The organism is Nonomuraea sp. NPDC050790, from assembly GCF_044456745.1.
In the GTDB taxonomy this organism is placed as follows: domain Bacteria; phylum Actinomycetota; class Actinomycetes; order Streptosporangiales; family Streptosporangiaceae; genus Nonomuraea.
Window position 1 is genome coordinate 1728314 of sequence record NZ_JBITGF010000001.1, and the last position, 57671, is coordinate 1785984.

At 73.3% G+C, this 57671-nt stretch carries 47 protein-coding genes (2 of these 47 running past the window's edge); 30 read left to right on the plus strand and 17 right to left on the minus strand.

The annotated features are described in order from the left end of the window. Positions 1-2924, plus strand: partial view of an AfsR/SARP family transcriptional regulator gene (locus ACIBEJ_RS07775; RefSeq protein WP_397181832.1) — the 3' portion only. Its footprint begins 268 nt before the window's first position; 2924 of the gene's 3192 nt are visible here — the last part of the coding sequence; its start codon lies beyond the left edge, outside the window; the stop codon is at positions 2922-2924. A 45-nt stretch (positions 2925-2969) separates the two neighbouring features. Here ACIBEJ_RS07775 and ACIBEJ_RS07780 read toward each other — a convergent pair whose 3' ends face one another. Together ACIBEJ_RS07780 and ACIBEJ_RS07785 are read right to left on the minus strand one after the other, a co-directional pair. Continuing rightward, positions 2970-3599 carry a response regulator gene (locus ACIBEJ_RS07780; protein ID WP_397181833.1) on the minus strand — a complete coding sequence of 210 codons (630 nt, stop codon included), beginning with the start codon at positions 3597-3599 and terminating at the stop codon, positions 2970-2972. Continuing rightward, complete coding sequence (locus ACIBEJ_RS07785; protein WP_397181834.1) at positions 3596-4735, minus strand: sensor histidine kinase; 1140 nt, start codon at positions 4733-4735, stop codon at positions 3596-3598. Before ACIBEJ_RS07785 ends, ACIBEJ_RS07780 begins: the two co-directional genes overlap by 4 nt. 112 nt (positions 4736-4847) lie before the next feature. On the opposite strand from ACIBEJ_RS07785, the gene lgt reads away from it, so the two are divergent. Further along, positions 4848-5648: a prolipoprotein diacylglyceryl transferase gene (gene lgt, locus ACIBEJ_RS07790; RefSeq protein WP_397181835.1), complete on the plus strand. Its 801-nt coding sequence runs from the start codon at positions 4848-4850 to the stop codon at positions 5646-5648. A gap of 30 nt (positions 5649-5678) precedes the next feature. Here lgt and ACIBEJ_RS07795 read toward each other — a convergent pair whose 3' ends face one another. Together ACIBEJ_RS07795 and ACIBEJ_RS07800 are read right to left on the minus strand one after the other, a co-directional pair. Then, positions 5679-7382, minus strand: coding sequence for an ABC transporter ATP-binding protein (locus ACIBEJ_RS07795; protein WP_397181836.1), 1704 nt, complete (start codon positions 7380-7382; stop codon positions 5679-5681). Further along, entirely contained in the window at positions 7379-9019 is a 1641-nt protein-coding gene (locus ACIBEJ_RS07800) for an ABC transporter ATP-binding protein (protein ID WP_397181837.1), read from the minus strand. The genes ACIBEJ_RS07795 and ACIBEJ_RS07800 overlap by 4 nt, the downstream gene beginning before the upstream one ends. Before the next feature lie 141 nt (positions 9020-9160). On the opposite strand from ACIBEJ_RS07800, the gene ACIBEJ_RS07805 reads away from it, so the two are divergent. From ACIBEJ_RS07805 to ACIBEJ_RS07825, 5 genes are read left to right on the plus strand one after another with little or no spacing between them, the layout of a single operon-like run. Next, on the plus strand, positions 9161-10126 hold the full coding sequence (locus tag ACIBEJ_RS07805; protein WP_397181838.1) for an ABC transporter substrate-binding protein: 966 nt from the start codon (positions 9161-9163) through the stop codon (positions 10124-10126). 7 nt (positions 10127-10133) lie between these two features. Continuing rightward, positions 10134-11012, plus strand: coding sequence for a siderophore-interacting protein (locus tag ACIBEJ_RS07810; RefSeq protein ID WP_397181839.1), 879 nt, complete (start codon positions 10134-10136; stop codon positions 11010-11012). Then, complete coding sequence (locus ACIBEJ_RS07815) at positions 10993-12036, plus strand: FecCD family ABC transporter permease (RefSeq protein ID WP_397181840.1); 1044 nt, start codon at positions 10993-10995, stop codon at positions 12034-12036. Before ACIBEJ_RS07810 ends, ACIBEJ_RS07815 begins: the two co-directional genes overlap by 20 nt. Beyond that, positions 12033-13088 (plus strand): FecCD family ABC transporter permease, encoded by a 1056-nt coding sequence (locus ACIBEJ_RS07820; RefSeq protein ID WP_397181841.1) that lies wholly within the window; start codon positions 12033-12035, stop codon positions 13086-13088. The genes ACIBEJ_RS07815 and ACIBEJ_RS07820 overlap by 4 nt, the downstream gene beginning before the upstream one ends. Then, the gene (locus ACIBEJ_RS07825) at positions 13085-13909 is read left to right on the plus strand and encodes an ABC transporter ATP-binding protein (protein WP_397181842.1); all 825 of its coding nucleotides are present in this window, start codon (positions 13085-13087) and stop codon (positions 13907-13909) included. Before ACIBEJ_RS07820 ends, ACIBEJ_RS07825 begins: the two co-directional genes overlap by 4 nt. A gap of 18 nt (positions 13910-13927) precedes the next feature. Here ACIBEJ_RS07825 and ACIBEJ_RS07830 read toward each other — a convergent pair whose 3' ends face one another. Continuing rightward, positions 13928-14629, minus strand: a complete 702-nt coding sequence (locus ACIBEJ_RS07830; RefSeq protein ID WP_397181843.1) for a DJ-1/PfpI family protein — start codon at positions 14627-14629, stop codon at positions 13928-13930. Between the two features lie 173 nt (positions 14630-14802). Beyond that, entirely contained in the window at positions 14803-18615 is a 3813-nt protein-coding gene (locus ACIBEJ_RS07835; protein ID WP_397181844.1) for a hypothetical protein, read from the minus strand. Positions 18616-18772: 157 nt separating this feature from the next. Here ACIBEJ_RS07835 and ACIBEJ_RS07840 point away from each other — a divergent pair, with 157 nt between their 5' ends. The 7 genes from ACIBEJ_RS07840 (at position 18773) to ACIBEJ_RS07870 (ending at position 25330) form a co-directional block, all read left to right on the plus strand. Beyond that, entirely contained in the window at positions 18773-19375 is a 603-nt protein-coding gene (locus ACIBEJ_RS07840; protein WP_397181845.1) for a LuxR C-terminal-related transcriptional regulator, read from the plus strand. Between the two features lie 278 nt (positions 19376-19653). Continuing rightward, positions 19654-21465, plus strand: coding sequence for an asparagine synthase-related protein (locus tag ACIBEJ_RS07845; protein WP_397181846.1), 1812 nt, complete (start codon positions 19654-19656; stop codon positions 21463-21465). After that, positions 21446-21712, plus strand: a complete 267-nt coding sequence (locus ACIBEJ_RS07850) for a lasso peptide biosynthesis PqqD family chaperone (protein WP_397181847.1) — start codon at positions 21446-21448, stop codon at positions 21710-21712. Before ACIBEJ_RS07845 ends, ACIBEJ_RS07850 begins: the two co-directional genes overlap by 20 nt. Before the next feature lie 43 nt (positions 21713-21755). Continuing rightward, the gene (locus ACIBEJ_RS07855) at positions 21756-22199 is read left to right on the plus strand and encodes a lasso peptide biosynthesis B2 protein (RefSeq protein ID WP_397181848.1); all 444 of its coding nucleotides are present in this window, start codon (positions 21756-21758) and stop codon (positions 22197-22199) included. Further along, positions 22196-23440, plus strand: a complete 1245-nt coding sequence (locus ACIBEJ_RS07860; protein ID WP_397181849.1) for a cytochrome P450 — start codon at positions 22196-22198, stop codon at positions 23438-23440. The genes ACIBEJ_RS07855 and ACIBEJ_RS07860 overlap by 4 nt, the downstream gene beginning before the upstream one ends. After that, complete coding sequence (locus ACIBEJ_RS07865; protein WP_397181850.1) at positions 23440-24315, plus strand: YncE family protein; 876 nt, start codon at positions 23440-23442, stop codon at positions 24313-24315. The genes ACIBEJ_RS07860 and ACIBEJ_RS07865 overlap by 1 nt, the downstream gene beginning before the upstream one ends. A gap of 142 nt (positions 24316-24457) precedes the next feature. Next, complete coding sequence (locus tag ACIBEJ_RS07870; RefSeq protein WP_397181851.1) at positions 24458-25330, plus strand: diacylglycerol/lipid kinase family protein; 873 nt, start codon at positions 24458-24460, stop codon at positions 25328-25330. A gap of 206 nt (positions 25331-25536) precedes the next feature. Here ACIBEJ_RS07870 and ACIBEJ_RS07875 read toward each other — a convergent pair whose 3' ends face one another. The 6 genes from ACIBEJ_RS07875 to ACIBEJ_RS07900 form a co-directional block, all read right to left on the minus strand. Beyond that, entirely contained in the window at positions 25537-26265 is a 729-nt protein-coding gene (locus tag ACIBEJ_RS07875; protein ID WP_397181852.1) for an ABC transporter permease subunit, read from the minus strand. Between the two features lie 113 nt (positions 26266-26378). After that, positions 26379-27149 carry a glucose 1-dehydrogenase gene (locus tag ACIBEJ_RS07880; RefSeq protein WP_397181853.1) on the minus strand — a complete coding sequence of 257 codons (771 nt, stop codon included), beginning with the start codon at positions 27147-27149 and terminating at the stop codon, positions 26379-26381. Positions 27150-27196: 47 nt separating this feature from the next. Further along, positions 27197-28060: a helix-turn-helix transcriptional regulator gene (locus tag ACIBEJ_RS07885; protein ID WP_397181854.1), complete on the minus strand. Its 864-nt coding sequence runs from the start codon at positions 28058-28060 to the stop codon at positions 27197-27199. Positions 28061-28098: 38 nt separating this feature from the next. Beyond that, positions 28099-29709 carry an ABC-F family ATP-binding cassette domain-containing protein gene (locus ACIBEJ_RS07890; RefSeq protein ID WP_397181855.1) on the minus strand — a complete coding sequence of 537 codons (1611 nt, stop codon included), beginning with the start codon at positions 29707-29709 and terminating at the stop codon, positions 28099-28101. A 249-nt stretch (positions 29710-29958) separates the two neighbouring features. Continuing rightward, entirely contained in the window at positions 29959-31449 is a 1491-nt protein-coding gene (locus ACIBEJ_RS07895) for a sugar ABC transporter ATP-binding protein (protein WP_397181856.1), read from the minus strand. Positions 31450-31514: 65 nt separating this feature from the next. Then, the gene (locus tag ACIBEJ_RS07900) at positions 31515-32315 is read right to left on the minus strand and encodes a DeoR/GlpR family DNA-binding transcription regulator (protein ID WP_397181857.1); all 801 of its coding nucleotides are present in this window, start codon (positions 32313-32315) and stop codon (positions 31515-31517) included. Positions 32316-32459: 144 nt separating this feature from the next. Here ACIBEJ_RS07900 and ACIBEJ_RS07905 point away from each other — a divergent pair, with 144 nt between their 5' ends. The 6 genes from ACIBEJ_RS07905 (at position 32460) to ACIBEJ_RS07930 (ending at position 40455) form a co-directional block, all read left to right on the plus strand. Beyond that, on the plus strand, positions 32460-34979 hold the full coding sequence (locus ACIBEJ_RS07905; protein WP_397181858.1) for a PA14 domain-containing protein: 2520 nt from the start codon (positions 32460-32462) through the stop codon (positions 34977-34979). A 13-nt stretch (positions 34980-34992) separates the two neighbouring features. Further along, a complete protein-coding gene (locus tag ACIBEJ_RS07910; RefSeq protein ID WP_397181859.1) occupies positions 34993-36051 on the plus strand; it encodes an ABC transporter substrate-binding protein in 1059 nt (352 codons plus the stop codon). Next, complete coding sequence (locus ACIBEJ_RS07915; RefSeq protein ID WP_397181860.1) at positions 36038-37564, plus strand: sugar ABC transporter ATP-binding protein; 1527 nt, start codon at positions 36038-36040, stop codon at positions 37562-37564. Before ACIBEJ_RS07910 ends, ACIBEJ_RS07915 begins: the two co-directional genes overlap by 14 nt. Further along, positions 37557-38474 (plus strand): ABC transporter permease, encoded by a 918-nt coding sequence (locus ACIBEJ_RS07920; RefSeq protein WP_397181861.1) that lies wholly within the window; start codon positions 37557-37559, stop codon positions 38472-38474. Before ACIBEJ_RS07915 ends, ACIBEJ_RS07920 begins: the two co-directional genes overlap by 8 nt. Beyond that, a complete protein-coding gene (locus tag ACIBEJ_RS07925; protein WP_397181862.1) occupies positions 38471-39436 on the plus strand; it encodes an ABC transporter permease in 966 nt (321 codons plus the stop codon). Before ACIBEJ_RS07920 ends, ACIBEJ_RS07925 begins: the two co-directional genes overlap by 4 nt. Positions 39437-39504: 68 nt before the next feature. Next, entirely contained in the window at positions 39505-40455 is a 951-nt protein-coding gene (locus ACIBEJ_RS07930) for a sulfotransferase family protein (RefSeq protein WP_397181863.1), read from the plus strand. Between the two features lie 8 nt (positions 40456-40463). Here the strand turns inward: ACIBEJ_RS07930 and ACIBEJ_RS07935 are convergent, their stop codons facing one another. The 3 genes from ACIBEJ_RS07935 to ACIBEJ_RS07945 form a co-directional block, all read right to left on the minus strand. Further along, on the minus strand, positions 40464-41360 hold the full coding sequence (locus ACIBEJ_RS07935; RefSeq protein WP_397181864.1) for a hypothetical protein: 897 nt from the start codon (positions 41358-41360) through the stop codon (positions 40464-40466). Between the two features lie 76 nt (positions 41361-41436). After that, the gene (locus ACIBEJ_RS07940) at positions 41437-42111 is read right to left on the minus strand and encodes a response regulator (protein WP_397181865.1); all 675 of its coding nucleotides are present in this window, start codon (positions 42109-42111) and stop codon (positions 41437-41439) included. After that, on the minus strand, positions 42108-43496 hold the full coding sequence (locus ACIBEJ_RS07945) for a sensor histidine kinase (protein WP_397181866.1): 1389 nt from the start codon (positions 43494-43496) through the stop codon (positions 42108-42110). Before ACIBEJ_RS07945 ends, ACIBEJ_RS07940 begins: the two co-directional genes overlap by 4 nt. 166 nt (positions 43497-43662) lie before the next feature. Here ACIBEJ_RS07945 and ACIBEJ_RS07950 point away from each other — a divergent pair, with 166 nt between their 5' ends. Then, positions 43663-45081, plus strand: a complete 1419-nt coding sequence (locus tag ACIBEJ_RS07950; protein WP_397181867.1) for a lipase — start codon at positions 43663-43665, stop codon at positions 45079-45081. Here ACIBEJ_RS07950 and ACIBEJ_RS07955 read toward each other — a convergent pair. Further along, positions 45071-46399: a serine hydrolase domain-containing protein gene (locus tag ACIBEJ_RS07955; protein WP_397181868.1), complete on the minus strand. Its 1329-nt coding sequence runs from the start codon at positions 46397-46399 to the stop codon at positions 45071-45073. The genes ACIBEJ_RS07950 and ACIBEJ_RS07955 overlap by 11 nt on opposite strands. A gap of 167 nt (positions 46400-46566) precedes the next feature. Between ACIBEJ_RS07955 and ACIBEJ_RS07960 the strand changes: the two genes are divergently transcribed. Further along, positions 46567-47172, plus strand: coding sequence for an FMN-binding negative transcriptional regulator (locus tag ACIBEJ_RS07960; RefSeq protein WP_397181869.1), 606 nt, complete (start codon positions 46567-46569; stop codon positions 47170-47172). Further along, positions 47169-48668, plus strand: a complete 1500-nt coding sequence (locus ACIBEJ_RS07965; RefSeq protein ID WP_397181870.1) for an amidohydrolase — start codon at positions 47169-47171, stop codon at positions 48666-48668. Before ACIBEJ_RS07960 ends, ACIBEJ_RS07965 begins: the two co-directional genes overlap by 4 nt. 129 nt (positions 48669-48797) lie before the next feature. On the opposite strand, the gene ACIBEJ_RS07970 is transcribed toward ACIBEJ_RS07965, so the two are convergent. Beyond that, positions 48798-50273, minus strand: a complete 1476-nt coding sequence (locus ACIBEJ_RS07970; protein WP_397181871.1) for a helix-turn-helix domain-containing protein — start codon at positions 50271-50273, stop codon at positions 48798-48800. A 73-nt stretch (positions 50274-50346) separates the two neighbouring features. On the opposite strand from ACIBEJ_RS07970, the gene ACIBEJ_RS07975 reads away from it, so the two are divergent. The 7 genes in view from ACIBEJ_RS07975 to ACIBEJ_RS08005 are tightly spaced (at most 16 nt apart) and all read left to right on the plus strand, a layout consistent with a single transcriptional unit that may run on beyond the window. After that, positions 50347-51417 (plus strand): DUF917 domain-containing protein, encoded by a 1071-nt coding sequence (locus tag ACIBEJ_RS07975; protein WP_397181872.1) that lies wholly within the window; start codon positions 50347-50349, stop codon positions 51415-51417. Then, on the plus strand, positions 51407-52978 hold the full coding sequence (locus tag ACIBEJ_RS07980; RefSeq protein ID WP_397181873.1) for a hydantoinase/oxoprolinase N-terminal domain-containing protein: 1572 nt from the start codon (positions 51407-51409) through the stop codon (positions 52976-52978). The genes ACIBEJ_RS07975 and ACIBEJ_RS07980 overlap by 11 nt, the downstream gene beginning before the upstream one ends. Positions 52979-52994: 16 nt before the next feature. Next, positions 52995-54641 (plus strand): ABC transporter substrate-binding protein, encoded by a 1647-nt coding sequence (locus ACIBEJ_RS07985; RefSeq protein WP_397181874.1) that lies wholly within the window; start codon positions 52995-52997, stop codon positions 54639-54641. Next, complete coding sequence (locus tag ACIBEJ_RS07990; protein ID WP_397181875.1) at positions 54638-55606, plus strand: ABC transporter permease; 969 nt, start codon at positions 54638-54640, stop codon at positions 55604-55606. Before ACIBEJ_RS07985 ends, ACIBEJ_RS07990 begins: the two co-directional genes overlap by 4 nt. Next, entirely contained in the window at positions 55603-56481 is an 879-nt protein-coding gene (locus tag ACIBEJ_RS07995; protein WP_397181876.1) for an ABC transporter permease, read from the plus strand. Before ACIBEJ_RS07990 ends, ACIBEJ_RS07995 begins: the two co-directional genes overlap by 4 nt. After that, a complete protein-coding gene (locus ACIBEJ_RS08000) occupies positions 56481-57425 on the plus strand; it encodes an ABC transporter ATP-binding protein (RefSeq protein ID WP_397181877.1) in 945 nt (314 codons plus the stop codon). Before ACIBEJ_RS07995 ends, ACIBEJ_RS08000 begins: the two co-directional genes overlap by 1 nt. Further along, a protein-coding gene (locus ACIBEJ_RS08005) for an ABC transporter ATP-binding protein (RefSeq protein ID WP_397181878.1) crosses the window boundary here: on the plus strand, positions 57422-57671 show its 5' portion. 752 nt of this gene lie beyond the right edge of the window; the window shows 250 of its 1002 coding nt (coding positions 1-250); it begins with the start codon at positions 57422-57424; its stop codon lies beyond the right edge, outside the window. Before ACIBEJ_RS08000 ends, ACIBEJ_RS08005 begins: the two co-directional genes overlap by 4 nt.

Here is a 57671-nt window from a genome sequence, read left to right on the forward strand (position 1 = left end):
GCCTGGGCGAGGATGACGTCGACGCCCGCCGGTTCGAGGAGCTGGCCAGGCGGGGGCGCGGCGAGCTGGCCGCGGGCGCGGGCGGGCGGGCCGCCGCGCTGCTGGGCGAGGCGCTGGCGTTGTGGCGGGGCGACGCGCTGGCCGACGTGCTCGACATGCCCTTCGCCGGTACGGCTGCCGCCCGCCTGGAGGAGCTGCGGGCCGGGGCGGCCGAGGACTGGTTCGAGGCGGAACTGCTGCTGGGGCACCACGGCGAGATCCTGGCCGAGCTGGAGGCGGCGGCCTCGGCGCATCCGCTGCGCGAGCGGCTGGCCGTACTGCGGATGCGGGCCCTGCACGCGGCGGGCCGGCAGGCGCAGGCGCTGGCGGTGTACGAGGACGTGCGCCGCACGCTCGCCGAGGAACTGGGCATCGACCCCTCCCAGGAACTCCGCGCGACACACCTCGCCCTGCTGCGCGGCTCTCTGCCGCGAAAGGCGGACTCTCTGCCGCGCGAGGCGAGCTCCTTGCCGCGCGAGGCGGACTCCCTGCCGCATGGCGCGGATTCTCTGCCGCGCGGGGCGGATGAGGCGTCGCCGCGATCGGCGGTCGCGCCTGGGCGGCTGCCGGCGTCGCTGACCGGCTTCGTCGGCAGGCAGGAGGAGCTGGAGCTGCTCGCGGGCCTGCTGAGGAGTTCGCGGCTGGTCACCGTCGTCGGTCCCGGCGGGGTGGGCAAGACCCGGCTGGCGGTGGAGGCGGCGAGCCGGCATCCGGCCCATCGGCGCGGACGGGTCTGGCTCGTCCCCCTGGCCGGGGTGGACACGCCCGCCGCGCTGCCCGAGGCGCTGCTGGGCACGATCACCACGGCCGAGGCCCTGCCGCCGGGACCGCCCCTCGAACGATCGGTGAGCCTGCTGGCCGGTGGGGAGGGCCTGCTGGTGCTGGACAACTGCGAGCAGATCTCCGAGGCGGCGGCCGAGTTCGCCGGCCGGTTGCTCGAACGCCTGCCGAACCTCGTCATCCTGGCCACCTCCCGGGAGCCGCTGCAGGTCATGGGCGAGGCGCTGTGCCGGCTGGCCCCGCTCGACCTGCCCCCGGCGCACGCCGACGCCGCCCGCGCCGGGCAGGCGGGCGCGGTGCGGCTGTTCCTCGACCGGGCCCGCGCGGTACGGCCCGGCTTCACGCTCGACGCCTCGACCGCGGGCCCGGTGGTGGACGTCGTACGCCGCCTGGACGGCCTGCCCCTCGCGCTGGAGCTGGCAGCGGCGCGGCTGCGCACGATGGACGCCGGCGAGCTGTCCCGGCGGCTGGACGACCGCTTCCGGTTGCTCGGCTCCGGCAACAGGACGGCCCAGCCCCGGCAGCGGACGCTGCGCGCGGTCATCGGCTGGAGCTGGGATCTGCTCACCGAGCAGGAGCGTACGCTGGCCCGCCGAATGTCGGTCTTCCCCGCCGCGGCCGGGCTGGAGCAGGTCGAGGAGGTGTGCGGGCTTCCGGGCGAGCTGCTCGACTCCCTGGTCGACAAGTCCATCGTGGAGCGGGCCGGCGACGGGTACCGGATGCTGGAGACCATCCGGGCCTACGCCGCCGGAGAGCTCCGGTCGGACGAGGAGCGCGAAGCCGTACGACGGAGACTCGTCCGTCACTACGCCGGCCTGGCCGAGCGGCACGAGCCGCTGCTGCGCTCGCCGCGGCAGGCGGAGTCGTCGCGGTTGTTCGCCGCCGAGTACGACAACCTCGTCCACGCCCTGCGGACCGCGCTCGACGACGGCGACGCCGGGGCGGCGGCCCGCATCCTCGGCCCGCTGTACTGGTACTGGGACACGCTGCGCCACGACGGCAGGGCCGACGGCTACGTGGCCAGGGTGCTGGAGCACGGCGAGGCGCTCCCGCCCGCCGCCAGGGCCGCGTTCGCCATGATCCACCTGCTGGCCGGCGAGCCGGACGCGGAGCGGCTGCGGGCGGCGGTCGAGGACTGCGCCCGCACGGGTGCGCTGCGCCGCTACCCGATGCTGCTGACCATGACGCTCACCGCGGCCTTCATGGCCGGGCTCGACGATCTGGCCGAGCGGGAGATCGCCCGGGTCAGGGAGGGCTCGGACGCCTGGGCCGTCGCGCACACCCACGTGGCCGAGGCGGTGCGCGGCCGTACCCGAGGGGACTGGGCGGGCGCGGCGGAGGCGGTGGCGCGGGCGCTGGCCGCGTTCGAGGAGGCGGGCGACCGGTGGTGGACGGCGATGATGCTCACCGCGACGGCGGACGTCCACGCCGTCGAGGGGCGGCACGACGCGGCGGTGGCCGACTACGAGCGGGCGATCGCGACCGGTTCCGGGCTGGCGTGGCACGAGGAGGTTCCGGCCCGGCTCGGGCTGGCCGCGCAGCGCATGCGCGCCGGTGATCGGGAGGGCGCGGCCCGCGATCTCGACCTCGCGCGGCGGGCGGCCCGCGATCTCGGGCGGCCGCTGCTGGAGGTCCAGGTGCACGCGTGCGCGGCGGAACTGTACCGGCGCCGCGGCGAGACCGGTCTGGCCGATCGGGAGCTCGACGGGCTGGAGCGGGTCGCGCGCGAGTGGTCGCTTCCGGCCGGTGCGTGCGCGGGCCTGCTGCTGCCGGCCAGGACGGCGAACCTGCTCACCGCGGGCGAGGCGGCGCGGGCGCGCGAGACGCTGCCCGCCGCGGTCGAGGCGGCACGGGCGGATCTGGACCTTCCGCTGGCCGCCCAGCTCCTGGCCCGGCTGCTGTGGCTGGAGGGGGACGCGGCGGGGTCGGCCACCGCGCTCGGCATGAGCGAGGCCGTCCGGGGGGCCTTCGACCGCGGCGACCCCGAGCTGGGCGCGCTGGTGTCCGACCTGGTGGACCGCCTCGGCCAGACCGGTTACGCCACGGCCTACGGGCTGGGCGCCGCGATGCCGCGAGACAAGGCGATCGACGCCCTGACAGGCTGACCTGGCCGCCTGACCTGCGCGGCCGAGCCCCTTCGGCCAGCCGTGCTATCCGAGGCGGAGGATGCCGCGGGAGGCGGCGAGGGTCACGGCGGCGGTGCGGTCGTCGACGCCCAGCTTGGCGAAGACGTGCAGCAGGTGGGTCTTGACCGTGGCCTCGCTGATGCACAGGTGGGCGGCGATGGCCTTGTTGCTCATGCCCTGGGCGACGGCCCCCAGCACCTCGATCTCCCGGCCGCTCAGCGCGCCGGGCGGGTCGGCGCGCGCCCACGACAGCACCCGGGTGGCGATCGCCGGCGACAGCGCGCTCTCGCCGCGCGCCGCCGCCCTGATCGCGTCGAAGAGCTGCTCGCGGCCGGTGTCCTTGAGCAGGTAGCCGATGGCGCCCGCGTCGATGGCCCGGGAGATGTCGCCGTCGGTGTCGTAGGTGGTCAGGACGATCACCTTGGCGGCGGGGTCGTGCGCGCGGATCCTGCCGATGGCGCTCGCGCCGTCGAGCTCGGGCAGTTGCAGGTCCATCAGGGTGACGTCGGGCCGCAGCTCGCGGGCCAGCCGTACGGCGTCGGCGCCGGTGACCGCCTCGCCGACCACCTCCAGGTCGTCCTGGGTGCCGAGCATGGCGCGGATGCCGTCGCGTACCACCGGGTGGTCGTCGGCGATCAGGACGCGGACGGTCATCGCGCACCGCCGGGCGCACCGGCGGGGAGGCTGGCCACGACCGTGGCGCCCGCGCCGGGGGCGCTCTCCACGAGCAGCGTGCCGCCGAGCTGCTCCATCCGCTCGCGCATGATCGACAGGCCGTGCCCGGAGGCGGCCCGCCCGGGGTCGAAGCCGCCGCCGTCGTCGTGGACGTCCAGCACCACCAGGTCCTCCATGTACGACAGGGTCAGCGTGACCCGCTCGGCACGCGCGTGGCGCCGGGCGTTGGCCACGGCCTCCTGCGCCACGCGCAGCAGTTCCGCCTGGACCCCCGCCTCCAGCGGCCGGGGCGAGCCGGTGATCACGGTCTGCGCCTCGGCGCCGGTCTCGTCGCACAGCCGCCCCGACAGCCGCCGCAGCGCCTCGGGCAGGCCGCACTCGTCCAGGTCACCGGGGCGCAGCGCCCGCACCACGCGGCGGCTCTCCGCCAGGTTCTCCCTGGTCACCCGCAACGCCTGGCTGAGGTGCCGGTTGTCGGGCAGCGTGGCCTGCGCCGCCTCCAGCAGCATCACCACGCTGGCGAACCCCTGGGTCAGGCTGTCGTGGATGTCGCGGGCCAGCCGCTGCCGCTCGGCCGCGACGCCCGCCTGCCGTTCCGCCGCCGCCCGCGCCTCCTGCGCCGCCTGCAGTTCGTCGAACAGCCGTTTGCGCTCGGCGCTCTGCTGCGCCACGGAGTGGAAGTAGCCGACGGCGGTGGCCGCGCTGATCGCGATCAGCGCGCAGATGACGACCTCGGTCCAGAAGATCGCCCCGGACGCGTGGTAGCGGTGCCACAGCCAGCCTCCGGCGCACGCCACCACCGCGACCACCCCGACCCGCACGGCGTCCATGCAGTACGGCACGAGCACGCTCAGCCCGACCACCAGGAACGACGAGTCCACGGCGAACAGCCCGAGCCACAGCAGCCCGCCGCCCAGCACGTACGGCAGGGGCACGTCCCCCGCGGCCGGCGTGCGCAGCACGAACCACACCGCGTACCAGGCGGCCAGCCCCGCCACCAGCACCACCGGCAGCGGCCTGCCGTCCTCCATCACCGGCCCCGCCGAGGTCAGCACCAGCCACGAGGCGAAGAAGGCGTGCTGCCACCGGCGCCGCGACCGCTCCCAGGACTCCACACCGCCGACGATATTCAGCCTTCCGTCTGATCGGCATCAACCAGTCGACTGATCGCAGGATCGGTGCACCGCTCGATGCGGGCGCGGCGGCGGCGCGGCCAGACTCGGCGGGGTGAGCTTCATTCCCAGCCCGTCCCAGGCCGTCTGGCATCTGGGCCCGATCCCGATCCGCGCCTACGCCCTGCTGATGGTGCTCGCCATCCTGGCCGGCGCCTGGCTGACCCGCCGTCGCTGGACCGCCCGCGGCGGCGAGGCTGGCGCGGTGGGCGACATCGCCACCTGGGCGGTGCCGTTCGGCCTGGCCGGCGCGCGGATCTACCACGTGGCCACCGACTGGCAGCTCTACTTCGGCCCCGGCCGCGACCCGCTGCGCGTCTTCGCCGTCTGGGAGGGCGGGATCAGCATCTTCGGCGCGCTCGCGGGCGGCGCGCTGGGCACGTGGCTGGCCTGCCGCAGGCGCGGCATCCCGTTGCGCGACTTCGCCGACGCGGTCGCGCCCGGGATCGCGCTCGGTCAGGCGATCGCCCGCTGGGGCAACTGGTTCAACCAGGAGCTGTACGGCAGGCCGACCACCCTGCCCTGGGCGCTGGAGATCGACCCCGCCCACCGGCCGCCCGAGCTGAAGTCCACGGCCACCTACCACCCCGCCTTCCTGTACGAGTCGCTGTGGAACCTGGGCGTGGCCGGCTTCGTCATCTGGGCCGAGCGGCGTTTCGGTCTCGACCGCGGCCGGACGTTCGCGCTCTACGCCGCCGCCTACGCCGCGGGCCGCGCGTGGATCGAGTGGCTGCGCATCGACCCCAGCCACCTCGTCGCGGGCCTGCGGCTCAACGACTGGACCGCCCTGCTGATCTTCTCGGGCGCGACCGCCTACCTGCTCGCCACCCGCCGCCGACCGGCACCGGCCGGGTGACCCTCCTCGACTCCCCGTGAGGCGGGGCCCTCACTCGCCCGCGTGGTGGCGGCTCCAGGCGGCCCAGTGGCCGGCGTACCGGCCGCCCGCCTGCCTGAGGTCGTCGTGTGAGCCGTCCTCCACGACCCGCCCGCCGTCCATGACGACCACGCGGTCGGCGCCCGCCGCCTGGGTGAGGCGGTGGGCCACGATGAGCGCGGTCCTGCCCTCGACGGCCCGCTCGACCGCCCGCTCCAAGGTACGCGCCCCGGTGCTGCCCGCCTCCGCCGTGGCCTCGTCGAGCACCGCCAGCGCGGGGTCGGCCAGGACCAGGCGGGCCAGGGCGAGCTGCTGGCGCTGAGCGCCGGTGAGCCGGTGCCCGCCCTGGCCGACGACGGTCGCCAGGCCGTCGGGCAGCGCCTCGGCCCATTCCAGCGCCTCGACCGTGGCCAGCGCGGCGCGCAGGTCGTCGTCGGTGGCGTCCGGGCGGGCCAGGCGCAGGTCGTCGGCGAGCGGGCCGGCGAACACGTGGACCTCCTGGGTGACCATGGCGATCCCGGCCGGGGCGCGTACCGTGCCGGTGGTCGGCTCGTGCACCCCGGCGACGATCTTGGCCAGCGTGGTCTTGCCCGCGCCGCTCGCCCCGACCAGCGCGACCCGCTTGCCCGCCTCGATGTCCAGGTCGACGTCGTGCAGCACGGGGCGGCCGGGCTCGTAGGCGTGGCCGAGCCCGCGCACGCTGACCCCTTCGCCATGGTTCTGCCGCGACGGATCGGCGGCGACGTCGGCGACGCCGATGAGGCGGGCGAGGCTGGCGGTCGCCGCCTGCGCGTCGTCCAGCAGGGCCAGCGTGGTGTTGATGGGCCCGAACAGGTTGAGGAAGTACAGGGCGGCGGCCGTCGCCGTACCGACGCTGACCGCCCCCTCCCCCACCAGCAGCACGCCCGCGGCCAGCACCGCCGCCAGCCCGATGTACTCGCCGATGTGCAGCCGGCTGTAGAAGCGCAGCACCAGGTGCACCCCGCGCATGGTCAGCTCGACCGCGGCGCGCGAGCGTTCCTCCACGCGCCGCAGGTGGTCGGCCTCGGCGCGCAGGGCGCGCACGGTGGAGGCGCCGGCGAGCGTGTCGAGCAGTTGCTGCTGCTGCTCGCCGGTCGCGACGCGCTGCGCCGCATAGAGGGGTACGGCGTTGCGCACGTACCAGCGGCCGGTGTGGGCCTGGACCGGGATGGCCAGCAGGGCGGCGACCATGAACCGCCAGTCCAGGACCGCCATCGCCACCAGCGTGAGCACGATCGACAGCAGCGAGCGGGCCAGCGCGGGCAGCGCGGCGCGCACGGCCTCGGCCACGCGGGCCACGTCGCCGGTCACGCGGGAGGTGAGGTCGCCGGACCCGGCCCGCTCCACCCGTTCCAGCGGCAGGGCCAGGGCGCGTTCGACGAAGCGTTCGCGCAGTTCGGCCAGGGCGGTCTCGCCGAACCTGGCCACCAGGACGAGTCCCCAGGAGGTGAGCGCGCCCTGGATGACGCCGACCAGTACGAGCAGGGCCACGGGGGTGGTCAGCTCGGTGGCGGGCCGGCGCCCGGCCACGAGGTCCACGACGTACCCGAGAAGGGGCTGGACGAGCAGGCCCGCTGAGGTGGCGACGATGAGCAGGCCGAAGCCCGCGGCGGCGACGCCGCGGTGCGGGCGGATGATCTCCCTGACGGCGGCGCGGGTGCGGGCCGCCGTCGCGGTGGGCAGCAGGTCCTTCACGCCAGCACCGCCTTGCGGTAGTCGGCGTTGCAGCGCAGCAGGTCGGCGTGGGAGGCGTCGTCGGCGACGCGCCCGCCGTCCAGGAGCAGCACGCGGTCGGCGGCCGACAGCAGCGCGGGGCTGGTGGTCACCACGACGGTGGTCTGCCCGCGGCGCAGGCGCCGGACGGACTCGGCGATGCGTGCCTCGGTGACGGCGTCCACGGCGCTGGTGGGGTCGTGCAGGACGAGGACGGGGCGGCGCGCGTTCAGGGCTCTGGCCAGGGCGACCCGCTGGCGCTGGCCGCCGGACAGGGAGCCGCCGCGTTCGCCGACGGGGGTGTCGGGTGACAGCTCGGCGGCGCAGGCGGCGTCCAGGGCCTCCTGGGCGCCGCCGTTGTCGGCGACGGTTCCCTCGAACAGGACGGCGTCGTGCTCGGCGACCAGCACCGCCTCGCGCAGCAGGGCGGGGTCCACCTCACGCAGCGGCACGCCGTCGAGTTCGATCACGCCGGACTCCGGGTCGCCGTGGCGGCCCAGGCAGTCCAGCAGGGCGGTGGCGGCGGCCGGGTCGGTGGCGGCCACGCCGACCAGTTCGCCGGCGACGATGTCGAGGTCCAGCTCGCGCAGGCCGCCGTGGGTGACGCCGCGCAGCCGTAGCGCGCCCTTGACCTGCGCGGGCAGCTCGGCGCCCGTGCCGGCGACGGCGGGCGGCGCCGACAGCAGCGCCGCCACGCGGGCGGCGGAGGCGCGGCCCTGCGCGAGCTCGGCGTTGACCCAGGCGAGCATCTGCAGCGGGCCCTGCAGGAACAGCGCGAGGCCGACCGCGGAGACGAGCTGGCCGAGGGTGATCGTCCCGTTGGCCGCGAGCGTGCCGCCGGCCAGGGCGAGCAGCGCGATGAACGCGCCGGTGAGCGCGATCACGACGCCGTTCTGCAGTGCCTCGGCGCGGGCGGCGCGCAGGGTGGCGGCCAGCGACGTGCGGCTGGTGCCGCGGTAGCGCTCGACCGCGGCCCGCTCGGCGCCGAGGCCCTTCAGCACCCTGAGCCCGCTGACCAGGTCGGCGGCCACTCCGGAGGCGTGCGCGGCGCTCTCCTGCTCGGCGGCGCTGCGGCGCTCCAGGGGCTTGCTGAGCAGGTGGCCGAGCCACAGCAGCGCCGGCGTGCCGAGCAGGACGATCAGCCCGAGCGGGATCGAGGTGGTGAGCAGCACGACGCTGGCCACGGCCAGGCCGCTGAACCCGGCCACGCCGGTGAGCACCGCCAGCAGCACCATGCCGACCCGGCGCGCGTCCTCGGTGGCGATCCCGGTCAGCTCGCCCGGCAGCCGGCCCCGGTCGGCGCCGCCGCCCGGATGGAGCACGCGGGCGACCAGGGCGGTGCGCAGGTCGTGCGCCGCCTCGGTGGCGGCCCGCTCGCCGGCGCGGGCGCCGAAGCGGTAGCTGAACGACAACCCGACGTACACGACGGCCAGTACGGCCAGCCACACCAGCAGGCGGCTCCAGCTCGCCCCCGCCACCGCCTGGTCGATCGCCAGTCCGACCAGGACGGGCACCAGGGCCTCGCCCGCCTGGTGCCCCGCGCCGAGCAACGAACCTGTGATCAATCTGCCGCGCTGGCCTCTGATCGCCCCCGAGAGGACGTCCCGCCCTGACTCCACCTGGCACTCCTGCAAGAATCGACAAAGATTAGGCAAGGCTAACCTGATAATGGGGCTAGATCGAGAGCGGGGTGCCGTGTAGAAGTTAGGTAAGCCTATGCTAAGTTCCCGGGGCGATACCGTCCCACCACCGGAGACCCCATGCTCTACAAGCGTCTCGTCCCCCTGGCCGTCCTCGCCCTGCTCGCCACCGGATGCGGCGGGGGCTCCGGCGACACCGCCGCCGCCGCGGTCACCAACGTCAAGGATCCGCAGGGCCACGCCGTTGCCATGCCCGCCCAGCCCAAGGCCGCGCTCGGCTTCTACACCACCGACGTCGACATCCTCATCACGCTGGGCATCCCGCTGGCCAAGGGCCAGCCCATCCGCGGCGACAGCGGCTTCACCACTTTCCCCGACTACTTCCCGCAGGAGCCGCTCAAGGGCGTCACGCCGTTCGCGAACTACCCCGAGTACAACTACGAGCAGGTCCTCAAGGCCGAGCCGGACTTCATCCTCAACGGCCTCGGCTACGACGCCAAGGTCCATCCCCGCCTCGGGCAGATCGCGCCGACGTACACCGTCGACGCCTTCGACGGCAAGAACTGGGAGACCCACTTCAGGCGCACCGCGCAGGACCTCGGCCGCACCGGCAAGTACGACGCCTGGAAGAGCGCCTACGACCAGCAGGTCGCCCAGGCCAAGGCCGACATCGCCAAGGCCGGCAACTCCGGCCTGACCGTCGGCACGTTCGGCTACTGGGAGGGCAACGGCAACATCGCCTGCTACTCCGGCGTGGCCTGCAAGGCCTTCGACGACCTCGGCCTCAAGCGCACCCCGCTCAGCGACGACGACAAGCTCACCATCAGCCCCGAGCAGATGGGCAAGCTCGCCGACCTCGACGTGGTCTGGGTCTCGGTCGGCGTGGGCGAGGCGGGCAAGAAGGAGTTCGCGACCATGCTGGAGACCCTGAACCAGAGCCCGGCCTGGCGGGCGCTGCCGTTCGTGAAGAACAAGCGCATCTACACCTACAACATGGAGATCGCCTACGGCTCGCCGAGCGGCCAGCGCGCCTTCGTCGAGCAGGTGCGCAAGGACCTGACGGCCAACCCGAACCTGGCCGGGTGAGGCGGCGATGCGCATCTTCCGCGGCGAGGTCAGCTCCGTCAGCCGCCTGAGCGCCACGATGATCCGGGTCACGCTGGCCCTGGACGAGGACTTCCCGACCACCGGCGTCGGCGACGAGTACGTCCGCCTGTTCTTCCCTCACGGCGACGACCGCCGCGAGGTCTCCCTGCCCGAGGCCGACGGCGAGCGCTGGCGCACGCCCGAGGGCCGCCCCGCGGCGCCGATGCGGACCTACACCGTCCGCGCGGTCCGCCCCCGCGAGCTGGACGTCGACTTCGTCGTCCACGACGGCGGGATCGCCGCCCGCTGGGCCCTGGACGCCGGGCCCGGCGACGTTCTCGGCCTGAACTCCCCCACCGGCCTGTACGACCCGCCCGCCGACCTGCGCTGGCAGGTGCTCGTGTGCGACCTGACGGGCCTGCCCGCCATGGCCCGCCTGATCTCCGGCACGCCGCCGGAGGTCACCACCAAGGTGATCGCCGAGATTCCCGGCGACGACTCCCGCCTCGACCTGCCGAGCCTGCCGAACGTCGAGGTCACCTGGCTGCGGGGCGGCAACGGCGCCGGCCCGAGCCGCCTCGACGAGGCCGTGCGCGCGGCCGTGCCGCCGAGCCGTCCCCTCGACGGCGGCTACGTCTGGGTGGCCGGGGCGACCGACACCCTGCGCGGGGTCCGCCGCTACCTGCGCAGGGAACGCGGCCTGCCGGCCGAGCGCTACAAGGTCATCGGCTACTGGACGCCGGACGGCGAGGCGTGGGCCGAGCGCTTCCGCGCGCTGCCCGCCGACGACCTGCGCAGGCTGGAGGCGATCTGGGAGGACACCGCCCGCGACGAGGAGGACCTGCGCGACGACTACGAGGCCGAGCTTGAACGTCTCGGTCTCTGAGCCGGGCGGCGGGCGCCTGGCGCGCTCGCCCGTCCCGCTGTCGGCCTGGCTGCTCGGCTGCGTCGTGCTGCTGCTCGCGGCGGTGCTGCTCAGCCTGATGGTCGGCTCTGCCGCCATCTCGCCGGGCACCGTCCTGTCCGCGGTGTTCGGCGAGGCGCACTCCGTGCAGGCGCGCACCGTCATCGAACTGCGGGTGCCGCGTACGGTCCTCGCGGTCGTCGCCGGGGCCGCGCTCGCGGTGGCCGGCGCGCTCATCCAGGCCCTCACCCGCAACCCCCTGGCCGATCCCGGCATCCTCGGCGTCAACGCCGGGGCCGGGTTCGCGGTCGTGCTCGCGGTCGCCTTCCCCGGCGTGTCCGGGGTGCCGGGCCGCATCGGCGCCGCGCTGGCCGGGGCCGCCGTCGCCGCCGCCGTGGTCTACGTGCTCGGCTCCATGAACCGCGCGCGCAACGCGGGGCCGGTCACGCTCGTGCTGATCGGGCTGGCGTTCGGCGCCGTCCTTCAGGGCCTGGCCGGGGCGATCACGCTGGTGAAGCCGCAGGCGTTCACGCTGATGCGCCACTGGGAGACCGGCGCGCTCAACGACCGCACGCTGGCCATGGTGGTGCAGGTCCTGCCCCTGATCCTGCTCGGGCTGGCCGTCGCCTTCCTCGTCGCGCCCTCGCTCAACGCCGTCGCGCTCGGCGACGCTCCCGCGCGCGCCCTCGGGGTACGGCTCGGCCCGGTGCGCACCGGCGTCGTGGCCGCCGTCAGCCTCCTGTGCGGGGCGACGACGGCGCTGGCCGGGCCCATCGGGTTCGCCGGGCTCATGATCCCGCACGTCGTACGCTGGCTGTTCGGCGTGGACCAGCGCTGGATCGCCGCCTACAGCGCCGTGCTCGGCGCGGTGCTGCTGCTCGTGGCCGACGTCGCCGGGCGGCTCGTGCTGTGGCCGGGCGAGCTGCCCGCCGGGATCGTCACCGCGTTCGTGGGCGCGCCGTTCCTCATCGTGCTGGCCAGGCGCAAGGAGGCGAGCGGCCTGTGAGTGCCCCGGTAAAGCTCGACACCGGAAGGCCCGAGTGGGCCGTGCGCACCCGCCTGGCCTCGGCCCGGCTGGACCGCCGCACGCTCGTGGTGAACCTCGCGCTGGCCGCGGTCATCGTCGTGACCGCGCTGGTCTCGCTGGGCGTCGGCGACATCTACGTCTCCCCGCCCGACGTCCTGGCCACCTTCTACGGCGGCGCGTCCAGGGCCGACACCGTCGTCGTCCAGCAGTGGCGGCTGACCCGGGTGCTGCTGGCGCTGCTGTTCGGCTTCGGCCTGGCGATCAGCGGCGCGGTCTTCCAGTCGCTCACCCGCAACCCGCTCGGCAGCCCCGACGTCATCGGCTTCACCACCGGCTCCTACACCGGCGCCATCGTGCTCATCGCCCTGTTCCACGCGCCCACGGCCGTCGTCTCCGCCGGCGCGCTGGTCTCCGGGCTCGCGGTGGCCGCGCTGGTGCTGGCCCTGTCCTACCGGGGCGGCTTCCGCGGATTCCGGCTGATCGTGGTCGGCATCGGCGTCAGCGCGGTCCTGAGCGCGCTCAACACGTGGATCATGGCGAAGGCGGAGCTCCAGGTCGCGATGACCGCCGCGCTCTGGGGCGCGGGCAGCCTCAACTCCGTCGCCCCCGACGCGCTGCCGGTCGCCGCGGCCGGCATCGCCCTCTTCTCCGCCGTCACCCTCCTGTACGGCTCCCGCGTCCGCGCCCTCGAACTGGGCCAGGACGCCGCCGACGCCCTGGGAGTCCGCTCCCGCCACACCCAGGTGGCCCTGACCGGCGCCGGAGTCGGCCTGGTCGCCGTGGCCACCGCGGTGGCCGGCCCGATCAGCTTCATCGCGCTGGTCGCGCCGCAGATCGCCGCCCGGCTGACCGGCCGCGGCGGCTGGTCGCCCATCGGCGCCGGGCTGACCGGCGCGCTCCTGCTGCTGCTCGGCGACACGCTCGCCCGGGTGGCGTTCCTGCCCGTCCAGCTCCCGGTGGGCGTCGTCACCACCAGCCTGGGCGGCCTCTACCTGATCTGGCTCCTGGTACACGAAGCGAGACGCCTGTGACCATCGCCCACCCGAAAGCCGCCCCGCTCACCACGGGCGCCGTGCCGCTCAGCGCCGAGGGCCTGTCGCTCGGCTACGGCTCCGGCCTCATCGTCGAGGGTCTCGACCTGGAGATCAGGCCCGGCTCGTTCACGGTCGTCATCGGCCCCAACGGCTGCGGCAAGTCCACGCTCCTGCGCGGGCTGGGCCGGCTGCTGCCGCCGCGCGCCGGCCGGGTGATGCTCGGCGGGCGCGACCTGAGCCGGCTGGCGCCCAAGGAGGCGGCCCGCGAGATCAGCGTGCTGGCGCAGACCTCGATCGCCCCCGACGGCATCACCGTCGCCAACCTCGTCGCCCGCGGCCGCTTTCCCCACCAGGGGCTCTTCCAGCAGTGGACCGAGGCCGACGAGCGGGCCGTACGCGAGGCGCTGACCGCCACCGGCACCCTCGGCCTGAGCGCGCAGCGCGTGAACGCCCTGTCCGGCGGCCAGCAGCAGCGCGTCTGGGTGGCGGTGGCCCTGGCCCAGCAGACCTCCATCATGCTGCTCGACGAACCCACCACCTACCTCGACGTGGCCCATCAGGTCGAGCTGATGGAGCTGTTCACCGACCTGCAGCGGGACGGCCGCACGATGGTCGCCGTGCTGCACGACATCAACCAGGCCATCCGTTACGCCACCGACCTCGTGGTCATGCGCGAGGGACGCGTGGTGGCCTGCGGCGACCCGGCGGAGATCGTCACCGCGCGGCTGATCTCCGAGGTGTTCGCCCTGGACTGCTCGGTCTTCCCCGACCCGCTCACCGGTTTGCCGATGATGCTGCCCGCCAAGCGCGAACGCTGACCCCGTCGCCCGGACCGCTCAGTTCGCTGCTTTCAGCCGGGCAGTGATGCGCGCCGCCAGGGGGTGCTCGCCCAGTCCCTCGCGCACCCACTGCTCGGACAGCGCGGTGTACAGCTCCTTCGGCGCCTGGTCCCAGTCGGGCCGGCCATGGGGCGGGCGCGGGTCGTACTCCAGCGCGTACTGCACCGCCCGCGCCGGTTCCAGCCCGGCCAGCTCCGCGCTCAGGTGCAGGGCCATGTCGATGCCGGCCGACACACCGGCGGCGGTGAGCACCGGCCCGTCGGCGACCCACCGCTCGCGCACCGGCGTGGCGCCGAACTCGGGCAGGACGTCCAGCATCGACCAGTGCGTGGTGGCGCGGCGGCCGTCGAGCAGGCCCGCCGCGCCGAGGATCAGCGAGCCGGTGCAAACGGAGGTCACCTGCCCCGAGCCGCCGCGCACGTAGGCGAGCAGGTTCTCCTCGGCCATCGCGCGCAGCGTCGGCGCCCCGCCGCCCGGCACCACGATCACGTCGGGGGCGGGCACCTCGTCGAAGGTGTGGCCGGCGCGCACCAGCAGCGGCGTGTCGGTCTCCCAGGTCTCCAGCCGCTCCCCGACCACGACGACCCGGAATTCGGGGCGCATCGCCGCGAGGGTGGACAGCACCTGCAGCGGGCCGACCAGGTCCAGGATGGTGCAGCCGGGGTAGAGCACGAACGCGATGGTCTTCTCGGTTGCCATGCCCTCCATCCTGACCGTTCGCAGCCCGGGTCAGGTGGCGCGAGTCCGCAATCTTGGGCAACGTGGCCGCGATCATGGGCAAAGGCCGGTCAAGGTCAGGGCGGGCGTCATGGGCAGCGCGGGGGTACGGCACACCGACGTCATGGGCAGGGCGGGGGTACGGCACGCCGACGTCATGGGCAGGGCGGGCGGAAGGGCAGGCCGGGGAAGGCTGTGGCCCACTCGGCGGGCGTCAGGGCGGGTCTGGCCCGCGCGCACACTCGGGCCGCCGCCGTGGCGGGGTCCACCGGCCACAGCCGGACGGTGTGGTCCTCGCCCGCGCTGGCCACGTGCCCGCCGTCGGGGCTGAACGCCACAGCGTGGACACGGCCGGTGTGCCCGGTGAGGGTGCCCGCGGGGCGCGGGCGACGGGGGTCGCGCACGTCCCACAGGCCGACGGTACGGTCGAGCGAGGCGGTGGCCAGCGTCCTGCCGTCTGGGGAGAAGGCGATGCCCGACAGGGCGTCGGTGTGGCCGGTGAGCTGGGACAGCGGGGCGATCCTGCCGGGGACCGACACGTCCCACAGGCGGGCGGTGCGGTCGAGCGAGGCGGTGGCCAGGGTTTTGCCGCCGGGCGAGAAGGCGATGGCCTGCATGGTGTCGGGCTGTTCGGGGGTGGAGGCCAGCCGTACCGGATGGCGGGGGTCACTGACGTCCCACAGGACGATCACGATGCCGTTCAGCGTCGCCAGCAGCCGGCCGTCGGGGCTGAAGGCCAGGCCCGTCGCACCGTTGCCGCCCTCACGCACCAGGCCCGCCGGACGCGGGCGCGCGGGCTCACTCACATCCCACAGCCGTACGACGGGGTCGCCCGCGCTCGCGCTGGCCAGCAGGCCACCACGACGATCGAAGGCCACCGCCCGGCTGCCCTCCCGGTGCGCCGTGATCACCGCCACCGGAGACGGCCGATCACCGCCGCGCTGATCACGGCCAGGCCCGTCGCCGCCGGACCCCTCACGGCTGGCCAGCCGCCACAGGCGCACGGTGCCGTCGACGCCGCCGGTCGCGGCCAGGGTGCCGGAGGGGTGGAAGGCGCCCGACTCGACCTGCCCGGTATGGCCGCGCAGCCGGGGCAGGGCGGCGGGTCTGAAGGGGTCGGTGACGTCCCAGAGCCCGGCCGTGAAGTCCTCGCCGCCCGCGATCACGGTGCGCCCGTCGGGGCTGAAGGCCACGGACGACAGCGCCGCCGGGTTGCCGCCGAGCACCGGACCCGGCAGGCGGGTGAGCAGCGTGGTGCCGTCGAAGGCAGCCGAGGCGAGCATGCCGCCGCCGGGCCGGTAGGCCAGGGCCCAGACGACGTCGGTGTGCCCGGTGAGCACGGTGGCGGGGGCGCGCGGCTCGGCGAGGTCCCACTGGCGGATGGTGTGATCCCACCCGCCGCTGGCCAGATGCCGCCCGTCGGGGCTGAAGGCAAGCGCCTGCAACGGCCCGCCATGTCCCTCCAGAACGACAGGCGCCTGCCGGGGCGCGCCGTGGCCCTCCAGCACGACGGGCGGCTGCCGGGGCGCGCCGTGGCCCTTCCGCGCGATGAGTCGTTCCAGGTTCCACAGCCGCACCCGGTGGTCCCAGCCGGCCGTCGCCAGCAGGCGCCCGTCCGGGCTGAACGCGACGGCGGTGACCTTCTCCCCGTGCTCGGTCAGCCGGCGCAGCAGGCGCGGGCGGCGCGGGTCGGTGGTGTCCCAGAGGGCGGCGCCGTCCTCTCCGGCGCTGGCGAGGGTGGCGGTGGTGGGGTGGAAGGCGAGGGCGGTCGCGGCCGGGCGGTGCGCGTTCACCGTGGACAGCAGGCGCGGGTCGGCGGCCTCGGCGAGGTCCCACAGGCGCAGCGTGCCGTCACCGGCGGCGGTGGCCAGGATCCTGCCGCCCGCGCCGGCCGCGACGGCGTAGACGGGCGCGGTCTGGGCGGTGAAGGCGGCCAGCGGCCTGGTCGCGCCCGCCGCGGCGGCCCACCAGAGCTGGACCGTGCCGTCGTACAGGCCCGCCACCAGCAGGCGGCCGTCCGGCGTGAACCGCACCGACTCCACGTCGTCGCTCAGGCCGGGCAGTTCGGCGACCTTCTCGGGCGGGCCGTCGTCGTGGACGCGCCAGAGCCGGATCGTGCGGTCGTCGCCGCCGCCCGCCATGATCCGGCCGTCGGGGCTGAAGGCGACTGTGTTCATCTCGTGGCCGAGGCGGTCGGCGAGCGGGGTGGTGAACGCGCTCAGCAGGCTGCCGCGGGCCTCCAGCGTCGGGGTGAGCCGGTAGGCGGCGAGGCTGAGCTGCGCGGCGAGCGGCGCGTTGACGGTGCGGAGCTGGATGGCCCGCTCCGCGACGCGCTGGGACAAGGCGGTGTTGCGCTGGCCGGTGGCGGCCGCCTGCTGGCTGCGCGCGTACCCGGTGGCGGCGCCGGCGATGACGACCATCGCGGTCAGCACCGCGATCAGCGTCCGCGCGGCCAGCGCGCGGCGGCGGGCCTGGCGCTGCTCGCGCGCGCACGCGGCCAGGCTGGCCTCCAGGAACTCCGCCTCCTGCGCGCTCAGCGCGGGCCAGCGGGGCTCGCCGCCACCGGGGGGCGGCTGGGTGTCGCGTTCGGCCCATTCGCGGGCCGCCGCCAGCCGTACGCCTCGGTACAGGGCGCCGGGGTCGCGGCCGAGCGAGTGCCAGGTCTCGGCGGCCTCGGCGAGCCGCTGGTGGGTACGCAGCCCCTCGCGGTCGGCGGCCAGCCATTCGCGCAGCCGGGGCCAGGAGTGCAGCAACGCCTCGTGCCCGATCTCGACGCTGTCGTGGCCGGTCACCAGCAGGCGGGCGGCGACGAGCTGCTCCAGCACCTCGGCCGTGGCGGCGTCCTGGCCGAGCAGCCGCCTGCGCACCCGGCGCTTGGTGTCCTGGGCGCCCTCGCCGAGCACCGTCAGCCGCAGGAACAGGCGGCGGGCCAGCTCCCGCCGCTCCGGTGTGAGCTGGGTGTAGACGCGCTCGGCGCTCTGGGCGATCGCGCCGTCGATGCCGCCCGCGGCCTCGTAGGCGGCCAGGGTGAGGGTGACGCCCCTGCGCCGCCGCCAGGTCTCCAGCAGCACGTGCGAGACCAGGGGGAGCATGCCGTTCTGGCCGGCGGCGTCGGCGACGATCCTGGCCACCAGAGCTCCCTCGACCAGGCAGCCGGCGTCGGCGGCCGGCCGTACCACCGCCTGGCGCAGTTCTTCCACGCGCATCGGCCCGATCGGGACGTGCGCGTGGCGCAGGACCTCCAGCAGCCCGGGCTCGGCCAGGCAGTGGCCGTAGAAGTCGGCGCGCACGCCGATCACGACGCGGTGCTCCTCGGCGGCGGCGAGCAGCAGGCCGATGAAGCGGGCCCGCTCGCCGGGCTCACACAGCGTGAAGACCTCCTCGAACTGGTCCACCACGATCAGCGTCTCGCCGTCGCCCGGCGGCGCCCAGTCGCGGGCGGGATGCGCGCCCGGCGTGAGCACGACCACCGGCCAGGGCCGCGCGCCCGCCTGCACCCGCGCCTGCAGCCCGGCGCGCAGCACCGACGACTTGCCCGAGCCCGACGCGCCGAACAGCGCCACGAACCGCTGGCGTCCCGTCCGCTCCAGCAGCTCCTCCACGAGCGCCTCGCGGCCGTGGAAGCGCGGTGCGTCCGCCGCCTGAAAGGCCGCCAGTCCCGGGTACGGCGCCGCCTCGCCGGCGACCGGTTCCGCCGCGTCCGATTCCCGGCTGCGCAGCTCCCGCCACCGGTGTTCCCACTCCTCCGGGTCGCCACCGCACACCCGGACGTAGGCCAGCGCGACCGCCAGCGTCGGCAGCCGCCTGCCCGAGGCGGCCTCCGACAGCGTGGCCGCGGCGTAGTGCGCGCGGCGGGCCATCTGCCGATAGGTCAGGTCACCGGCCTTGGCGCGCAGCCGCCGCAGGTCCGCGGCGAAGCGCAGGACCTCGGGATCGTCTCCCTCCAACGGGCGCTCAGGCCGCGGCACCGCGCCTCCCCCCGGCTCGCCTTTCCTTTACTCAACCCCGAAGTCCGCCGGTTGATCAAGCCTGGAAGATTGTTCGCCGTTGATTGATCGGCCGCCCGCCTCTGAAGCCGAACAACGACCGTGTGTTACATCGCTCATAACAGGTGAGGAGGTATACATGACAGCGTCACGCAGCTCGGACAGAGCCGCTGACCCGCTGGAACCCGAGGATTATCGCGGCCTTTGCCACGTGCTCGACGCAGCGCTGGGCGCACGCGACCGAACCCAGTTCTACACCTGCGTGGAACACGCGCTGTCGCGCCGTTTCGGCTGGGACGCCGTCGTCTTCCCGCAGCCCGAGCCCCGCTGCCTGTCCTCCGGCGCGAACGGCCGCGACCGCATGCCGCTCCGGCCCGGCCACAGCGCGCACGCCACGCCGTTGGCCGAGGTCGTGGCGGTCGAGGCCAGGCTGCTGCTGGTGATCGTCACCTCGGCCGACCGCGGCACCCGCGCCAGGAAACGCGCGATCCTCAGCCGGCTGGGCCGCTACCTGGCGCCGATCCTGCGCCGGCTCACCGCCGAGCCCGCGCTCGTGCTGACCCGGCGCGAACGCGAGGTGGCCGGCCTGGTCGCCGCCGGGATGACAAACCACCATATCGCCGAAAAGCTTCACGTCACCCTCGGAACAGTAAAAAAGCATCTGAGTCAGGCCATGGCCAAAAACGGCTGTGCGAGCAGGACCCAATTGGCTCTCCGGCTGCACGGGCCCGGCCGGTGGTAAACCTTCTACTTTTGCCCCATACACCCGCGACCTCGGCAATGACAACGTTTGTCAAGTCACACAACTGCTTCGAGGGAGGTGAAGGGAATGACCACGTACGAGCGTCCGGCGATCACCCTGATCGGCGACTTCCACGGCCTCACCAACGGCATCGACATCAACCCGCGCTGGGAGTGGATCCACCGGTCCTACCTCTGACGGCGGCCGTCCGACAGGCGGCGGGCGGTGCGCACCGCCCGCCGTCTCCCCTATCGCCCATCGGGAAAGGCGGGTCGCAAATGTCGGCTCCTTGGTTCGTGGTCCTGCCGGACCTGGACGGTAGCGCGCAGGTCCACGAAAACCTCGCCCAGCTTGGGGCGGTTCAGGAGGTCCCCCACCCCTCGGGCCGGCCCTGGCTCGTCGGCCGATGGTGGCCGGCCCAGTTCGCCGTCGTCCGGTCCGCGGACGCCGCCGTCGCGGTCATCGGCGAGCACGCCATGACGCCGCAGTCGCTGCGCCCCGGGCTGCGCGACGTCGGCGGCCTGGCCGCGCGGCTCACCGGCAGCGCCCACCTGATCGCCTCGGCCCGCGGCGAGGTCCGGGTCCAGGGCACCGCTTCGGGGTTGCGCCGCGTGTACTGGTGCGTCGTGAACGGCCTGCCCGTCGCCGGAGACCGGGCCAACGTGCTGGCCGCGCTCACGGGCACCGGCCCCGACCCCGTCAAGCTCGCCACCAGGCTGCTGTTCCCCTCCGTCACCTGGCCGCTGAGCTGGGCGCCGGTGTGGAGCGGCGTCGAGGCGGTGCTGCCCGGCCACTGCCTCACCCTCGCCCCCGGCCGGACACCGGCCCAGCGCCGCTGGTGGCACCCGCCGGACCCGGCTCCGTCGCGCGCCGAGGGCGTGGCCGCGTTCAGGAACGCGCTGATCCAGGCCGTCGAACTGCGCGCCCGGCCGGGACGCACCGTCGTCTCCCACCTCAGCGGCATGGACTCCTCCTCGGTGTGCTCGCTGGCCGCCCGAGCCGGAGCCGAGGTGGTGGCGCTGACCGCCGCCCAGCCCGACCCCATGGACGACGACGTGCTGTGGGCCCGGCGTACGCACGCCGCCCTGACCGCGCGCGGCGACCGGGTCATCCACGAGATCATCACCGCCGAGGAGTGCCCCCTCGTCTACCAGGACATGCTGACCGGCCACGACGACTTCGACGAGCCGTTCCAGCTCCAGCACAACCGCAGCCGCCTGCTGTGCGTCAACCGCCGCGGACAGGCGTACGCGCCCGACGTCCACCTCACCGGCGTGGGCGGCGACGAACTGTCCCTCATGCTGCCCACCTGGCTGCCCACCCTGCTGCGCCGCCACCCCCTCACCGGCCTACGCCAGCTCCGGGCCATGGCCGCCAAGTACCGCTGGCCCGCACGCCAGGTCATCCGCACCCTGGCCGCGGGCCGTGACCATGCCGCCTGGCTGCGCGCCACCGCGGCCGGGCTCGGCACCGACGGCCGCGGCACCAAGACCCCTGTGCTCGGCTGGGACTCCCACCCGACCATGCCGCAATGGGCCACCCCCGAGGCCCTGGACATGGTCGTCGCCGAACTGCGCGCCGCCGCCGAACGGCGCACCGCGCTGGCGCCCTCGCGCGGCCCCCACCACAACCTGGTCGCCGTCCATGCCGGAAGCCAGGCCATGAGCGGCTTCCAGCAACTCGCCGCCCAGGAGGGCATCGTGCTGTCGGCCCCCTTCCTGGACGACCGCGTGATCGAAGCCTCCCTGTCGGTGCCCGCCGAAGGCCGCCACGACCCGGCGCGGTACAAGCCGATGCTGGTCGACGCCATGCGCGGCCTCGTACCCGCCGTCACGCTGACCCGCACCACCAAGGCCGAGACCTCCGCCAGCGCGGTCATGGGCAGCAGGCGGCACCGCGACCAGATCGTCGGCCTGGCCCAGGACAGCCTCCTGGCCGGGCTCGGCCTGATCGACGCCGACGCCTTCCTCGCCGCCTGCCGCGGCCCGATCGACGTGCTGACCCAGCATCAGCGCATCGAGCCGACGCTGGCGTGTGAGCGGTGGCTGCGCTCGGTGAAGGAGGACGCGCATGTACGCCTTGGCGCCTGACATCTCCACCGTCGACACCGAGTACGGCATCGCGCTGCTCCACCAGGCGCGCGGCGAGTACTGGAACCTCAACCCCAGCGGCGCCATCGTGCTGCGCGCGGCGCTGACCGGCGGCCCGGAGAGCGCGGTCGCGGCCCTGGTGGAGGCGTACGGAGTGGACACGCCGACCGCCACCCACGACGTGCAGGAGGTGCTGGCGGGACTGCTGGCCGCGGGCATCCTCCTGCCGGACGGGGAGGCGGCATGAGGAGCGGCGGGTCTGGCTTCGACGTCCGGAAGGCGGTGGCGGCGTGAGCTTCGATCCCACGATGGCACTGGCCCCCGAGGCGTTCCGCAGGCGGGAGCGATGGGCCGCCCGCGTCGCTGTGGCCGCGGCCCGCGTCCTGGCCAGGCGGCCGCCCAAGTCCATCGCCGCCATCCTCACCACGCTCAGCAGGCGAGCGCGGCCCGCCGGGTTCGAGCAGGCGTCGCGCGCGCGGGCCGTCGTCACCGGGACCAGCCTGGCCTGCGCCAGCCCGCAGGGCTGCCTGGCACGTTCGATCGCCACCGCCCTGCTGTGCCGGATGGGCGGGACCTGGCCCACCTGGTGCGCGGGCGTACGGACGCTGCCGCCCTTCGGCGCCCACGCCTGGGTGACGGCCGAGGGCCGGGAGGTCGGCGAACCCACGCCGCCCGGCTACCACCGCGTCCTCCTCCAGGTCCCGCCCGCGCGGGAGAAGGACGGCCCGACGTGAACGACCTGCCCGAACTGCCCATGCCGCGCGCCTGCCCGTACCAGCCGCCGCCGGGCTACGCGACCCTGCGCGAGCAGGGCCCGATGGCCAGGGTACGGCTGCGCGACGGCTCGGCCGTCTGGGCGGTCACCGGCTACTCCTGCGCCCGCGCCCTGCTGTCCGACCCCCGGATCTCCTCCGACGCCCTGCACCCCACCCATCCCGAACTCGCCCTGCCGCCCGGCGTGCCCAGGCACGATCCCGAGCTGAGGAGGCAGTCGCTCACGTTCGTCGAGATGGACGACCCCGAACATGCCGAGCACCGGCGCATGGTCATCCCCTACTTCAGCGTGCGCAGGGTCCGGGCGCTGCGGCCGTACCTGCGGGCCGTCACCGAGGACCTGGTCGCGAAGATCGTCCAGAAGGGCCCGCCCGCGGACCTGGTGACTTCCCTGGCGATCCCGCTGCCCGTGCTGGCCCTGTGCGAGGTCTTCGGCATCCCCGCGCCGGACCGCGACGCGTTCCGCGCATGGCTCACCTGGCCCGCGGGCCGAGCGGCGAACGCCCCCTCACCCATGCTCGCGATCGACGAACTCATCACCCGCCTGCTCCACCTCAAGACGGCTGAACCTGCCGACGACCTGCTGTCCGGGCTGGCCGCCAGGGTGAAGGCGGGCGAACTGAGCGAGCGGCAGGCCCTGGAGACGTGCTCGATGCTGATCATGGCCGGACTCGAGACCACCGCCAACACGCTGGCCCTGGCCGTCCTGACGCTGCTGGCCCACCCCGCCCAGCTCGCCACCCTGCGCGCGGAGTCCGAGACGGAGCACATCCGCGGTCCTGGGCCCGCGCACGAACCCGGCACCATGGCCGGTGCGGTCGACGAGCTGCTGCGCTACCTCACCGTCGCCGACACCATCCCCCGGGTCGCGCTCGCCGACGTCCCCGTGAACGGCCAGACGATCTCGGCAGGCGACGGCGTCATCGTCCTGCTGGCCGCCGCCAACCGCGACGCCGCCGCCTTCCCCGACCCCGACCGCCTCGATCTCCTACGCCCACCCGGCAGGCACCTCGCCTTCAGCCACGGCGTACACCAGTGCCTGGGCCACGCCCTGGCCCGTGCCCAGGTGGAGATCGCCCTGACCGTGCTGCTCACCCGCCTGCCCGAGCCACGGCTTGCCGTACCGGAAGACCGGCTACCGATCAAACCCGCACTGTCCCTGCAGGGCGTCACCAGCCTCCCCATCACCTGGCACCCCTGATGCCCGTCTACGCGGCCAGCCCCGAAACCGGCACCGTGGCCGTCATCGACCCGATCACGCACACCGTGTCCGCGACCGTCAAGGTGGGCGGCAGCCCGTTCGCCGTCGCCGCCACCACGAGCGGCGTGTACGTCACGGACTTCACCGGCCACGCCCTCATCGCCCTGGGCGAGGGCATCCGGCGCATCCCCGTGGGAACCAGCCCAGGCGGCATCGTCATCAGCGCCCGCGGCGAGCGCGCGTACGTCACCAACTACCAGAGCCACAACGTCACCGTCATCGACCTGCGCGAACACGTGGTGATCACCACCATCCCCGTGGGCCGCAACGCCGCCTGCCCGGCGCTGTCCCCCTGCGGCGCCCGGCTGTACGTCACCAACTTCGAAAGCCACGACCTGTCCGTCATCGACACCACCACGAACCAGGTGATCGCCACCATCCCCTCCGGCCGCCACCCCAACGGCGTGGCGGTCACCCGAGACGGCGCCCACGTCTACGTCACCAGCACCGGCACCAACACCCCCGGAACCAACAACGAGATAGCGGTCATAGACGCCGCCACCCTGACCCCCCAGGCCACCCTCCCCGTGGAATCCGGCCCCTTCGGCATCGCCGCCTCCCCCACCGCCGACCGCGTCTACATCTCCCACTACTACAGCCACCGAATCCTGGCCATAGACACCTCCACCCGCAGCACCGTGGCCCGCATCCCCGTCGGAACCGCCCCCGAATCCCTGGCCGTCTCCCCCACCGGCACTCTCGTCTACGTCGCCAACCGCCTGAGCAACGACATCTCCGTCATCGACACCCGCGCCGACCGCGTCATCACCACCGTCCCCCTCCACAGCCCAGCGGGCCTGTACGCCCTCCCATAACCGCGTCCACACCCCAGATACGCGGCACAAACCAGGGCGCAGGACCCGATCGGCATCCCCATCGGCCACGCGACCTTCGCTGCGTTGGGCACGCGCTGCGAAGCGGATGATTCACCGGCCCCTCACAGGGCAGCCGACCATCATGCGAAAGGTCGCGGTCATCGCCCACCGCAAGAAGACCCTCGGCGGAGGTCTGGACGAGTTGCGCCGCCGGATCACCGACCGGGACGTCGGCGAACTGCTCTGGTACGAGGTGCCCAAGAGCAAGAAGGCGCCCGACCAGGCCCGCAAAGCCCTGAAGGAAGGGGCCGAGCTCATTTTCGTCTGGGGTGGCGACGGCACCGTACAACGGTGTGTCGACGCCCTGGCGGGAACCGACGCCGTGCTGGCGATCGTGCCCGCGGGCACCGCCAACCTCCTCGCCCGCAACCTCGACATCCCCGAAGACCTCGAAGAAGCCGTCCGGATCGGCTTCGAGGGCCGCCGCAAGCCCCTCGACCTCGGACGCATCAACGGCGAGCACTTCGCCATCATGGCCGGAGTCGGCTTCGACGCCGAGATGGCCGCCGACGTCGACGGCAGCCTCAAGCGGCGCCTGGGCAGGTTCGCCTACATCTGGACCGGTCTGCGGCACGCCGGTGACGTCACCACCGACACCCGCATCACGGTGGACGGCGTGAAGTGGTTCTCCGGCGAGGCCGGATGCGTCCTCCTGGGCAACGTCGGCACGATCACCGGCGGCATAGAGGCGTTCGACGACGCCAAGCCCGACGACGGCTGGCTCGAGGTGGGCGTCGCCACGGCCAAGAGCCGCCTGGAATGGGGACGGCTGCTCGGACGCATGGCCACAGGCCGCTCCGACGAATCCCCGTTCGTCCGCATAACACGTGCCAAAAAGGTCAAGATCCGCTTGGCCGAACCCCGCACCTACGAGCTGGACGGCGGCGCACGCGACCGCGCCGACAAGCTCAAGGCCGAAATCCTCCCCGGCGCCATCACCATCTGCGTCCCCTGACCTTCCCTTACCACCACCCATCAGTGCGCGCTACGCGTCGGGGCGGCTCCTGATCACACAGCTCCAGCGCCACGCGTCACCTCGCGCGATCGGCGCGGCGCATCACCGAGCGCCTCATCAGCCGGGCGCCCGCCGCAACGGGATCTGGGCGACTCGTCAGCGCGACACCTGCGCTATGCATGGCGGGACATCACACGGATCCCGGGCTATGCGTCGCGGTGGTTCATCAGCAGGGCTCCGGCCACCACGGCCACCGCCACCCACACCAGGTAGACCGCGAAGCCGCTCCACGGGCCCAGGGTCGTGCTGCTCTGGCCGGAGACGAGTAGCAGTCCGGCGTTCGTGGTGAAGAACTCCGACACGGTTCTGCCCCATGAGCCGGGCAGTTGGTTTGTCAGGGCCGGCAGGACCATGATCAGTGCGATGGCTGACACGATGGCGCCTGGTGTGTGTCTGATCAGGGAGCCCAGGCCCAGGCCGAACAGCCCGCAGGCGGTCAGGTAGAGGCCGGCGCCCAACGTGGCGCGGATGATCTCGCCTGCCGCAAGAGACGATGGCTGGATGATCACCACGCCTACGCCGATCGCACCGGCTGCCGCCGCCGTGCATACGGCCAGCGAGACCGCCGTGAATGCCACGATCTTCCCGGTCAGCAGCGTCACCCGTCGTGGCACGGCCATGAGGGAGGTGCGGATGCTTCCGGTGCGGTACTCGCCGGAGATCACCAGCACACCGAGCGTGGCCATGGCCAGCGAGGCGAACAGCACCCCGGTCAGGCTGGCCGAGATCACCGACGGGCCGTTGGGCATGTCCTCGGCGGTGAGGTTGATGAGCGCGGAGAAGCCCAGCATCAGCGCGCCGGTGACCGCCAGGGTCCACACCGTCGAACGCACCGAGCGGATCTTGGTCCATTCGGACCGCAGAACGTCGATCATGGTTCCAGCATTCCGGTGCGGCCCCCGGATTTCGTCCTGCCTGGGCAGGATCGCGCGGCCCGCGGGGTGGGAGCCTGGTCCTAGCCTCCTGGTCTGACCTGGCCTGGCGCGCGCTACAGCATCTCGCCCGGAATGGCCGCCACCAGCCCACCGTCGATGATCAGATCCTGGCCGTTGACGTAGGAAGCCTCGTCCGAGGCCAGGAACGCCACCGCTCCCGCCACGTCGTCAGCGGTCCCGAACCGCCCAGCCACCACCTCGGCCACCACCGTGTCCTGAGCCTCGGCCGAGACGTTGTCGTGGAACATCGGCGTCTCGATGTACCCCGGGCTGACGGAGTTGACCCGGATCCTCCTCGACCCCAGCTCAGCAGCCAACGTGTGCGCCAGATTGTGCACGGCGGCCTTCGTCGAGGAGTACAGGGACGCCCCCGGCAGGCCCCGGTGCAGCGTCCACGAGGCGTTGATCACGATCGACCCGTGGTCGGCCAGCAGCGGGAGCGCCTTCTGCAGGGTGAAGAACACGCCCTTGTAGTTGATGTCCACCACCCGGTCGAACTCGGCCTCGGTCACCTCGCCGCCCGGCCCGAACGAGGCCACGCCCGCATTGGCGAAGACCACGTCCAATCCCCCGAACCTGCCCCGGATCGTCTCCATCAGCACGTCCAGATCAGCCAGGCTCGCCGCGTCCCCCCGCACCGCGAGCACCCGCTCGCCGCCGCCCAGCGACTCGACGGCGGCGTCCAGCCGTACCTTGTCGCGGCCGGTGATGACCACCCGCGCGCCTTCCGAAAGCAGCCTGCGCGCGGCCGCGAGCCCCATGCCGCTCGTGCCGCCGGTGACCAGCGCGACCTTGTCCTGAAAACGGGAAACGTTGTTCGTCATGGGTCCCAGCGTGCCGGGCGCCGCTTGCGGGAGACAGTGCGCGGTTATCAGGGGTCTCCCACCACCACCCTCAGCTTCGGCGCCGCGAGGCGGTCCAGGCGCTCGGCGGTCCCGGTGCCGGGCCGGGGGTTGAACAGCTCCAGGTACCAGTCGGGATGGTCGACCACGGCCAGGGGCGTCGTGTCGAAGACCAGCTCGCCGGCCTCGGGATGGCGTACCGCCTTGACGGTCTGGGCCTGGGCGCTGACGTCATGGCGGGACCACAGCTCGGCGAACTCCTCGCTCAGGGCGCTCAGCTCGTCCACGACCTTCGCGAACCCCGGGTCGCCGGGGTCGTGCGCGACACAGGCCCGGTAGGCGGCCACCACGGCGGGCGCGGCCGACTCCCATTCGAGCTGCATCGCGCGGTAGCGGGGGCTGGTGAAGAACGTGAGCAGGCAGTTGCGGTCGGCGTCGTCGTAGCCGAACAGCTCGCGGGCCGCGTCGTTGACCAGGAGCAGGTTCCAGTAGCGGTCGCGCAGCATCGCCGGGCGCGGCATCCACGCCTCCAGCAGGCGGCGCAGCTCCGGGGTGACCGCGCCGCCCCGGTCCGCGCTCGGGCGCGGCGGGTTGAGCCCGGCCAGCAGGTAGAGGTGCGCGCGCTCCGGCTCGCTCAGGCGCAGCGCGCCGCCGATCGCGTCGAGCACCTCGCCCGAGACGTTGATGTCGCGTCCCTGCTCAAGCCACGTGTACCAGGACACGCCGACCCCGGCCAGCACGGCGACCTCTTCGCGCCGCAGCCCGGGCGTCCTGCGCCGGCCGGCGACCGCCATGCCCACGTCGCCGGGCGTGATCCGCGCCCGGCGCGAGCGCAGGAAGGCGCGGAGCTGCTCGCGCCGCTGCTGCTTGGTGGCGGGGGTCTCACTGGTCATATGGCATCATATCCGGCAGACGTCCTTTACAATGTAGATCAACGGCTGTCGAGCAACCGCCCGTCCACCAGCTCCAGCCGCCGCTCCACCTTGATCTCGGTCAGGAAGCGCTCGTCGTGGCTGACCACCACGAACGCCCCCTCGTACGCCGCCAGCGCGCTCTCCAACTGCCCCACGCTCACCAGGTCGAGGTTGTTGGTCGGCTCGTCCAGCAGCAACAACTGGGGCGCCGGCTCCGCGCACAGCACGCAGGCCAGCGTGGCGCGCAGCCGTTCACCACCCGAGAGCACCCCGACAGGCAGGTGGGCCCGCGCGCCCCGGAACAGGAAGCGGGCCAGCAGGTTCATGCGATCGGCCGCCGGCATGGCGGGCGCGAACGCGGCCAGGTTCTCCGCGACGCTCCGCTCCTCGTCGAGCAGGTCCAGCCGCTGCGACAGGTACGCCACCCGCCCCTCGGCCCGCCTCGCGACCCCGCCACCGGGCTCCAGATCCCCGCTGATCATGCGCAGCAGGGTCGACTTCCCGACGCCGTTGGGCCCGGTCAGCGCGATTCGCTCGGGCCCGCGGATGGTCAGGTCCAGGCCCGGCTCGGCGAACAGGTCGCGCGCCCGCAGCCCTTCACCGAGGAAGACGGTACGGCCGGCCGGCACGCTCGTGTCCGGCAGGTGCAGCACGATCCGCTGCTCCTCGCGCAACGCCCGCCCCGCCTCGTCGAGCCGGGCCTTGGCGTCGCTGACCCGGGAGGCGTGCATCTGTCCCGCCCGCCCGGCCGACTCCTGCGCGCCCCGTTTCATGTTCCCGGCGAAGATGCGCGGCAGCCCGGCGTTCTTGAGGTTGCGGGCGGCGTTGCTCGCCCTGCGCTCGGCCCGCTCGCGCGCCTGCTGCATCTCCCGCTTCTCCCGCTTGAGCTCCTGCTCGGCGCTGCGCACGGTCCGCTCGGCGGCCTCCTGCTCGGTGCGCACCGCCTCCTCGTAGGCGGTGTAGCCGCCGCCGTAGAAGCGGACCTCGCCCCGGTCCAACTCGGCGATGCGGTCCATGCGTTCGAGCAGGTCTCGGTCGTGGCTGACGACGAGCAGGCAGCCGTTCCAGTCGCCGAGCACGTCGTTGAGCCGGTCGCGGGCGCCGCGGTCGAGGTTGTTGGTCGGCTCGTCGAGCAGCAGCACGTCGGGCCGCCTGAGCAACTGCGCGGCCAGGCCCAGCGAGACGATCTGGCCGCCGCTCAGCGTGGCCAGCCGCCGGTCGAAGGCCAGCTCGCCGAGCCCGAGCCGGTCGAGTTGCGCGCGGGTGCGCTCCTCGATGTCCCAGTCGTTGCCGATCGTGGTGAAGTGCTCCTCGCTCGCGTCGCCCGCCTCGATGGCGTCCAGGGCGGCGATCACGGGCGCGATGCCGAGCACCTCGGCCACGCTCAGCCCGGCGGCCAGCGGCAGGCTCTGCGGCAGGTAGCCGAGGACGCCCTGGACGGAGACGCTGCCGCCACGCGGCTGGTACTCGCCGGCGATCAGCTTGAGCAGCGTGCTCTTGCCCGCGCCGTTCGGGGCGACGAGCCCGGTACGGCCGCCGCCCACGCTGAACGACAGGTCGTCGAAGACCGGCGTGTCGTCCGGCCAGGAGAAGGACAGGTTGGAACAGATGATGAACGCATCGGACATGTGAGACCTCGTAGGCATACGATCCGGGCGTGCCGGAGCCGCCCGGAAATATCGGGAAACGACGACATGGGCCACATCGGCGGCGGTCATACACGCCTGCCGGGGCCGCTCAGTCTCCGGTATCACCCGGAGATGTCGTCGTCACCTGCCACGTCTGGTCTCCTCTGTCGCGATCAGCAGCGTTTCACACCATACCTCACCGATGGCGGGCGGCTCGTCGTGCGGGAACCACCCGCACGTCCAAAGATCTCAGCCGTCCGCGAGCGCGGCCAGCAGGCGGTCCTCGGTCACCTCCGGCCCGCTGAGCTGGTGGGTGATGGCGCCGTCGCGCAGCACCACGACGGAGTCGCAGTTGTCGACGAGCTCGCCCACGTCCGAGGAGATCAGCAGGATCGCCAGGCCGTCGACGGCCAGCTCGTCCAGGAGCGCCTGGATCTGCCGCTTGCTGGCCTGGTCCACTCCCCTGCTGGGCTCGTCCAGCAGCAGGACCTTGGGCTGCATGGCCAGCCACCTGGCCAGCAGCACCTTCTGCTGGTTGCCGCCGGACAGCTCCCCCGCGAGCTGGCGGGGCGAAGCGGCCTTGATGTCCAGGCGCTTCATGAACGTGGTGACGATCCGGTCGATCCTGGTGTCGGCCACGATCCCGGCGTGCGACAGGCGGGGCAGTGCGGCCAGGGCGATGTTGTCGCGTACGGACAGATTGGGCACGATGCCCTCGGTGGTGCGGTTCTCCGGCACCAGCCCGACCCCGGCCCTGACGGCGCTGCGCACGGACCACTTCCTGCTGGCCGTCCCCGACACCGTGACCTGCCCCGACTCGACGGGCAGGGCTCCGGCGATGGCCCTGGCGGTCTCGCTACGCCCGGCGCCGAGCAGCCCGCCGAGCCCGACGACCTCTCCTGGGCGTACGGCCAGCGACACCCCGGCCAGCACGTGGGCGCGGGTCAGGCCCTTGGCCTCCAGCACGGGCCGGTCGGCCACCTCGTCCACCGGCCAGCTCTCCGGCGGCGCGTCCGGCGGGTGGAAGGGGCGGCCCATCATGAGCGAGACCAGGCGGACCCGGTCGAGCCCGGCCAGCGGCCCGGTGTGGACGACGCGGCCCTCGCGCAGGACCGTGACGCGGTCGCAGATCTCGTAGAGCTCCTCCAGGCGGTGGGTCACGTAGATGACCGCCCTGCCCTCCTCGCGCAGGCGGGTCACGGCGGCCAGCAGGGTGGCCAGTTCCGCGTGCTCCAAGACCGTGGCGGGCTCGTCCATGATGACCAGCTTGGCGGCCGAGCAGGCGGCTCTGGCCAGGGCGACGAGCTGCTGGGCTCCGGGGGTGAGGGAGTCGAGGGGCTGGCGCGTGCTGACGCGCAGGCCGTACTGGGAGAGGAGCTCGCCGGCGCGGGCGTGCATGGCCGCGAAGTCGATCAGCCCGAGCCTGCCGCGCGGTTCGGCGCCGAGGAAGAGGTTGCGGGCGATGCTCATCGTCGGGACGAGGCCGCTCTCCTGGTGGATCGTGGCGATCCCGGCCTGCCTGGCCTGCGCGGGGGTGGCGAACTTGACCGGCTCGCCGAGCCAGCGCACCTGGCCCGCGTCGGGCTGGTGGACGCCGGAGATCACCTTGACGAGGGTGGACTTGCCCGCCCCGTTGCCGCCGATGACGGCGTGGACCGACCCCGGCCGCACGGCCAGCGTGACGTGGTCGAGGGCCGGGACGCCCTGGAAGGTCTTGAGTACGCCTGCAAGCTGAAGCACGGTTGCCTCCACCCCGATGGTGGCCACAACAAGAAACAATCTCGCAACGAAGATGTCACATTCGGTCAGAGCTGGGCAACGTGCAGCCGCACTCCCTTGGCGGCCAGTTCGTCGAGCACGTCGCGGGGGGCGTCGTCGTCGGTGACCAGATGGGCGATGCGCTCGGCCGGGATCGTCTGCACCATCGTGTCGTGCCCGATCTTGGTGTGGTCGGCCAGGACGACGACCTCCTCGGCGGCGGCGGCCAGCGCGCGGTCGACCGCGGCCACCTGGAGGCTCGGCGTGGACAGGCCGCGCTCGGCGCTGAGCCCGTTGCCGGAGACGAACGCGCGGCGCACCCGCAGGCCCGCCAGCGAGCCCTCGGCGCCGCTGCCGACCAGGGCGAGGATCGGGCCGCGCAGCGACCCGCCGGTGACCACCACCTCGATGCGCGGGCTCGCGGCGAGGGCCTGGGCGACGAGCAGGGAGTTGGTGACCACGGCGAGGTCGGTGTGCCTGGCCAGCCTGCGGGCGAACTCCTGGGTGGTGGTGCCGGGGCCGATGACGATGGCGTCGCCGTCCGCCACGAGCGAGGCGGCGAGGTCGGCGATGGCGGCCTTCTGCGCGGCCGAGACGGCGCTCTTCTGCGTGTGGGTGGGCTCGCGGGTGAAGTCGCCCGGCAGGGTGGCGCCGCCGTGGTGGCGGTTGAGCAGCCCCTCGGACTCCAGCGCGCGCAGGTCGCGGCGGACGGTCACCTCGGACGAGCGCACCGCCTGGGCGAGCTCGCGCAGGGAGACCGCGCCGTTGGCGCGGACCAGCTCCAGGATCCGCTGGCGGCGCTCGGCTGCGAACACGGGCCTGCCGCTCTCCCTCTGCGTGTCGCTCACGTGGCCCGAGCATAGTCGACCGGCGATCGGCTGCCCATCTCTGACCATTTCAGAACGAATCTGATCGATTTTTCTTGACCACGGTGTCGGAACAGTGCTTTCTTTGGTCGAGATGGCGCTCGTTTTCGATCGGAAGGCAGCTCCGTGATCACACGCCTCTCCTTAGCACTGGCCGTCCTGCTCAGCGTGATGTGGCCGCTCTCCCCCGCGGCGGCCGCCCAGGCGGAGCGGCATGGCCTCAAGGGCGACTACCACCTGAGCACCGGACCGGGCACGTTCGACTTCGGCGAGCTCAAGGCCACCGTCGTCGACCCGAACCTCGACTTCGCCGACCTCAACCCCGCCCTCGCGGAGCTGACCGGCCGCGACGAGAACGTCACCGTACGGTGGACCGGCCGCATCCAGGCGCCCGCGACGAACACCTACACCTTCTCGATGATCGGCGACAACGGCTTCCGCCTCTGGGTCGACGGCAGGCTGATCATCGACAACTGGCGCGACATCTGGGACGTGGAGCAGATCGGCGCCCCGATCGCGCTGGAGGCCGGGCGCGCGTACGACATCAAGGTCGAGTACTTCGAGCACTACGGCGGCGCCAACCTGCGGCTGCGCTGGCAGAGCCCGGACCTGGCCAAGACCGTGGTGCCCACGCAGGCGCTCCTGCTGCCCGAGGGCTTCGACCCGCCCGGCCCCGTCCAGGCCGAGGTCGGCACGGCCGGCGACACCGCCACCCTGACCTTCGCCAAGGAACTCAGGCCCACCACCGCCGCCACCGGCTTCAAGATCACCACCGGCGGCTCGGCCTGGCCCATCACCTCCGTGTCCTCCTCCGGCGCCACGCTGACGGTCAAGCTGGGGGCCAAGATCCCGCTCAAGGCCGGCAACAGCGTGCGCGCCTCCTACGACGGCACCGGCGGCGTCACGTTCGCCGACGGCACGCCGCTGCCCGCCTTCCCCCGGGCCGCGCTGGTCAACCGCTCGGAGTACCTGCTGGCCAGCAAGTTCGCCAAGGACATGAACCCGGCCAACCCGCTGCCCGACTACCCTCGGCCGCAGCTCGTGCGCGAGCGCTGGCGCAGCCTCAACGGCCAGTGGCAGTTCGCCGCCGCCGAGGCGGGCGAGCAGCCGCCGGTCGGCAGGAACCTGGCCGAGCGCATCACCGTGCCCTTCCCCGTGGAGTCGGCGCTGTCGGGCATCGGCAGGGCCGAGGACCGCATGTGGTACCGCCGCACCTTCGAGGTGCCCGCCGGCTGGCGCGGCGAGCGCGTCATCCTCCACCTTGACGCCGTGGACTGGGAGTCGACCGTCTACGTCAACGGCACGCGCCTCGCCACCCACCGCGGCGGCTACGACCGCTTCACCGTCGACGTGACCGACGCGCTCACGCGCAGGGGTCCCCAGGAACTGATCGTCGGCGTCTTCGACCCCACCGACAAGGGCAACCACCCCACCGGCAAGCAGCGCCTCACCCCGGGCGGCATCTGGTACACGCCCAGCTCCGGCATCTGGCAGACCGTCTGGATGGAGCCCGCGCCGCGCAACCGGATCCTGTCGGTCGACGCGGTGCCCGACCTCAAGGGTCAGAGGCTGAAGGTGACCGTCAACGCCGGCCTCACCGGCACCCGGGTCAGCGTGGTGGCACGCGACGGATCGAAGGTCGTCGGCCGCGCCAGCGGGCGCTCGGGCGGCGAGCTGAGCCTGCCGGTCCCCAACCCCAAGCCGTGGACGCCCGACACCCCCTTCCTGTACGACCTGACGGTCACGACGACCCAGGACCGCGTGGGCTCCTACTTCGGCATGCGGGAGATCTCGCTCGGCCAGGTCGCCGGCAAGACCCGGATGCTGCTGAACGGCCGGCCCGTCTTCCAGCTCGGCCCCCTCGACCAGGGCTTCTGGCCCGACGGCCTCTACACCGCCCCCACCGACGCGGCCCTGCGCTACGACCTGGAGGTCACCAAGCAGGCCGGGTTCAACGCGGTGCGCAAGCACGTCAAGGTCGAGTCGGACCGCTGGTACCACCACGCCGACAAGCTCGGCCTGCTCGTCTGGCAGGACATGCCCTCGACCTCGGGCAACACCAACCAGGCCCAGTTCGAGACGGAGTTCCGCCGCATCGTCGACCAGCATCGCGGCAGCCCCTCGATCGTCATGTGGGTGCCGTTCAACGAGAGCTGGGGCCAGTACGAGGTGGCCAGGGTCGCCGACCTGGTCAAGAGCTGGGACCCTTCGCGCCTGGTCGACAACCAGAGCGGCGTCAACTGCTGCGGCGCCCAGGACGGCGGCAACGGCGACGTCATCGACTGGCACATGTACCCGGGCCCCGCACCGGTCTCGCCGCCGAGCGCGACCAGGGCCTCGGTCCTCGGCGAGTACGGCGGGCTCGGCCTGCTCGTCATCGGCCACACCTGGTCGGGCGGCGGCTGGGGCTACCGCGTCGAACCCGACGCCGAGACCCTGACCACCCGCTACGTCGAGATGGACCAGACGCTGCGGCGGCTGCACGCCTGCGAGGGCCTCAGCGCGGCCATCTACACCCAGACCACGGACGTGGAGGTGGAGCTCAACGGGCTCATGACCTACGACCGGGCGGTCATCAAGCCCGACCTCGCCCGGGTCCGGGCCGCCAACCGGGCGCTCGTCGACGAGATCTCGCCCGCCTGCTAGGAAAGGAACCACCATGTCCCGCACCACGATCCTGGCGCTGGCCCTCCTCGTGACCGTGGCCGGCTGCGCCAAGGGCGAGGAGCCCCAGACGGCCGCGGCGCCGTCCTCCACCGCAGGTCAGCAGGTCGTCAAGACGCCCAGCGGCACGGAAGGACCGGCCTGCACGCTGGAGCGCTTCGGCGGCGCCGCCTTCGACCTCAAGAGCGCGACGGTCGGCTTCTCCCAGTCGGAGAAGGAGGCCAATCCCTTCCGCATCGCCGAGACCAAGTCGATCAAGGACGAGGCGGCCAGGATCGGTATCACCAACCTGAAGGTGACCAACGCGCAGTCGCAGTTCTCCAAGCAGATCACCGACGTGGAGCAGCTCATCGCCCAGGGCGCCAAGCTCCTGGTGATCGCGCCCCTGAACTCCGACGGCTGGGAGCCGGTCCTGCAGCAGGCCGCGGCGAAGAAGGTGCCCATCATCACCGTCGACAGGAAGATCAACGCCAAGGCCTGCACCGACTACCTGACCTTCATCGGCTCCGACTTCTACGAGCAGGGCAAGCGGGCCGCCGACAAGATGATCGAGGCGGTCGGCGGCAAGGGCAAGGTGGCCATCCTGCTCGGCGCGCCCGGCAACAACGTCACCACCGAGCGCACCAGCGGCTTCAAGGACCGGGTCAAGGAGAAGGCGCCCGGCATCACGATCAGCTTCGAGCAGACCGGCGAGTTCGCCAGGGAGAAGGGCCAGCAGGTCACCGAGCAGCTCATCCAGTCCAACCCCGACATCAACGGCATCTACGCCGAGAACGACGAGATGGCGCTCGGCGCCGTGACCGCGCTGAAGGGCGCGGGCAAGCAGCCCGGCGACATCAAGATCGTGTCCATCGACGGCACCAGGAGCGCGGTCCAGGCCATCGTCGACGGGTGGCTCCACTCGGTGATCGAGTCGAACCCCCGCTTCGGCCCGCTGGCCTTCGAGACCGCCTCGAAGTTCCTCGCCGGTGAGGGCATCGCCGAGAAAGTGATCATCTCCGACCGCGAATACGACCAGGCCAACGCCAAGGACTCGCTCGGTGAAGCGTACTGAACCCGTGCTGGAGGCCCGGGGGATCACCAAGCGCTTCCCCGGCGTCGTGGCGCTCGACGACGTGCACCTCGCCCTCGAGGCCGGCGAGGTGCACGCCCTCGTGGGCGAGAACGGCGCCGGCAAGTCCACCCTCATCAAGGTCTTCACCGGCGTCTACCGGCCCGATGCCGGCGAGCTGCGCTACGACGGGGCGCCGGCCGGCTTCTCCTCCCCGCTGGAGGCGCAGCGGGCCGGGATCTCCACCATCTACCAGGAGGTCAACCTCGTCCCGATGATGAGCGTCGCCCGCAACCTCCTGCTCGGCCGCGAGCCACGCGGCCGGCTGGGCGTCATCGACACCGCCAGGCTGTACGGCCAGGCCCGCGCCATCCTGCGCGACTTCGGCCTCGACACCGACGTCAGGCGCCCGCTGCGCGGACTCGGAGTCGGAGCCCAGCAGATGGTCGCCCTGGCCAGGGCCGTCTCGGTGGACGCCAAGGTGGTCATCATGGACGAGCCCACCTCGTCGCTGGAGCCGCGCGAGGTCGAGACGCTGTTCGGCGTCATCGGCCGGCTGCGCGACTCCGGCATCGCGGTCATCTACGTCAGCCACCGCCTCGACGAGCTCTACCGGGTGTGCGACAACGTGACCGTGCTGCGCGACGGCCGCGTGGCGCACACCGGGCCGCTGGCCGGGCTCGACCGGCTCAGGCTCATCTCCCTCATGCTCGGCCGCGACCTGGACGAGGTGAGGAGCGACGGGCTCACCCGCTTCAACCGCGGCCACGACGGCGTGGACGGCGCGCCGGTCGTCGAGGCCCGCGGGCTGACCAGGCGGCACGTGCTGTCCGACGTCACCGTCTCGGTCCGGCCCGGTGAGGTGGTGGGGCTCGGCGGGCTTCTCGGCGCCGGCCGTACCGAGACCGCGAAGGCCATCGTCGGCGCGCTGCCCCTGGACGGCGGGCAGGTGCTCGTGGCGGGGGCGCCGCTGCCTCGCGGCGGGACGAAGGCGGCGATCAGCGCCGGCGTGAGCATGCTGCCGGAGGACCGCAAGGCCGAGGGCATCATCCCCGGCCTGTCGGTGCGCGACAACATCGCGCTGGCCGCGCTGCCCTCGCTGGCGCGCGCGGGGCTCGTCTCCGACTCCCGGATCGACCGGGTGGTGGAGATCTTCATGCGGCGGCTGCGGATCAAGGCGGCCTCGCCGCACCAGGCCGTCTCGGAGCTGTCGGGCGGCAACCAGCAGAAGGTGCTGCTGGCCCGCTGGCTGGCGGTGCGCCCCAAGGTTCTGCTGCTCGACGAGCCCACGCGCGGCATCGACGTCGGCGCCAAGGCGGAGGTGCAGGCGCTCATCGACGAGCTGGCCGGCGAGGGGCTGGGCGTGCTGCTCATCTCCTCGGACCTGGAGGAACTGGTCGAAGGGGCGGACCGGATCCTCGTCCTGCGCGAGGGCGCGGTGATCGGCGAGCTGTCCGGCGAGAACGTGACCGAGGAGAAGATCATGGCGGCCATCGCGGAGCACGCCGATGACTAGATGGATCCGCGACTACGGCGTCTACGCCGCGGTGCTGGCGCTGCTGGTGTTCAACGTGCTGTTCACGCCGTACTTCCTCGACGCGGCCAACTTCCGCACCCAGCTCGTCCAGGTCTCGCCCATCGTGATCGTCTCGCTGGGCATGGCGCTGGTGATCGGCACGCAGGGCATCGACCTGTCCGTGGGCTCGGTGATGGCGATGGCCGCCGCGCTCACCGCCCTCTATCTGGGGTACGGCGCCGCCGTCGCCGTCCTGGTCGCGCTGGCCGGCGGCGCGGTGGCGGGCGCGGCCGGCGGCGCGCTCGTCGCCTACGTGGGCATCCAGCCGATCGTGGCGACGCTGGCCCTGCTCGTCGGCGTGCGCGGGCTGGCCAACGTGCTGGTCCCGCAGCTCGTCGAGTTCCGCAACCCCGACCTGATCGCCCTCGGCAGCGACTCGCTGTTCGGCGTCCCGCTCGTCGTGATCATCGCCGCCGCGCTGACGCTGGTGGTGGCCTTCCTGGTGCGCAGGACCACGTTCGGGCGGCAGGTGGTCGCGATCGGCGGCAACCGGGCCGCCTCGGAGCTGTCCGGACTGCCGGTCAAGCGCGTGTTGGTGCTCGTCTACGTGATCTCCGGGCTGCTCGCGGCGCTGGCCGGAGTGCTGGCGACCGCGAGGCTGCAGGCCAGCGACCCCACCTCGCTCGGGATGTTCATCGAGCTGTCGGCGATCACCGCGGTCGTGGTGGGCGGCACGCCGCTGTCGGGCGGGCGGATCAGGGTCGCCAGCACCGTCATGGGCGCCCTGCTGATGCAACTGCTGTCCGCGACGCTCATCAAGCACAACCTGCCCCAGTCGTGGACGCAGATGGTCCAGGCGGTCATCATCCTGGCCGCCGTTTACGTGACGAGGGAGCGTGCCAGGCGATGACGACCGTCACCCGCAGGGAAGTGGTGGGCAGGGCGCTGCAGCAGCACGGCGCGCTGATGGTCCTGGGAGTGCTGATCGTCTTCGGCACGCTGGCCTTCGGCTCCTTCGCCACCGTGCCCAACGCCGTCAGCGTCGTGGTCTCCTCCTCGTTCCTGGCCGTCGTCGCCGTCGGCATGACCTTCGTGATCATCAGCGGCGGCATCGACCTGTCCGTCGGCTCGCTGTTCGTGCTCGGCGGGGTGCTCGCCGCCCTCGGCTCCCGGTACGGCTTCGCCGCCGCCCTCCTCCTGCCCCTGGCCGTGTGCGGCCTGGTCGGGCTGGTCCAGGGCCTGATCATCGCCAGGACCGGGCTGGCGCCGTTCATCGTCACGCTGGCCGGCCTGCTCGGCGTACGCGGGCTCATGCTGGCCATCTCCGACGAGGGCGCCACCACCTACCTGGTCTCCGACCCGGCGTTCGCCGCGCTCGGCCAGGGCGGGCTGCTCGGCCTGACCTGGCCGGTCTACGTCACGATCGTGCTCGTGCTGGCGGCGATGGTGCTGCTGCAGCGGACCGGGTTCGGGCAGAACGTCTACGCGATCGGGGGCAACGAGCAGGCCGCGGCGCTCATGGGGGTGCCGGTGGCCCGTACCAAGGTCCTGGTGTACCTGATGTCCGGGCTGCTCGCGGGCCTGGCCGGAGCGCTCAACGCGGCCAGGCTCTCCTCCGGCGTGACCATCCTCGGCATCGGCATGGAGCTGGACGCCATCGCCGCGGTGGTCATCGGCGGCACGCTGCTGACCGGCGGGGCGGGCGGCGTGACGGGAACGGTGGCCGGGGTCCTGCTGCTGGGGGTGATCCAGAGCCTGATCAACCAGGTCGGCAACCTGACCTCCTCCTTCCAGCAGGTGGTCAGCGGCGCGTTCCTGGCGCTGGTGGTGGTGGCGCAGCGGCTGCTCAGCAAGGCGCAGCGGCTGAACTGACCCGTTTCCCGGGCGCGCGATATCCCATACATTTGGTAGGAAAAATGGGATAAGCCTGAGGAGCGACCATGCCCCTGCCGGACTTCCTCGTGATCGGCGCCCCCAAGACGGGGACGACCGCCCTGCACGCCGCGCTCCGGCGCCATCCGGAACTGTTCCTGTCCGAGGTCAAGGAGCCCAAGCACTTCCTCACCGACGGGCCGCCGCCCGCGCAGGGCGGCCCCGGTGACGCCGCGACCTACCGCGAGCACGTGTGGCGCCGCAGCGACTACGAGGCGCTGTTCGCCGCGGCGCCGCCGGGGGCGCCGCGTGGCGAGGCGACGCCGTTCTATCTCTACGACCTGGCGGCGCAGCGGCGCATCCACGCCGCGATCCCCCACGCCCGGCTCATCGCGATCCTGCGCGATCCGGTCGAACGCGCCCACTCCAACTGGGTCCACCTGTGGTCGGCGGGGCTGGAGCCGCTCGACGACCTGGTGCGCGCGTGCGCCGACGAGCCGCGGCGCGTCGCCGCGGGCTGGGCGCACTTCTGGCACTACACCGGCCTCGGCAGGTACGGCGAGCAGCTCGCCCACCTGTTCACGCTGTTCCCGCGCGAGCAGGTGCTGACCTTCCGCTACCGTGACCTGCTCGACCGCCCGGCCGAGACGCTCGACCGGATCTGCGTCTTCCTCGGGGTGGCTCCCGGCCTGCTCACCGAGGTGCCCAGGCAGAACGTCACCGCCCACCCCGGCCGGCGTCCCACGCTGCTGTCGGCCTTCCGGCGGCGGCTGCGCGGCGGGCTGGCCGACCGCGTGGAGACCCGGCTCCAGCGCGACGGCCTGGCCCGCCGGCCGCTGACGTGGGAGCAGCGGCGGGAGCTGCTCCCCCACTTCGCCGCCGACATCCGGCTCCTGCAGGAGGTCACCGGCGAGGACTTCGGCGACTGGCTCGGGCCCAAGCGGCGCTCCGGCGGCCTGGTCGGCCCCCGCCCGCCGGGCCAGCGCCAGGCCAGGAACGGCCGCCCGCCGCTCGCCTGAGCGGGACGTCAGCGCAACTCGGTGCGCAGCTCGTGGGCGCCGTCCGCCCTCGTGTACTCGTAGAAGAGGCGGGTGCCGCCGCCGGGCAGGTCGAGGATCTCCAGGTAGCGCAGGCCGCCGCCGTGGTGCGGGGAGGCGGCGGCGGGCCCGGTGCCCACCGGGGTCATCGCGGCCGGTTCGTCGCCGACCGCGAGCCCGGTCCGCTCCTCGTAGTTCTCGGCCGCGCTGGCCCGGCCGTCGTAGAAGGCCACGACGCGCCCGCCGTCGAAGCGGACGGCGCTGACCCGGACGCCGCGCGCGTCCCAGAGGCCGGGGCGGCCGCTCAGCGCCGTTCCGTGCCAGGTCCAGTCGAGGCCGTCGGGGCTGGTGGCGTAGTCGGTGACCATCTGGTCGGCCTCGTCGGGGTCGTCCAGCGGGTGGCAGGAGGCCCACAGGTGCCAGCGGTCGGCCCGCCGTACGATGACGGGGTCCTTCACGCCCGTCTTCGGGTCGCCCGGCAGAACGGTACGCCGCGCGGCCGGGTCGAACCCGGACGGGTCCGACGCCTCCAGCACCTCCACCCGCCAGTGCTTGGTGCCGGGGGTGGCGCAGCTCAGATAGAGCCGCCAGCGTCCCTCGGGGGTGCGGACCAGCGCGGGACGTTCCAGCGACTCGGCCGCCATCCGCTCGCGGGTGATCGTCACCAGCGGTTCGAACCGCTCGCCGTCCGCCGAGCGGGCGACCACGATCGCGTAGCCGCGGCCCTCCCCCACGGGACGGCGCAGCCGGTAGGCGAGGTAGATCGCCCCGTCGGCCGCCACGGCGCTGGGCGCGCCCGCCCAATGTCCTTCGCCGCTGACCGGCGGGCCGACCGCGACCACCGATCGGGCGGGGTCGGGAAGAAGGGCCTGGATATCGATCGACATGGACACGACAGTAGGGCCAGGTCCCGGTCCGCACATGGAGCTTCACCTTCGCTTGGCAGATTCCTGTATTCCCTATTCACTTTACAGGAAATGTGCCGGGCCGGATCAGGCCGCTCTCGTAGGCGAAGACCACCACCTGGGTACGGTCGCGCAGCCCCAGCTTCACCAGCACCCGGCTGAGGTGCGTCTTCACGGTGGCCTCCGCCAGGTGCAGGGCAGTGGCGACCTCGGCGTTGGACAGCCCGCGCGCCACCTGGATGAGCACCTCGCGTTCGCGGGAGGTGAGCCCGGACAGCCGTTCGCCGGGATCGGGGGCACCCGGCAGGAGCTGCGGCGCGAACCGCTCCAGGAGGCGGCGGGTGATCCGCGGCGAGACCGCCGCCTCGCCCGCGGCCACGTTGCGGATCGCGCTCAGGAGGTCCTCGGGGCGCGTGTTCTTGGGCAGGAAGCCCGCGGCCCCGGCCTTCAGTCCGGCGAAGGCGTACTCGTCCAGGTCGAACGTGGTCAGGATCAGCACGCGGGCCTGCGGGGTGTCCCTGGCGATCCTACGGGTGGCCTCGATGCCGTCGACGCCGGGCATGCGCACGTCCATCAGCACCACGTCGGGACGCAACCGCCTGGCCAGCCGCGCGGCCTCCTCTCCGTCGCCTGCCTCGCCCGCCACCTCCATGTCCGGCTCGGCCTCGAACACCATCCGGAACGCCATGCGCAGCAACGATTCGTCGTCGACCAGCAACAACCTGATCGTCATGCCACCACCCCAGCAGCCGGATCGCGCCCTCCTCGGCCCACCGCCGGATCAGGCCGCCCAGGGTCAGACCGCCCGGGGCCGGGCCGGGCCGTGGTGGCGGTGAGGTCGAGCCGTGCCGCCACGCGCCAGCCTCCCCCGCCGGCGGGTCCCGCCTCGAAGGCCCCGCCATAGGCGGCGACCCGCTCCCGCATCCCCGCCAGCCCCCGCCCGCCGACTCCGGCCGGACGTTCTCCGGCTGCCCCGACACCACCGGCACCCGCCGGCCGACGGCCTTCGGCTGCCCCGACACCACCAGCTCCCAGCCGACGGTCTCTGGCTGCCGCGACACCACCGGCGGCTCCCAGCGGGCGGCCTTCGGCTCCGGGTGGGCGGCGTGTGCCACCGGCGATTCCGGGCAGCCGGCTCGTTCCGGGCGGGCGGCCGGTGGGAGCGTTGTTGGTGATCTCGGCCATGGCGCGGTCCGGTGCCAGAGAGATCCTGACCAGGGCCGTCGTGCCCGGGGCGTGCCGGAGGGCGTTGGTCAGCGCCTCCTGGGTGATCCGGTAGAGGGTGAGCTGGGCGGCGGCCGGGATGGTGGCGGGGTCGCCGGTCACCTCCACGCGGGTCGGGAGACCGGCTGTCCGCATCGTCGCGGCCAGGTCGTCCAGTTGGGCGATGCCGGGGGCCGGGTGCAGGGGTTCGGGGGCGTCGCCGAGAGTGCGGCGCATGTCGGCCAGGGCCTGGCGGCCCGTCTCGGCGATCTGGTCCACGGCCTGCGCGGCGCGGCCGGGTGCACGCTCGCGCACGTACGCCGCGCTGTCGGCCAGCGCCACCATCACCGAGAGGTTGTGCGTGACGATGTCGTGCAGCTCGCGGGTCATGCGGGCGCGCTCTTCGGCCACGGCGAGCCTGGCCCGCCGTTCGCGGTCCTCTTCCAGCGTCCTGACGTACGCCCGCCGGTCCCGTGTCCACAGCCCCGTGGTGAGGGCGGCGGCGACCAGCGCGGTCAGGGCCGCCGCCGTGACGGGAAAGCTGCCCGGCGGCGCCCAGCGCGCCGCGGCCAGCAGCGCTCCGGCCTCCAGCGTCGCCCCCGCCGCCCACGTCCACCGGGACGTGCTGCGCGCGGCGACGGTGTAGAGCGCGACCAGCAGCGACACGTCGGCGGGAAGCTGCACGCCCAGCACCCACTGAACGGCCGCGGCCACCGCGATCGCGAAGAACACCACCACCGGCGCCCGCCGCCGCCACACCAGCGGGGCCACCAGGGCAACCTGGAGCGGCAGGAGTTCGCCGCGTGCCGCCACCTGTCCCGGGCCGAACGTGACCACGAAGATCACGGCGGCCAGCAGCCCGTCGGCCGCCGGCGAGGACCACCGGGCGAGGGCCGGGAGGCGGGCGAGATTCATGGCGTTCACCCTAGTTGTCCTGCGGGTATGCCTCCCATCCTCCTCCGGGATGAACATCCGGCCGGGTCATACGGAAGTCGTAGTCCAGGATCAGTCGTCCGCCGCTGGGCCGGGGCCACGCCCCGGTGCCAACCTGTCGGGACATTTCCCGATAAGGAGCAAGCAGATGCCCTTTCCTGTGATCCCCGTAGCCCTCACCGCCCTGACCCTGGCCACCTCATCCGGCCACCCCGCCCCGCTGGACCTCCCCCTGCCGACCGCGTCCGGGCAGACCGCGCCGATGGATCTGCCCGTGTCGGGCGCGTCCGCCATGTCCGGACCAGCCGTGCCGTTGAACGCGCTGGGCGGGTCCGGCTTGTCCGGGCAAGCCGTGGCACTGGACTCCCCGGGTGGGGCCGGGGCGGCTGTGCGGGTGGCCCTGCCCGCGCCCGGCGGGCCGTACCGGGTGGGGACGGTGGCGGTGCGGCTGGTGGACCGGTCGCGGCGCGATCCGCTGGTCAGGTCGAAGCCGTACCGGGAGCTGATGGTCAGCCTGTGGTATCCGGCCCGGGACGCGACCGGCCCCGTCGCCCCGCACATGGCGCCGCTGGCCGCCGCCGACTGGGACCGGCACTCGGCCCCGCCCATGGGGATCAAGGCGGGCGCCGTGGACTGGGCGGCGACCGCCACCCACGCGCGGACGGGAGCGCCGGTGGACCCCAGGGCGGGCAAGCTGCCGGTGGTGCTGTTCGGCTCCGGGGACGGCGGGCCGCGCACCCTCGGCACCACGCTCGTCCAGGACCTGGCCTCGCGCGGCTACCTGGTCGTCACCGTGGACCACACCTACGAGGCCGACCAGGTGGAGTTCCCCGGCGGGCGGGTGGTGCGGGCGCTGCCCCTGCCGTCGAAGCTGACGCCGCGGGTGATCGCCAAGCTGCTGGCACAGCACTCGCAGGCCCGCCTCGCGGACATGCGGTTCGTCCTCGGCCGGATCACCGCGCTGGCCGGCGGCGGCGACCAGGGCACCGGATCGCGACCGGCCGGCGGCGGCAACCCGGGCGCCGGTGCGCCACTGGGCGGCCTGAAGGACTGGGGGCGGGTGCCCGAGGGGCTGCGGGGGGCGGTTGATCTGTCGCGGGTGGGGGCGCTCGGGCAGTCGCTCGGCGGGTCCGTGGCCGCGCAGCTCGTCCGTGACGACCGGCGCGTCGACGCCGGGGTGAACCTCGACGGCGGCTACGTGGGACGGGTGGCCAAGACGGGTGTCGCCCGGCCGTTCCTGCAGCTCGCCGCCGAGACCCACACCCGGGAGACCGAGCCGAGCTGGAAGTCGTTCTGGCGGGCCTCGACCGGCTGGAAGCGGGAGCTGCGCTTCAAGGGCGCGGCCCACGGCTCGTTCACCGACCTGCAGGCCATGCTGCCGAAGATCGCCGCCGCGCTGCCCAAGGTGCCGGTCGCGGACTTCGTGGGCACCATCGACCCGGACCGGTCCGTCGCGGCGCAGCGGGCGTACGTGGCGGCCTTCTTCGACCTGCACCTGAACAACCGGCCGACCCGCCTGTTCGACGCGCCCAGCCCGCAGCACCCCGACGTGTCGATCATCCCCTGACCCGCCGGCGGGCCGCTCTGCCGCCCAGGTGCAGGAAGGCGATCCGGCCCGCGTCGTCGCGCAGGAACCTGCCCACGGCCCGCCGCGGGTCGGCCGCCATGGTCACCTCGTCGCCCTCCCCCACCAGGGCCAGCGCCATGTCGGGCATGCCCTCCACCCCGGCCGCCACCAGCTCGGGCGTCAGTACGAAGCGCGCCACCAGGCTCTCGTCGACCTCGAAGGTCCACTGCCCGGCGTCGTAGCTCCCGGCGTACTCCGGCGTGGGCGCGCGCACGGTCAGCCGGTCGTCGTCCTGCTTGGCGCCGAGCAGGTGCTCCAGGCACCAGTCGGTCACCCGCCTGCCCAGCACCTTGCCGGGCCCGGAGTTGGTGAGCGTGGTGACGGCGAAGCCGTGCTCGGGGGCCAGGACGAACGTGGAGAGCTGGATGTTGCCGATGTTGCCGCCGTGGGTGACCAGGCGTACGCCGCCCTGCTCCTCCAGCAGCCACGGCAGGCCGACGCCCGTCCACGGCGCGCCGACGGCGACGTGCTCGGAGCGCATCAGCTCCCTGGTGGCTGCCCCGACCGGGCGCTCGCCGCGCAGGCCCAGGTGGAAGGCGGCGTAGCGGAGCTGGTCGCGTACCGAGGAGAGCAGGCCGCCCTCGGCCATGGCGTCGCGGTAGAGGCCCCAGGTGTGCGCCACGTGGGCGCCGTCCTCGCGTACGACGTGGCCGACGGCGTGCGGGCGGGTGGCGGCGTCCCAGGGGAAGAAGAAGCTGGAGCGCATGCCGAGGGGTTCGAGCACGACCCGCCCGACGATGCTCTCGTACGGCTCGCCGCACACCACCTCGACGATGCGCCCCAGCAGCCGGAACCCGGCGTTGCTGTAGGAGGCGAGCGTGCCGGGCGCGAACAACTGGGGCAGCCGGTCGTAGCCCTCGATCGAGCCGGCCAGCGCGGCGGCGTCCCAGCTCTCGCCGTCGTCGATGTCGCCCAGGAACCCGCCGGTGTGGGTGAGCAGGTGCCGGATCGTCACCTTCTCCGCGGCGTCCTCGTCGGCGAGCCGGAAGCCGGGCAGGTACTCACGCACGCGCCCGTCGAGGTCGAGCCGCCCCTGCTCGACGAGGTGCATGACCACGGTCGCGGTGACCGTCTTGGTGGTCGAGCCGATCTGGAACAACGTCTCGCCGGTGACCGGCGCGGGCGCGTCCACGCTGGTGACGCCGGTGGTGAGCACGTGCTCCCGGCCGTCGAGGAGCACGCCCACGGCGGCTCCGGGGACGTGCAGGGACGTCGCCTCGCTGTCGAGCAGGCTCTGCAGGTGGGTGAGGTCAGCCATGCGCACATCCTGCTGCCGGGCCGCGTGGACGGGCTTCGTCGCCGCGCACCATTTCCCGCCCTTCGTTCGTCCGGACCGCTCCCCTTGTGGTTCCATCACAAACGGACCTGCCGCTTTGTCGCCGCGTCACCTTGGCCTGGGGCGGCAACGGCCGCGATAGTCGTGCCGTGCGCCACAACCCTGACTACCTGCTCGACGACGACACCCGCATCCGCGCGCTGATCCGCGAGAACCCCTGGGCGACGCTGGTCAGCGGCCTCACCGCCTCGCATCTGCCCGTCCTGCTGGAGGACGGTCCCGGCCTGTCGGTGGTGAGCCATCTCGGCCGCCCCGACGACGAGCTGCACGAGCTCGGCGAGCGCGAGGCGCTGCTGATCGTCGCGGGCCCCAACGGCTACATCTCCCCCGGCTGGTACGGCACCGGCCCCGCCGTGCCCACCTGGAACTATCTGGCCGTCCACCTCTACGGCCGCCCGGAGGTCCTGGGCCCCGAGGAGACCTACCAGGTCCTGGTGGACACGGTGGACCGGTTCGAGCACGTGCTGCCCTCGCCGTACCGGATGGACGAGTCCTACGCGCGCAGGATCGCGCCCGGCGTCGCCGGATTCCGGCTGCGGGCCGAACGCGTCGAGGCCAAGGCGAAGCTCAGCCAGGACAAGCCGCCGGAGGTCGCGCACAACATCATCCGCGCCCTCGACGCGGATCCCCGCTACGCCAACCCCGCGCTCGCGCGGGAGATGCGCAAGGTCTGGACCCAGGAGGAGACTCGATGACCACCACGAAGGCGACCCTGTTGCGCGGCGCGCGGACCGGCCCCTCGGGACCGCCGCGCGACGTGCTCGTCTCGGCGGGACGCGTGGCCCGTGTGGCCGAGCGCATCGCGGCCGAGCCCGGCTGGGAGGTGGTGGAGCTGGCGGGCCGTACCGTGCTGCCGGGGCTTTGGGACCACCACGTGCACTTCGACCAGTGGATCATGGCCAGGCAGCGGCTGGACCTGTCGGGCGCGGCCTCGGCGGCGCAGGCCGCGGCCCTGGTGGCCGAGCGGCTGCGCACCCGGCCGCCGGAGCCCGGCCTGCCCCTGGTGGGCTACGGCTTCCGCGACGCCCTCTGGCCCGACCCGCCGCACCGCGACCTCCTGGACGCCGCCGCGCCGGAGGCGGCGCACGTGCCCGTGGTGCTGATGAGCGGCGACCTGCACTGCTGCTGGGTCAACTCGGCCGCGGCCGAGCGCTACGGCTGGGCCGGCCACCCGACCGGCATCCTGCGCGAGTCGGAATGGCAGGCCATCCAGCAGGACATCACCGACGTCCCCGCTCCCCTGCTGGACGGCTGGGCCGAGGTGGCGACGGCCGAGGCCGCGGCCCGGGGCGTCGTCGGGGTGGTCGAGCTGGAGGCGCCGTGGCGGCTGGACGCCTGGACGCGGCGGACGCGGGCGGGCAACCGGGCGTTGCGGGTGGTGTGCGGGGTCTGGCCGGCGCTGCTGGAGGAGGCGGTGGCGCGCGGGCTGCGTACCGGGGACGTGATCGAGGAGACCGGCGGGCTGGTCGAGATGGGCCCGTTCAAGGTGATCACCGACGGCTCGCTCAACACCCGCACCGCCTACTGCCACGACCCCTATCCCGGCCTGGAGGACGGCACGCACCCGCACGGCATGCTGCTGGTGCCGCCGGAGGAGCTGGTGCCGATGATGGAGAAGGCGTGGGCGGCGGGGCTGCGGCCGGCGGTGCACGCGATCGGCGACCGGGCCAACAACCTGGCGCTGGACGCGTTCGAGCGGGTCGGCGCGCAGGGCGCGATCGAGCACGCGCAGCTTCTCGACGACGCCGACCTCGGCCGGTTCGCCGCGCTGGGGGTGGTGGCCAGCGTGCAGCCCGAGCACGCGATGGACGACCGTGACGTGGCCGACCGGGTGTGGGCGGGCCGGACGGGCCGCGCGTTCGCGTTCGGCGCGCTGCTGGCGGCCGGTGCGCGGCTCGCGCTGGGCTCGGACGCGCCGGTCTCGCCGCTGGACCCGTGGATCACGATGGCGGCCGCGGTGGACCGCGGGCGTGACGGCAGGCAGCCCTGGCATCCCGAGCAGGCGATCCCGATCGAGGCGGCCCTCGCCGCCTCGACCAGGACCGGCCGGGCGAGCATCGAGGCCGGCGACGTGGCCGACCTGGTGGTGACCGGCGCCGACCCGTTCACGGCCTCGGGCGCGGACCTGCGCGCCATGCCGGTCGCCGCCACGATGCTCGACGGCCGATGGACGTGGCGCGACTCGGTCTGAGCCCTACCCGTCTGACCCCCCCGCCGTCTGACATCCCTACCCGTCTGACACCCCTGCCGTCTGACGACCCTGCCGTCTGATCCTCTGTGAAGGCCGGCCTCCGGCGACGCACGCGCCGCCGGAGGCCGGTCACGCGTTGAGCAGCCTGACCCGGCAGGCCAGTTGCAGGGCGAAGCGCGTGTCCGGGTCGGCCAGGTCGGCGCCGAGCGCCTCGGTGATCCACCTGATCCGGTAGGCGACCGCGTTCGGATGCAGGTGCAGCGTCTCGGCCGTGCGCGTGGGCGAGCTCTGCGCGTCCAGGTACGCCGACAACGTCGTGACCCCGACCTTGGCCCGCGCCGCCCCCATCGCGTCCAGCGGCCCCAGCATCTCCGCCAGCAGGTCCCGGCTCAGCGGCGAGGACGACAGCCCCGCCAGGATGCGCCGCAGGCCCGTCGCGTCGGTCTCGGCGAGCGTGCCGTGGCGGCCCGCGGCGCGTGCCGAGTCCGCCGCCACCCGCGCCTCCGCCGCCGACTGCCGCAGCCCGTCGGGTCCCGCCTGCGGCGTGCCGATCCCGCCGGTGACGACGACGTCCCCGCGCCCGGTCAGCGCCTCCATCAGCCGCTGCACCTCGGCCCGCGCCCGCCGGTGCAGGTCGGTCCCGGCCGGGCCCGTGCACACGACCACCAGGTCGCCGCCGAGCGTCGCCACGTGCCAGTCGCCCGGCTTGGCGTGGAGCACCTGCAGCGCCGACAGCTCCGCCTCGTCGAGAATCTGGCGGGCCCGGTCCAGCGACGCCTCGCCGCGGGCGTCCTGGACCTTGAGCCAGGCCGCCACGTGCGTCTGCTCCACCGGCAGATCAAGCTGGAACGCCTGCTCGACCAGGTGCGGAAGCTGCGCGCGGTCACACAGCACGATCTGCACGATCAGCCCGGCGCGGGTCAGCGCGGGGGCGAAGCGGCGGTTGAGCTCGCGCTGGCGCAGCCGGGAGACGAGCGCGGCGATCGCCGGCAGGGCGACCCTGGTCGCGTCGTCGTCCAGATCGGCCACCAGGCGGGCGACCGGCTGCCGTCCGACCACGACCGCGCCGGGATCGGACTCGCCGACCGGCATGGTCTCGTCCAGGCGTACCCGGCAGCCCAGGGCCTCGGCCGCGCGGTCCAGCAGGTTGCGCACCGCGTCCGCGCCGCCCTCCTCCGCCGCCTGCTGGGCGAGGCTGATGGCGCTTTCCGCGCGCGCGAGCGCGTCCGAGGCGCCGCCCCGGACGAACCGGTCGATGTCCAGCAGCAGCTCGGCGCCGTCGCGCGCGCTGTCCGGCGCGAGCACGGGCAGGTGCGCCCGGTCGGCCAGCCGCGTGGCGGTGATCGGCAGCCGCATCGGCGCCGCGAACACCAGCCCGGTCAGCCCCCGCGAGGTCGCCTGCCGGATCGCCACGTCGATCTCGTAGCCGGAGATGGACTCCGCGCCCAGCACCACGATCAGGCTGTCCTGCGGCACCCGCTCGATGGCGGCCAGCGTGTCGGCGCCCGCGACGTGCCGGATGGGCACCTCCGCGGCGGGTCCGGCGATCAGCGCGAGCCCGAACCTTGACTGCCTGCGCAACATCTCGGCGATGGTCTGTGGCATGGCGACAGATTAGGACGGAAGCTTGTAGTCGCGCCATATGGGATGCGAAGGGGGCTGTGGCCATACTCGTCCCATGCAGCTGACCGAGAGTGACCTTCCAGCGCTGGCGCGTGGCTGCGCCGTCTTGGGGACCGGTGGCGGCGGCTCGGTGGAGACCGCCATCCCCAGCGCCCTGCAGGCGCTGCGCCAGCACGGCCCCGTCCCGCTGGTACGGCTGGCCGACCTGGACGACGACGCCCTGATCGTCCCGATGTCCAGCATCGGCGCCCCGACCGTCGGGCACGAGATGCTCGCCAGCGCCGAGCAGCCGAAGCGGCTGCGCGAGGAGGTCGAGCGCATCGCCGGCCGCCCGATCTCCGCGATCATGGCCGGCGAGATCGGCGGCAGCAACGGCGTGGAGCCGCTCGCCTGGGCCGCGCAGCTCGGCCTGCCGATGCTCGACGCCGACGGCATGGGCCGCGCCTTCCCCGAGCTCCAGATGGTCTCGATGCACGTCGCGGGCCTGACCTCCGACCTGGTGATCCTGGCCGACGTCGTCGGCAACGTGGCCGCGCTGCGCCCGATCGACGCGATCTGGTCGGAACGGCAGGCCAGGGCGCTCTGCGTGGCCAGCGGCGCGAGCACGATGATGGCCAACTACCTGATGTCGGGCGCGCAGGCCAGGGGCGCGGTCATCGAGGGCAGCGTCTCGGCCGCGCTCGACATCGGGCGGGCCACCGTCGGCCACGCCGACCCGGTCGCCGCCCTGACGGAGCGGCTGGCCGCCAGGCGGCTGCTCGACGGCAAGATCGTCGAGGTCGAGCGGACCACCGGCGGCGGCTTCGTCCGCGGCGCGGTCGTCGTGGACGGCACCGGCTCGTGCTCGGGCCGCATGGTGCGCATCGAGATCCAGAACGAGAACCTCGTGGTCTTCGAGTCCGGCGAGGTCGTGGCCAGCGTCCCCGACCTGATCACCGTGGTCGACACGCAGACCGCCGAGGCGGTCTCGACCGAGACGCTGCGCTACGGCCAGCGGGTGAGCGTGCTGGCGTGGGCCTGCGACCCGCTCTGGCGTACCCCGGAGGGCATGGCCGTCGTGGGCCCGCGCGCCTTCGGCTACCACATCGACTACCGACCCGTTGAGGAGCACGCGCATGTCGGCTGATCCCAAGCGCGATCTGAAGATCGGCATCGACGTCGGCGGCACGAACACCGACGCCGTCGTGCTCGACCGGTCGGACGCCATCGTGGCCAGGACCAAGCAGCCGACCACCCGCGACGTCACCGACGGCATCCGCAGCGCCCTTGCGGTGGTGCTGGGCGAGCTGGGCGAGCGCGAGCGGCAGGTGGGCCGGATCATGCTCGGCACCACCCACGCCACCAACGCCGTCCTGCAGCGCAGGGGCCTGAGCCGGGTGGCGGTGATCCGTCTCGGGGCGCCCGCCGCCACGGCGGTGGCGCCGCTGACGACCTGGCCCGCGGACCTGCGCGAGGTGGTCGAGGCGGGCTCGGTGATGCTGGGCGGCGGCCACTTCGTGGACGGCTGGCCCATCGCCCCGCTCGACCGCGACGGCATCCGCCGCTTCCTGGGCTCGGTGGCCGGGCGGGCCGAGGCGGTGGCGGTCACCGGCATCTTCAGCCCGGCCTCGGGCGAGCAGGAGCGGCACGTCGCCGAGATCGTCCGCGAGGAGCTGGGCGCCGACGTGGCGCTGTCGCTCAGCCACGAGATCGGCTCGCTCGGCCTGCTGGAGCGGGAGAACGCCACCGTGCTGAACGCGGCGCTCTACCGCGCGGCGGGCGAGGTGACCCGGGCCCTGGACGCCGTGCTCGACGAGCGCGGGCTGGACGCGGCGGCCTTCTTCGCCCAGAACGACGGCACGCTGATGGCCCTGGAGTACGCCTCGCGCTACCCGGTGCTGACGATCGGCTCCGGCCCGGCCAACTCGATCAGGGGCGCGGCGTTCCTGTCCGGGGTGGACGAGGCGATCGTGGTCGACGTCGGCGGCACCTCGACCGACCTGGGCGTGCTGGTGCGCGGCTTCCCCCGCGAGTCGTCGTTCGCCACGGACATCGGCGGCGTGCGCACCAACTTCCGCATGCCGGACATCCTCAGCGTGGCCGTCGGCGGCGGCACCATCGTCGGCGGCACCCCCGAGGAGCCCGTCGTCGGCCCGGTGTCGGTCGGCTTCCGCATCACCTCCGAAGGACTGTCCTTCGGCGGGAGCACGCCGACGCTCACCGACGCCGGCGCCCTGGCCGGCCGGGTGGCGCTGGGTGACGGGCCGCGGCCCTCGGGGCGTACCCGGGCGCTGCTGGACTCGGCGCTGCGCGCGGCCGACGCGGTCATCGGCGACGCCGTCGACCAGATGTCGCTGGGCCGGCGCGACCGGCCCGTCGTCGCGGTCGGCGGCGGCGCGTTCCTCGTGCCCGACGTCGTGACCGGCGCCGCCAAGGTGCTGCGTCCCGACAACGCCGACGTGGCCAACGCCGTGGGCGCCGCGATCGCCCTGGTCAGCGGCCGGTGGGAGACGCTGGCCCCGGCCGGGGAAGGCCGCAGGCAGGCCGTCGAGGAGGCCAGTGAGAAGGCGGTCCACCGGGCCGTCCAGGCGGGGGCCGACCCCGCGACGGTGCAGGTGGTCGAGATCACCGAGACACCCCTGTCGTACCTGCACGAGCCTGCGGTCCGCGTCAACGTCAAGGCCGCGGGCCGGCTGGGCTGGTTGTGAATCGGAAAGGAATGCCATGTCCAAATCTCGTCGCCGGCGTGCGGCTCAGGTGTGGTGTGCCGTAACAGTGCTGGCCGCGGTGGCCACCGGATGCGGCGCGGACGCCAAACCCGCCGCCTCCCCAGCCAAGAGCGGCATCCTGAGCGTCGGCGTCACCGCCTCACTGGGCCGGATGACCTCGCTCAACCCCCTGGCCGACAACCTGTACGGCTCCTGGATCGCCCGGCAGCTCATCTATCCCGCGCTCGTCCAGCTCAACGGCACCAAGCTGGAGCCGTCCTGGGCAAGCAAGTGGGACGTCTCCGAGGGCGGCCGCGTCTACACCTTCCACCTGCAACCCGGCACCTGGTCCGACGGCAAGCCCCTCACCGCGCACGACGCCGCCTGGACCGCGCAGTTCGAGCTCAAGCACAAGAGCGACGCGGCCGGCCTGGTCTCCTTCGCCCTCGAAGGCGTCAAGAGCGTCAAGGCCACCGACGACAAGACCCTGGTCGTGACCTACGCCCAGGCGATGCCCGAGAGCGTGCTCACGCTGCTGGCCAACTTCCACGTGCTGCCCAAGCACGTCTACGAGCCCCACGCGGGCGGCGACGGCTCGAAGATCCTGGCCTTCCGCCCCGAGGACAAGCTCCCCGTGGTCTCGGGCGGGCCGTTCACCGTGACCGAGTTCGCCGGCGACGGCACCACGATCTTCGAGCCCAACAAGGGCTACTACGGCACCCCGCCGAAGGTCGGCGCCGTGGGCCTGCAGGTCTTCCAGAACGACGAGGGCCTCGCCCAGGCGCTGCGCGCCGGGACCATCACCTGGGGTTACGGCGGCGGCTCGGCCGTGGCCGCCTCGGTCAAGGGCGCCGCCGGCCTCAAGGTGGCCACCTCCCCCTCGCAGGAGGTCGCCATGCTCAACATCAACTCCAACCCCAAGAAGCGCGACAACCCGGAGCTGAAGCAGGTCCAGGTCCGCGAGGCCATGTCCCTCGCGCTCGACCGCGCCGAGCTCGTCGAGGTCGTGCTCAACGGGTACGGCACGCCGGGCCGCAGCGTCCTGGCCCCCTTCCAGGACGAGTGGATCCCGAAGGACCTGCAGCCCGACCCGCATGACCCGGCCAAGGCCAACGCCATCCTCGACGGCCTCGGCTACAAGCGCGGCGCCGACGGCATCCGGGTGACGCCCGCGGGTGACCGCCTGTCGTACTCCGTGGTGGTCTGGAAGGAGATCAGCCGCGTGGCCGAGATCCTGCAGAAGAACCTGGCCGAGGTGGGCATCGAGCTGAAGCCGGACATCGCCGCCGACTACACGGCCGCGGTCACCGCGCCCGACGGCAAGTACCTGGACTTCGACCTGGCCTACTCCTACTGGACGCTGTCCCCCGACCCGGGCGGCACGCTGAGGGTCTACAGCTGCGACAGCTGGGGCAGCGTCAACTTCGCCGGGTTCTGCGACAAGGACTACGACACGAAGCTGGACAAGCAGCGCGGCATGCTCGACGCCGCCGAGCGGACCGCGACGGTGGGAACGATGCAGAAGACGCTCCTGCGCGACACGCGGGCCGTCCTGCCGCTCTACCACGCCGAGACCGTGCACGTCGTCCGCCAGGACTGGACCGGCATCGAGACCCAGCGCTTCGGACCGGGTCTCTGGACCCAGATCCACCGCGTGTCATGAACCGGGGCGGGTACCTGGTCCGGCGGCTCGCCTCGGCCCTCGCCACCGTGGCGGCGGCGGCAGTGATCAACTTCGTGCTCTTCCGCGCGGCGCCGGGCGACGCGGCCACGCAGTACCAGATGTGCCGGACCTGCAGCGCCGAGTTCCGCGACTACCTGCGCGCGGAGCTCGGCCTGGACCGGCCGCTGCTGGAGCAGTTCTGGCTGTACGTCACGGCGCTGCTGCGCGGCGACCTCGGCCACTCCTTCCAGACGCGGCAGCCGGTGTGGGACGAGCTGGCGGGGCCGCTTGCCAACACGATCCCGATGGTGGGACTCGGGCTGGCCTTCGGGCTCGCGCTCGGCCTGGTCATCGGGGTGGTGGCGGCCTGGCGGCGGGGCACCGCGGCCGACTGGGCGCCGCTGTCGGCCTCGATGTTCCTGTCGGTGCTGCCCATCCAGTGGATCGGGCTGATGTTGCTGCTGCTGTTCGGCGGCGCGCTGCCGACCGGCGGCATCTCCGACCCGTACCTGCGCTTCAGCGATCCGTCGTGGTGGCAGGTGCTGGCCGACCGGCTGGAACACCTGGCGCTGCCGTCGCTGGCGATCGGGCTGGCGTGGTGCGGCTCATGGGCGCTGATCGCCCGCTCGGCGCTGGTCGGCGCGCTCGGCGAGGACTACATCCTCACCGCCCGCGCCAAGGGCCTGTCGAGCTGGCGGATCGTGCGCCGCTACGCGCTGCCGAACTCGCTGCTGCCGATCACCACGCTGATCTTCCTCACGTTCGGCTACATCGTCGCCGGGTCGCTGCTGGTGGAGACCGTGTTCTCCTACCCGGGCATCGGCCTGGCCCTCTACCAGGCGGTCCAGAACCGCGACTACGCCGTGCTCCAGGGCGGGTTCCTGCTCCTGACGGCGGCGATCGTGGTCGCGAACCTGCTGGCCGACCTGCTCTATCTCAAGCTCGACCCGAGGATCAGGACATGAACGTGCTGCGCAGGTATCCGGGCGGCGCGCTCGGGGCGGCCATGCTCGCCGCGATCGCCGTCCTGGCCGTGCTCGCGCCGTGGCTGGCGCCGTACGAGAGCCACGAGAAGGTCGGCGCGGTCTACCAGCCGCCGTCGGCGGCGCACCCGCTGGGCCTGGACGACGCCGGGATCGACATGGTGACGCTCCTGCTGTGGGGCGCGCGCACGTCGCTGCTGGTCGGGTTCGCCGCCGCGCTCATCGCCGTCGTGGTGGGCGGGGCGATCGGCCTGGCCGCCGGGTACGCCGGCGGGCGCACCGACGCGGTGCTGATGCGGCTGACCGACTACATGCTGGTGATCCCCGACATCCCGCTGCTGCTGATCGTCGCGGCGGTGTGGGGGCGCAGCATGACCGGCGTCGTGGCCATCATCGGGCTGCTGTCGTGGCCCCGGCTGGCGCGGGTGGTGCGCGCGGAGGCGCTGAGCGTGCGCGAGCGGGCGTACGTGAAGAGGGCGCTGACCATCGGCGCGGGCAACCTGCGGATCGTGGCGACGCACGTGCTCCCGCACGTCGTGCCGCTGCTGCTGACGCTGGCGATCTTCGCGGTGGGCAACGCCATCCTGGTCGAGACCGCCATCGCCTTCCTCGGCCTCGGCGACCCCGCCGCCCTGTCGTGGGGCCGGCTCATCCAGAACGCCTTCGCCGGCCAGGCAGTCTCCCGCGACGCGTGGTGGGCGATCGTGCCCCCCGGGCTGGCGGTCGGCTGCCTGATCCTGGCCTGCACGCTGATCGGCCGGGCGCTGGAGGACCACCTCAACCCCCGGCTGCGCGCCGGCCACCTGTCGGTGCGGACCTTCCGCCTGGCCCCCGCCCCGTCCGGAGGTGAGCGCTGATGTCGGCTCCGCTGCTGGAGGTGCGCGACCTGCACGTCTGGTTCGACCTGCCCCGGGGCAGGGTGCACGCGCTGCGCGGCCTGGATGTCGCGGTCGGCGCGGGCGAGGGCCTCGGCCTGGTGGGCGAGTCGGGCTGCGGCAAGACCACCGCGATCCTGGCCATGATGGGACTGCTGCCGCCCTCGGCGAGCGTCGCCGGGCAGGTCCTGCTCGACGGCGAGAACATCCTGGCCAGGGGCGAGGCGAGCGTACGCCCGCACCGGTGGACCGACCTAGCCATGGTCTTCCAGGGCGCCATGAACGCCTTCAGCCCGGTCGCGACCATCGGCGCCCAGATCGCCGAGCCCATGCGCCTGCACGGGGTCGCCGACGGCAAGGCGGCCATGCGGCGCGTACGCGAGCTGCTGGAGCTCGTCGGCATCCACCCCGACAAGGCGGCCCGCTACCCGCACGAGTTCTCCGGCGGCATGCGCCAGCGCGCCGCCATCGCGATGGCGCTGGCCTGCGAGCCGAAGGTGCTGCTGGCCGACGAGCCCACCACCGCCCTGGACGTGATCGTGCAGGCCCAGGTGCTCGACCTGCTCGACCGGCTGCGCGCCGAGCTGGGGCTGGCGGTCGTCCTGGTCACCCACGACCTGCCCGTGGTCGGCCGCGTCTGCGGGCGCGCCGCGGTCATGTACGCGGGCCGCGTGGCCGAGATCGCCGACATCGGCGACCTGCACCTGCGCCCCGGCCATCCCTACAGCCGGGCGCTGTTCTCCGGCGCCGCCGTACCCGGTGCGCCGCCGCGCCTGGACGGTGACTGGAGCGGCTGCGCGTTCGCGCCGCGCTGCGGGCACGCGCAGGACCGCTGCCGCGCCGAGGCGCCGCCGCTGCTCCCGCTCGGCGCGCGGCAGTCCAGCGCCTGCCATCTCGCCGCATCGATCGCCGGAGGTACGGCATGAGCCTGCTCGAAGTCGACGGCCTGGCCACGCACTTCCGCCCCCGCGGCCGGCCACGCCGGGTGGTGCGCGCGGTGGACGGCGTCTCCTTCACCGTCGGGCCCGGCGAGCTGCTGGCCCTGGTGGGCGAGTCGGGGTCGGGCAAGACCACGACCGCCCAGTCGGTGCTGCGGATGGCCGACCCGACCGCGGGCACGGTCAGGTTCGCCGGCCAGGACATCACGGGCCTGAGCCGGCGCCGGCTCAAGG

Excerpts from the sequence above, each read along its gene's own strand:
- ACIBEJ_RS07780 (WP_397181833.1), bottom strand. The coding sequence starts at position 3,599 with ATGACCGTCCGCGTCCTGATCGCCGACGACCACCCGGTGGTACGCGAC.
- ACIBEJ_RS07805 (WP_397181838.1), top strand. The coding sequence starts at position 9,161 with ATGCTCTACAAGCGTCTCGTCCCCCTGGCCGTCCTCGCCCTGCTCGCC.
- ACIBEJ_RS07810 (WP_397181839.1), top strand. The coding sequence starts at position 10,134 with ATGCGCATCTTCCGCGGCGAGGTCAGCTCCGTCAGCCGCCTGAGCGCC.
- ACIBEJ_RS07830 (WP_397181843.1), bottom strand. The coding sequence starts at position 14,629 with ATGGCAACCGAGAAGACCATCGCGTTCGTGCTCTACCCCGGCTGCACC.
- ACIBEJ_RS07840 (WP_397181845.1), top strand. The coding sequence starts at position 18,773 with ATGACAGCGTCACGCAGCTCGGACAGAGCCGCTGACCCGCTGGAACCC.
- ACIBEJ_RS07845 (WP_397181846.1), top strand. The coding sequence starts at position 19,654 with ATGTCGGCTCCTTGGTTCGTGGTCCTGCCGGACCTGGACGGTAGCGCG.
- ACIBEJ_RS07850 (WP_397181847.1), top strand. The coding sequence starts at position 21,446 with ATGTACGCCTTGGCGCCTGACATCTCCACCGTCGACACCGAGTACGGC.
- ACIBEJ_RS07865 (WP_397181850.1), top strand. The coding sequence starts at position 23,440 with ATGCCCGTCTACGCGGCCAGCCCCGAAACCGGCACCGTGGCCGTCATC.
- ACIBEJ_RS07870 (WP_397181851.1), top strand. The coding sequence starts at position 24,458 with ATGCGAAAGGTCGCGGTCATCGCCCACCGCAAGAAGACCCTCGGCGGA.
- ACIBEJ_RS07875 (WP_397181852.1), bottom strand. The coding sequence starts at position 26,265 with ATGATCGACGTTCTGCGGTCCGAATGGACCAAGATCCGCTCGGTGCGT.
- ACIBEJ_RS07880 (WP_397181853.1), bottom strand. The coding sequence starts at position 27,149 with ATGACGAACAACGTTTCCCGTTTTCAGGACAAGGTCGCGCTGGTCACC.
- ACIBEJ_RS07885 (WP_397181854.1), bottom strand. The coding sequence starts at position 28,060 with ATGACCAGTGAGACCCCCGCCACCAAGCAGCAGCGGCGCGAGCAGCTC.
- ACIBEJ_RS07890 (WP_397181855.1), bottom strand. The coding sequence starts at position 29,709 with ATGTCCGATGCGTTCATCATCTGTTCCAACCTGTCCTTCTCCTGGCCG.
- ACIBEJ_RS07910 (WP_397181859.1), top strand. The coding sequence starts at position 34,993 with ATGTCCCGCACCACGATCCTGGCGCTGGCCCTCCTCGTGACCGTGGCC.
- ACIBEJ_RS07920 (WP_397181861.1), top strand. The coding sequence starts at position 37,557 with ATGACTAGATGGATCCGCGACTACGGCGTCTACGCCGCGGTGCTGGCG.
- ACIBEJ_RS07925 (WP_397181862.1), top strand. The coding sequence starts at position 38,471 with ATGACGACCGTCACCCGCAGGGAAGTGGTGGGCAGGGCGCTGCAGCAG.
- ACIBEJ_RS07930 (WP_397181863.1), top strand. The coding sequence starts at position 39,505 with ATGCCCCTGCCGGACTTCCTCGTGATCGGCGCCCCCAAGACGGGGACG.
- ACIBEJ_RS07935 (WP_397181864.1), bottom strand. The coding sequence starts at position 41,360 with ATGTCGATCGATATCCAGGCCCTTCTTCCCGACCCCGCCCGATCGGTG.
- ACIBEJ_RS07940 (WP_397181865.1), bottom strand. The coding sequence starts at position 42,111 with ATGACGATCAGGTTGTTGCTGGTCGACGACGAATCGTTGCTGCGCATG.
- ACIBEJ_RS07945 (WP_397181866.1), bottom strand. The coding sequence starts at position 43,496 with ATGAATCTCGCCCGCCTCCCGGCCCTCGCCCGGTGGTCCTCGCCGGCG.
- ACIBEJ_RS07950 (WP_397181867.1), top strand. The coding sequence starts at position 43,663 with ATGCCCTTTCCTGTGATCCCCGTAGCCCTCACCGCCCTGACCCTGGCC.
- ACIBEJ_RS07955 (WP_397181868.1), bottom strand. The coding sequence starts at position 46,399 with ATGGCTGACCTCACCCACCTGCAGAGCCTGCTCGACAGCGAGGCGACG.
- ACIBEJ_RS07965 (WP_397181870.1), top strand. The coding sequence starts at position 47,169 with ATGACCACCACGAAGGCGACCCTGTTGCGCGGCGCGCGGACCGGCCCC.
- ACIBEJ_RS07970 (WP_397181871.1), bottom strand. The coding sequence starts at position 50,273 with ATGCCACAGACCATCGCCGAGATGTTGCGCAGGCAGTCAAGGTTCGGG.
- ACIBEJ_RS07975 (WP_397181872.1), top strand. The coding sequence starts at position 50,347 with ATGCAGCTGACCGAGAGTGACCTTCCAGCGCTGGCGCGTGGCTGCGCC.
- ACIBEJ_RS07980 (WP_397181873.1), top strand. The coding sequence starts at position 51,407 with ATGTCGGCTGATCCCAAGCGCGATCTGAAGATCGGCATCGACGTCGGC.
- ACIBEJ_RS07985 (WP_397181874.1), top strand. The coding sequence starts at position 52,995 with ATGTCCAAATCTCGTCGCCGGCGTGCGGCTCAGGTGTGGTGTGCCGTA.
- ACIBEJ_RS07990 (WP_397181875.1), top strand. The coding sequence starts at position 54,638 with ATGAACCGGGGCGGGTACCTGGTCCGGCGGCTCGCCTCGGCCCTCGCC.
- ACIBEJ_RS07995 (WP_397181876.1), top strand. The coding sequence starts at position 55,603 with ATGAACGTGCTGCGCAGGTATCCGGGCGGCGCGCTCGGGGCGGCCATG.
- ACIBEJ_RS08000 (WP_397181877.1), top strand. The coding sequence starts at position 56,481 with ATGTCGGCTCCGCTGCTGGAGGTGCGCGACCTGCACGTCTGGTTCGAC.